The 57,671-nt window shown below is 68.7% G+C and carries 47 protein-coding genes (1 of these 47 running past the window's edge); 28 read left to right on the forward strand and 19 right to left on the reverse strand.

Annotation, left to right across the window (positions count from 1 at the left end):
* Positions 1-149: 149 nt before the first annotated feature.
* Positions 150-1,508 (reverse strand): aspartate aminotransferase family protein, encoded by a 1,359-nt coding sequence (locus DIE23_RS07655; protein WP_124611561.1) that lies wholly within the window; start codon positions 1,506-1,508, stop codon positions 150-152.
* A gap of 105 nt (positions 1,509-1,613) precedes the next feature.
* On the opposite strand from DIE23_RS07655, the gene DIE23_RS07660 reads away from it, so the two are divergent.
* From DIE23_RS07660 to DIE23_RS07670, 3 genes are all read left to right on the forward strand, one after another.
* On the forward strand, positions 1,614-2,570 hold the full coding sequence (locus tag DIE23_RS07660) for a LysR family transcriptional regulator (RefSeq protein ID WP_260435989.1): 957 nt from the start codon (positions 1,614-1,616) through the stop codon (positions 2,568-2,570).
* 87 nt (positions 2,571-2,657) lie between these two features.
* A complete protein-coding gene (locus DIE23_RS07665; protein WP_124611563.1) occupies positions 2,658-3,149 on the forward strand; it encodes a 2,4'-dihydroxyacetophenone dioxygenase family protein in 492 nt (163 codons plus the stop codon).
* Positions 3,150-3,393: 244 nt separating this feature from the next.
* Complete coding sequence (locus tag DIE23_RS07670; RefSeq protein WP_124611564.1) at positions 3,394-5,184, forward strand: sensor domain-containing diguanylate cyclase; 1,791 nt, start codon at positions 3,394-3,396, stop codon at positions 5,182-5,184.
* A gap of 44 nt (positions 5,185-5,228) precedes the next feature.
* Here the strand turns inward: DIE23_RS07670 and DIE23_RS07675 are convergent, their stop codons facing one another.
* The 3 genes from DIE23_RS07675 to DIE23_RS07685 all read right to left on the reverse strand — a co-directional run bounded on the left by DIE23_RS07675 (position 5,229) and on the right by DIE23_RS07685 (position 9,182).
* The gene (locus DIE23_RS07675) at positions 5,229-6,584 is read right to left on the reverse strand and encodes an MFS transporter (RefSeq protein ID WP_124611565.1); all 1,356 of its coding nucleotides are present in this window, start codon (positions 6,582-6,584) and stop codon (positions 5,229-5,231) included.
* 88 nt (positions 6,585-6,672) lie between these two features.
* A complete protein-coding gene (locus DIE23_RS07680; RefSeq protein ID WP_124611566.1) occupies positions 6,673-8,040 on the reverse strand; it encodes an MFS transporter in 1,368 nt (455 codons plus the stop codon).
* 182 nt (positions 8,041-8,222) lie between these two features.
* Positions 8,223-9,182, reverse strand: coding sequence for an MBL fold metallo-hydrolase (locus DIE23_RS07685; protein WP_124611567.1), 960 nt, complete (start codon positions 9,180-9,182; stop codon positions 8,223-8,225).
* Positions 9,183-9,359: 177 nt separating this feature from the next.
* Between DIE23_RS07685 and DIE23_RS07690 the strand changes: the two genes are divergently transcribed.
* Entirely contained in the window at positions 9,360-11,012 is a 1,653-nt protein-coding gene (locus tag DIE23_RS07690) for an IclR family transcriptional regulator (RefSeq protein ID WP_124611568.1), read from the forward strand.
* A 244-nt stretch (positions 11,013-11,256) separates the two neighbouring features.
* Positions 11,257-11,400: a hypothetical protein gene (locus DIE23_RS07695; protein WP_260435990.1), complete on the forward strand. Its 144-nt coding sequence runs from the start codon at positions 11,257-11,259 to the stop codon at positions 11,398-11,400.
* A 433-nt stretch (positions 11,401-11,833) separates the two neighbouring features.
* Here the strand turns inward: DIE23_RS07695 and DIE23_RS07700 are convergent, their stop codons facing one another.
* Positions 11,834-12,316 (reverse strand): Lrp/AsnC family transcriptional regulator, encoded by a 483-nt coding sequence (locus DIE23_RS07700; RefSeq protein ID WP_010098798.1) that lies wholly within the window; start codon positions 12,314-12,316, stop codon positions 11,834-11,836.
* Between the two features lie 284 nt (positions 12,317-12,600).
* On the opposite strand from DIE23_RS07700, the gene DIE23_RS07705 reads away from it, so the two are divergent.
* The 3 genes from DIE23_RS07705 to DIE23_RS07715 all read left to right on the forward strand — a co-directional run bounded on the left by DIE23_RS07705 (position 12,601) and on the right by DIE23_RS07715 (position 15,884).
* The gene (locus DIE23_RS07705; protein WP_124611570.1) at positions 12,601-13,248 is read left to right on the forward strand and encodes a LysE family translocator; all 648 of its coding nucleotides are present in this window, start codon (positions 12,601-12,603) and stop codon (positions 13,246-13,248) included.
* Positions 13,249-13,329: 81 nt separating this feature from the next.
* On the forward strand, positions 13,330-13,761 hold the full coding sequence (locus DIE23_RS07710) for a YqaA family protein (RefSeq protein ID WP_124611571.1): 432 nt from the start codon (positions 13,330-13,332) through the stop codon (positions 13,759-13,761).
* Between the two features lie 140 nt (positions 13,762-13,901).
* Positions 13,902-15,884: a methyl-accepting chemotaxis protein gene (locus DIE23_RS07715; RefSeq protein ID WP_124611572.1), complete on the forward strand. Its 1,983-nt coding sequence runs from the start codon at positions 13,902-13,904 to the stop codon at positions 15,882-15,884.
* A 39-nt stretch (positions 15,885-15,923) separates the two neighbouring features.
* Here DIE23_RS07715 and DIE23_RS07720 read toward each other — a convergent pair whose 3' ends face one another.
* Positions 15,924-17,576 (reverse strand): acyl-CoA synthetase, encoded by a 1,653-nt coding sequence (locus tag DIE23_RS07720; RefSeq protein ID WP_124611573.1) that lies wholly within the window; start codon positions 17,574-17,576, stop codon positions 15,924-15,926.
* 216 nt (positions 17,577-17,792) lie between these two features.
* Between DIE23_RS07720 and DIE23_RS07725 the strand changes: the two genes are divergently transcribed.
* From DIE23_RS07725 to DIE23_RS07755, 7 genes are all read left to right on the forward strand, one after another.
* Positions 17,793-18,560 carry a Crp/Fnr family transcriptional regulator gene (locus DIE23_RS07725; RefSeq protein WP_124611574.1) on the forward strand — a complete coding sequence of 256 codons (768 nt, stop codon included), beginning with the start codon at positions 17,793-17,795 and terminating at the stop codon, positions 18,558-18,560.
* A 228-nt stretch (positions 18,561-18,788) separates the two neighbouring features.
* Entirely contained in the window at positions 18,789-22,037 is a 3,249-nt protein-coding gene (locus DIE23_RS07730; protein ID WP_124611575.1) for an efflux RND transporter permease subunit, read from the forward strand.
* Positions 22,038-22,076: 39 nt separating this feature from the next.
* A complete protein-coding gene (locus DIE23_RS07735) occupies positions 22,077-23,309 on the forward strand; it encodes an efflux RND transporter periplasmic adaptor subunit (protein ID WP_124611576.1) in 1,233 nt (410 codons plus the stop codon).
* A gap of 5 nt (positions 23,310-23,314) precedes the next feature.
* The gene (locus tag DIE23_RS07740; RefSeq protein ID WP_124611709.1) at positions 23,315-24,820 is read left to right on the forward strand and encodes an efflux transporter outer membrane subunit; all 1,506 of its coding nucleotides are present in this window, start codon (positions 23,315-23,317) and stop codon (positions 24,818-24,820) included.
* A gap of 21 nt (positions 24,821-24,841) precedes the next feature.
* Complete coding sequence (locus tag DIE23_RS07745) at positions 24,842-25,537, forward strand: heavy metal response regulator transcription factor (protein WP_124611577.1); 696 nt, start codon at positions 24,842-24,844, stop codon at positions 25,535-25,537.
* On the forward strand, positions 25,534-26,982 hold the full coding sequence (locus DIE23_RS07750) for a heavy metal sensor histidine kinase (RefSeq protein ID WP_124611578.1): 1,449 nt from the start codon (positions 25,534-25,536) through the stop codon (positions 26,980-26,982). The genes DIE23_RS07745 and DIE23_RS07750 overlap by 4 nt, the downstream gene beginning before the upstream one ends.
* Positions 26,983-27,077: 95 nt before the next feature.
* Positions 27,078-27,674 (forward strand): LysE family translocator, encoded by a 597-nt coding sequence (locus DIE23_RS07755; RefSeq protein ID WP_124611579.1) that lies wholly within the window; start codon positions 27,078-27,080, stop codon positions 27,672-27,674.
* A 111-nt stretch (positions 27,675-27,785) separates the two neighbouring features.
* On the opposite strand, the gene DIE23_RS07760 is transcribed toward DIE23_RS07755, so the two are convergent.
* Complete coding sequence (locus DIE23_RS07760) at positions 27,786-28,634, reverse strand: AraC family transcriptional regulator (RefSeq protein ID WP_124611580.1); 849 nt, start codon at positions 28,632-28,634, stop codon at positions 27,786-27,788.
* A gap of 160 nt (positions 28,635-28,794) precedes the next feature.
* Here DIE23_RS07760 and DIE23_RS07765 point away from each other — a divergent pair, with 160 nt between their 5' ends.
* On the forward strand, positions 28,795-29,589 hold the full coding sequence (locus tag DIE23_RS07765; protein WP_124611581.1) for an SDR family NAD(P)-dependent oxidoreductase: 795 nt from the start codon (positions 28,795-28,797) through the stop codon (positions 29,587-29,589).
* A 21-nt stretch (positions 29,590-29,610) separates the two neighbouring features.
* Here DIE23_RS07765 and DIE23_RS07770 read toward each other — a convergent pair whose 3' ends face one another.
* From DIE23_RS07770 to DIE23_RS07790, 5 genes are all read right to left on the reverse strand, one after another.
* Positions 29,611-29,985, reverse strand: coding sequence for a hypothetical protein (locus tag DIE23_RS07770; protein WP_124611582.1), 375 nt, complete (start codon positions 29,983-29,985; stop codon positions 29,611-29,613).
* 223 nt (positions 29,986-30,208) lie between these two features.
* The gene (locus tag DIE23_RS07775) at positions 30,209-31,279 is read right to left on the reverse strand and encodes an AI-2E family transporter (RefSeq protein WP_124611583.1); all 1,071 of its coding nucleotides are present in this window, start codon (positions 31,277-31,279) and stop codon (positions 30,209-30,211) included.
* Between the two features lie 161 nt (positions 31,280-31,440).
* The gene (locus tag DIE23_RS07780; protein ID WP_124611584.1) at positions 31,441-32,550 is read right to left on the reverse strand and encodes an NADH:flavin oxidoreductase/NADH oxidase; all 1,110 of its coding nucleotides are present in this window, start codon (positions 32,548-32,550) and stop codon (positions 31,441-31,443) included.
* A gap of 144 nt (positions 32,551-32,694) precedes the next feature.
* Positions 32,695-33,381, reverse strand: a complete 687-nt coding sequence (locus tag DIE23_RS07785) for a type 1 glutamine amidotransferase domain-containing protein (protein ID WP_124611585.1) — start codon at positions 33,379-33,381, stop codon at positions 32,695-32,697.
* A 414-nt stretch (positions 33,382-33,795) separates the two neighbouring features.
* The gene (locus DIE23_RS07790) at positions 33,796-34,809 is read right to left on the reverse strand and encodes a substrate-binding domain-containing protein (RefSeq protein WP_124611586.1); all 1,014 of its coding nucleotides are present in this window, start codon (positions 34,807-34,809) and stop codon (positions 33,796-33,798) included.
* Between the two features lie 188 nt (positions 34,810-34,997).
* On the opposite strand from DIE23_RS07790, the gene DIE23_RS07795 reads away from it, so the two are divergent.
* Together DIE23_RS07795 and DIE23_RS07800 are read left to right on the forward strand one after the other, a co-directional pair.
* Positions 34,998-36,575, forward strand: coding sequence for a glycoside hydrolase family 68 protein (locus DIE23_RS07795; RefSeq protein ID WP_124611587.1), 1,578 nt, complete (start codon positions 34,998-35,000; stop codon positions 36,573-36,575).
* 151 nt (positions 36,576-36,726) lie between these two features.
* Positions 36,727-38,373 carry a glycoside hydrolase family 32 protein gene (locus DIE23_RS07800; protein WP_124611588.1) on the forward strand — a complete coding sequence of 549 codons (1,647 nt, stop codon included), beginning with the start codon at positions 36,727-36,729 and terminating at the stop codon, positions 38,371-38,373.
* 71 nt (positions 38,374-38,444) lie between these two features.
* Here the strand turns inward: DIE23_RS07800 and DIE23_RS07805 are convergent, their stop codons facing one another.
* Together DIE23_RS07805 and DIE23_RS07810 are read right to left on the reverse strand one after the other, a co-directional pair.
* Complete coding sequence (locus DIE23_RS07805; protein ID WP_124611589.1) at positions 38,445-39,194, reverse strand: SDR family oxidoreductase; 750 nt, start codon at positions 39,192-39,194, stop codon at positions 38,445-38,447.
* Positions 39,195-39,340: 146 nt separating this feature from the next.
* Positions 39,341-40,258 carry a LysR family transcriptional regulator gene (locus tag DIE23_RS07810; protein WP_124611590.1) on the reverse strand — a complete coding sequence of 306 codons (918 nt, stop codon included), beginning with the start codon at positions 40,256-40,258 and terminating at the stop codon, positions 39,341-39,343.
* Positions 40,259-40,418: 160 nt separating this feature from the next.
* Here DIE23_RS07810 and DIE23_RS07815 point away from each other — a divergent pair, with 160 nt between their 5' ends.
* The 8 genes from DIE23_RS07815 to DIE23_RS07850 all read left to right on the forward strand — a co-directional run bounded on the left by DIE23_RS07815 (position 40,419) and on the right by DIE23_RS07850 (position 48,447).
* Positions 40,419-41,903: a PLP-dependent aminotransferase family protein gene (locus DIE23_RS07815; protein ID WP_124611591.1), complete on the forward strand. Its 1,485-nt coding sequence runs from the start codon at positions 40,419-40,421 to the stop codon at positions 41,901-41,903.
* Positions 41,904-41,998: 95 nt separating this feature from the next.
* Positions 41,999-42,436 (forward strand): carboxymuconolactone decarboxylase family protein, encoded by a 438-nt coding sequence (locus DIE23_RS07820; RefSeq protein ID WP_124611592.1) that lies wholly within the window; start codon positions 41,999-42,001, stop codon positions 42,434-42,436.
* A gap of 10 nt (positions 42,437-42,446) precedes the next feature.
* Positions 42,447-42,872, forward strand: a complete 426-nt coding sequence (locus tag DIE23_RS07825) for a cupin domain-containing protein (RefSeq protein WP_124611593.1) — start codon at positions 42,447-42,449, stop codon at positions 42,870-42,872.
* A 297-nt stretch (positions 42,873-43,169) separates the two neighbouring features.
* The gene (locus DIE23_RS07830; protein WP_124611594.1) at positions 43,170-43,868 is read left to right on the forward strand and encodes a TetR/AcrR family transcriptional regulator; all 699 of its coding nucleotides are present in this window, start codon (positions 43,170-43,172) and stop codon (positions 43,866-43,868) included.
* Positions 43,865-44,827 carry an HlyD family secretion protein gene (locus DIE23_RS07835; protein WP_124611595.1) on the forward strand — a complete coding sequence of 321 codons (963 nt, stop codon included), beginning with the start codon at positions 43,865-43,867 and terminating at the stop codon, positions 44,825-44,827. The genes DIE23_RS07830 and DIE23_RS07835 overlap by 4 nt, the downstream gene beginning before the upstream one ends.
* The gene (locus DIE23_RS07840; protein ID WP_124611596.1) at positions 44,824-45,795 is read left to right on the forward strand and encodes an ABC transporter ATP-binding protein; all 972 of its coding nucleotides are present in this window, start codon (positions 44,824-44,826) and stop codon (positions 45,793-45,795) included. Before DIE23_RS07835 ends, DIE23_RS07840 begins: the two co-directional genes overlap by 4 nt.
* The gene (locus tag DIE23_RS07845; protein ID WP_124611597.1) at positions 45,792-46,946 is read left to right on the forward strand and encodes an ABC transporter permease; all 1,155 of its coding nucleotides are present in this window, start codon (positions 45,792-45,794) and stop codon (positions 46,944-46,946) included. Before DIE23_RS07840 ends, DIE23_RS07845 begins: the two co-directional genes overlap by 4 nt.
* Positions 46,947-46,956: 10 nt before the next feature.
* The gene (locus tag DIE23_RS07850; RefSeq protein ID WP_124611598.1) at positions 46,957-48,447 is read left to right on the forward strand and encodes an efflux transporter outer membrane subunit; all 1,491 of its coding nucleotides are present in this window, start codon (positions 46,957-46,959) and stop codon (positions 48,445-48,447) included.
* Between the two features lie 143 nt (positions 48,448-48,590).
* Here the strand turns inward: DIE23_RS07850 and DIE23_RS07855 are convergent, their stop codons facing one another.
* Both DIE23_RS07855 and DIE23_RS07860 read right to left on the reverse strand, forming a co-directional pair.
* Complete coding sequence (locus tag DIE23_RS07855; RefSeq protein ID WP_124611599.1) at positions 48,591-49,805, reverse strand: porin; 1,215 nt, start codon at positions 49,803-49,805, stop codon at positions 48,591-48,593.
* Positions 49,806-50,309: 504 nt separating this feature from the next.
* Complete coding sequence (locus DIE23_RS07860) at positions 50,310-51,359, reverse strand: phytoene/squalene synthase family protein (RefSeq protein ID WP_124611600.1); 1,050 nt, start codon at positions 51,357-51,359, stop codon at positions 50,310-50,312.
* A gap of 370 nt (positions 51,360-51,729) precedes the next feature.
* On the opposite strand from DIE23_RS07860, the gene DIE23_RS07865 reads away from it, so the two are divergent.
* The gene (locus DIE23_RS07865) at positions 51,730-52,875 is read left to right on the forward strand and encodes a glycerophosphodiester phosphodiesterase (protein WP_124611601.1); all 1,146 of its coding nucleotides are present in this window, start codon (positions 51,730-51,732) and stop codon (positions 52,873-52,875) included.
* An 87-nt stretch (positions 52,876-52,962) separates the two neighbouring features.
* On the opposite strand, the gene DIE23_RS07870 is transcribed toward DIE23_RS07865, so the two are convergent.
* Together DIE23_RS07870 and DIE23_RS07875 are read right to left on the reverse strand one after the other, a co-directional pair.
* A complete protein-coding gene (locus DIE23_RS07870; protein WP_124611602.1) occupies positions 52,963-54,588 on the reverse strand; it encodes a rhodanese-related sulfurtransferase in 1,626 nt (541 codons plus the stop codon).
* 109 nt (positions 54,589-54,697) lie between these two features.
* Positions 54,698-55,264: a cysteine dioxygenase gene (locus DIE23_RS07875; protein WP_124611603.1), complete on the reverse strand. Its 567-nt coding sequence runs from the start codon at positions 55,262-55,264 to the stop codon at positions 54,698-54,700.
* Positions 55,265-55,326: 62 nt separating this feature from the next.
* Here DIE23_RS07875 and DIE23_RS07880 point away from each other — a divergent pair, with 62 nt between their 5' ends.
* Positions 55,327-56,250 carry a LysR family transcriptional regulator gene (locus DIE23_RS07880; RefSeq protein WP_124611604.1) on the forward strand — a complete coding sequence of 308 codons (924 nt, stop codon included), beginning with the start codon at positions 55,327-55,329 and terminating at the stop codon, positions 56,248-56,250.
* A gap of 61 nt (positions 56,251-56,311) precedes the next feature.
* Here the strand turns inward: DIE23_RS07880 and DIE23_RS07885 are convergent, their stop codons facing one another.
* On the reverse strand, positions 56,312-57,671 hold the 3' portion of the coding sequence (locus DIE23_RS07885; RefSeq protein ID WP_124611605.1) for an acyl-CoA dehydrogenase family protein. Its footprint extends 20 nt past the window's final position; the window shows 1,360 of its 1,380 coding nt (coding positions 21-1,380); its start codon lies off the right edge, out of view — the gene reads right to left on this strand; its stop codon occupies positions 56,312-56,314.

Consider the following 57,671-nt stretch of genomic DNA (forward strand, 5'->3'; position numbering starts at 1 on the left):
AGCATGATCGAGATACCAATGCTGCTTTGAACATTCTCCGATGCGGACGTGCATCGCCAGGTGTGGGAATCCTCCGCCTTTAGGCGGAGGGGGACGTCAAGTTTCTGGCTCTTTCGTGAATTCGGTTGTCGCAATGGGCGAGCGTTGGCTCAGTCCACTTCGTTCAGTGCGTCGGACAGCGCGTTGACCATGTTGTCGATCTCGCGCTTCTCCGAGATGAACGGCGGCGCGAGCTGGATCGTGTCGCCGCCGTAGCGCACGTAGAAGCCCTTCGCCCAGCAGCGCATCGCGATCTCGTACGGGCGCCGTGCCGGCTCGCCCGGCAGTGCCGCGATCGTCAGGCCGGCCGCCAGCCCGTAGTTGCGGATGTCCGCGATATGGCGCTGGCCCTTCAGCCCGTGCACGGCCGCCTCGAAATGCGGCGCGAGATCGCGCACGCGGGCCACCGCGTCGTCCTTCACGAGCAGGTCGAGCGCCGCGACGCCGGCCGCGCACGCGACCGGGTGCGCCGAGTACGTGTAGCCATGCGGGAACTCGAGCATGTACTCGGGGCCGCCCGCAGCCATGAACGTGTCGTAGATTTCCTTCGTCGCGATCACGCCGCCGAGCGGCTGCACGCCGTTCGTCACCTGCTTCGCGAAGTTCATGATGTCCGGCACCACGCCGAACGCGTCGGCGCCCGTCATCGCACCGGCACGGCCGAAGCCCGTGATGACTTCGTCGAAAATCAGCAGGATGTCGTGCGCGGTACAGATATCGCGCAGGCGCTTCAGATAGCCCTTCGGCGGAATGACCACGCCCGCCGAACCGGAGAACGGCTCGACGATCACGGCCGCGATGTTCGATGCGTCGTGCAGCGTGATCAGGTCGAGCAGGCGATCGGCCAGATCGGCGCCGTTCTCGGGCATCCCGCGCGAGAACTTGTTCTCGGCGAGTTGCGTGTGCGGCAGGAAATCAGCGTCGAGACCCTGGCCGAACAGCTTGCGGTTCGCGCCGATCCCGCCGACCGAGATGCCGCCGAAGTTCACGCCGTGATAACCCTTCTCGCGGCCGATCAGGCGCGTCTTCGTGCCCTTGCCCTTGGCGCGCCAGTACGCGCGGGCCATCTTCAGCGACGTGTCGGCCGCTTCCGAGCCCGAGCCCGTGAAGAACACGTAGTCGAGGCCGGCCGGCGTCAGGTCCTTGATCTTGTTCGCGAGCTCGAACGACTTCGGATGGCCGAACTGGAACGCCGGTGCGTAGTCGAGCTGCGCGACCTGGCGGCTCACGGCTTCCGTGATTTCCGCGCGGCCGTGACCGAGGCCCGTGCACCACAGGCCCGACAGGCCGTCGAAGATCTTGCGGCCTTCGCCGTCCGTGTAATACGCGTCCTTGGCCGACACGATCATGCGCGGGTCGGACTTGAACTGGCGGTTCGCCGTGAACGGCATCCAGTGGGCGTCGAGCCATGCTGCGTCGGTGCGGATATTGGTCTCGTCCTGCTGGCTGGCGGTGATCGTGTCGGTCATGTCGGTCGGCGCGGCGCGCCCCTCCTCCTGGTGATGATGTTGCACATTGTCGGGAGGCCAATTAGTCTTTTGAATATCGCAATATCAATGTTCACTTGCTCAATCATGCAAGCAAAGAAACCGAAGAGCCGCGCGCTGCTCGGGCAGCTCAGCGACATGGATCTGCGGCTGCTGCGGGTCTTCAAGGGCGTCGTGCAGTGCGGCGGGATGGCGGCGGCCGAACTGGAGCTGAATATCGGCATCTCGACGATCAGCCGGCACGTGAAGGATCTGGAAACGCGCCTCGGCCTCGTGCTGTGCCGGCGCGGCCGCGCGGGCTTCACGCTGACCGCCGAGGGACAGACGGTGTACGAGGAAACCCTGCGTCTACTGGCATCGATGGAGGCATTTCGCAGCAGGATCGACGGCATTCACGACAAGATGGGCGGAGAATTGCACATCGCGGTGTTCGACAAGACGGCCACCAACCCGCACGCGCGCCTCGGGGACGCGATCCGCCAGTTCACGGACGAGGCGCCCGACGTCGCGCTGAACCTGCACGTCGCGTCGATCAACGAGGTCGAACGCGGGATCATCGACGGCAGCTATCAGGTCGGGATCATCCCGGCGCACCGCAGCTCGGGCAGCCTCGTGTATTCGGAGCTGTTCGACGAGCGGATGCTGCTGTACTGCGGCCGCCAGCATCCGCTGTTCGACGCGCCGCACGGCAAGCTCACGTGGACGACGATCCGCAACCACGCGTTCGCGGGGCTCGGCTTTCATTCGCCGAACATGGAATTGAGCCATCGCGCGAAACTCACGCGCAGCGCGACGGCATCGGACCAGGAGTCGATCGCGACGCTGATTTTGTCCGGCCGCTATCTCGGCTTCCTGCCCGACCATTACGCGGAGAGCTTCGAGAACAAGGGGCTGATGCAGCCGATCGCGCCGCACCGCTTCAACTACCGGTGCCGGTTCGTGAGCCTGCTGCGGCGCTCGCCGCGGCCGTCGCGGGCGGCACTGCTGTTCCAGTCGTGCCTCGAGGCCGCCCATGCGGCAGTGCAGCCGGGCGGCGACGCGTAGCCGGCCCGGCTTCGTCATCGCCCCGCTCTGCCGCCCGATCCCGCTCTGCGATAATGCGCACTTCCCGTTTCCGTTCCGCCTCCCGCCATGACGCAGCCATCCGCCCCGCTCTCCACCGACCTGCCGCCGATTTCGTGCCTGCCCGGCGACGCGCTGCCGTGGCTGCCGATGAGCGCCGACCTGCCGGGGCTCGCGATCAAGTATCTGCATATCAATGCGGCGGAAGACACGCTGACGGCGCTGCTGAAGATGCCCGCCGGCGGCACGCTGCCGCGCCATCGCCACGACGGCGAGGTGTTCGTCCATACGCTGCAGGGGGCGTGGCGCTACCGCGAGTACGAGTGGATCGCGCAGGCCGGCTCGACGGTGCTCGAACCGGCCGGGTCCGTGCATACGCCGGAGACGCTCGGCGCGCCCGGCGACGATGTGATCACGCTCAACGTGATGCGCGGTGACCTGGTGCTGCTCGACGACGACGGCCGCGAAACCGCGCGCGAGAATTGCCGCGTCGCGCTGCTGCGCCAGCGCAAGCATGCGCGCACGGCGCCGCATGACGCCACGGCGTTCGTCACGCGCTGAGCCACCGATCCGAGGTTGTGTCGCGCTTGCCGGCACGGGCGTTGCGCCTGGTCTGCCCCTCGGGTCCGGCACGGGCGAATCGAATCGTGTCCATGGCACCTGAATCGCGAGTCGTCAAGGCCGGTTTCGACCTGCTTGCCACGCATTTCTCGCGACGATAAGCTTTTTACCCTTTCAGTCCCGAAGCAGCGCCCTCCGGCATTCGTCCGATCATCGGCGCAATCGACCGTCCCGGAATTCGACCATGCGGTTCCGTATGTTCCCCACCGGGACAGGCGACACGCCCGGCTCCTTTCGCCTCCCCGCCGACCATCGACCGGCGCTTGCGCCATTGCCCGAACTCGAGACCGTGTGCCGTCTCGCCCGCGCGCATTTCGGCACGGCCGGTGCGTTCGTCGCGTACGCTGAAGCCGACACGCAACGCGTGACGGCGTCCGACGGCACGCTGCCCGTCACGCTTCCTCCCGTGCGTTTCCCGGCGCGTGTCGAGCACGCGCCGGCTGCCGACCGACGCTTCGTCACGCCCGATGCGGGCGGCCTCCCACACGATGCACCGCGTGTCGTCGCGGCCTGCGAACTGGTCGCGCCCGACGGCACCCCGCTTGGTGCGCTATGCGTCGCCGGCAGCACCGGCCTGACGCTCGACGCCGCGCAGCGCGCTTTCCTGCACGACCTGGCGACACTGGCGGAACACGCGATCGGCCGCGCGATCGTTCAGGCCGCGCTGCACGACCGGCTCGGCGGTGTCGAGGAACACAGCGCGCTGACTGCGCTGGCGCTGACCGAAAGCGGCACCGGCGTATGGGATCGCAACGTGGAAACCGGCGAGATCCATTACTCGGCGGCGTGGAAGGCGCTGCTCGGCTACGCGCCGCACGAACTGACGAGCCGGATCGAGGATGCGTACGAGCGGCTGCACCCGGACGACGTCGCCGACGTGAAGGCCGCGATGCTCGCGCACTTCGAAAGCCGCACCGACAGCTATGCGGTCGAACACCGCATCCGCTGCAAGGACGGCACGTACAAATGGATCTGCAGCCGCGGCAAGGTCATCGCCCGCGACAGTCATGGGCGCGCGCTACGCATGGTCGGCACGACCACCGACATCACCGCGCTGCGCGAACTCGCGGGCCGGTTGAGCGACTCCGTCACGCTCGTCACGAACCTGACCGACCAGGTTCCCGGCCTCGTGTTCCAGCTGCGGCAGACCGCCGACGGTCGCCGACACTTTACGTACGCGAGCGCGGGCGTACGCGACATCTACGAATTGACGCCCGAGCAGATCGCCCGCGACGCGGATGCGGTCGAAACCCGGATTCACCCGGCCGACCTGGTCGCCTACCGTCAGTCGCTGCTGGCGTCGGCGGAGCGACTGGCGCCGTGGCGGCTCGAATACCGGGTGCTGCTGCCGGGCCAGGGGATGCGCTGGCGCGAAGGCGACGCGCGCCCGCAACGCACGCCGGACGGCGGCACGGTCTGGCACGGCTTCATCACGGATGCGACCGAGCGCAAGCATATCGAGACCGAACTGCACCGGATGGCGACGACCGATCACCTAACGCAGCTGTCGAACCGCCACGCATTCATGCGGCAGAGCGAAACCGCGTTGCGCGGCGTGCGCGCGACCGGCCAGGACGCCGCGGTGCTGATGCTCGACCTCGATCACTTCAAGGCGCTGAACGACCGCTGGGGCCATCCGCTCGGCGATCGCGCGCTCCGGCATTTCGCGCGGCTGCTGCTTGCGGAGATCGGGCCGGACGGCATCGTCGGGCGCATCGGCGGCGAGGAATTCGCGATCGTGCTGCCGCACGCCGGGATCGATGCGGCGTGCGCGCTCGCACTGCGCGTGCAACAGCGCACGGCCGACACGCGGCTCGTGCACGAGGATCAGCTGCTCGCGCTGACCGTCAGCATCGGCATCGATGCGATGCGGACGTCCGACTTCGGCGCGTACCAGGCGCTGTCACGTGCCGACAAGGCGCTGTATGTCGCGAAGGAACACGGCCGCAACCGGATCGAGGTGTATCGGGCCTAGCCGCACACCCCGTCGCATGCGCACCGCGTCGAGGCATCGCTCGATCAACGCGACGCGTGCGCCGCGTCGCGCGAGGTGGCGCGCAGCCCCAGCAGCATCGCGACCGCGCACGCGGCCAGCAGTCCCGCGATCATCAGCATCGCCGCGTCCATGCTGCCGGTGCGGGTGCGGATCACCCCGACGATCCACGGCGTGATCATCCCGCTCGATACGCCGATGCTGCTGATCAGCGCGATCCCGCCCGCCGCGCCGGCGCCGGAGAAATACGCGGACGGCACGGCCCAGAACACCGGATGCGCGGCGAAGATCAGCATCGCCGCGATCGACAGCAGCGCCATCATCGCGACGATGCTCGGCAGGTGCAGCGTCAGCAAGACGAGCGCCACCGCGCCGCCGAATGCGCACGCGGCGAAGTGCCAGCGACGCTCGCGCTTGCGGTCGGACCGCCGCGCGATCGCAATCAGGCCGGCCGCGCCGATCGCGTTCGGCACGATCGACAGCAGACTGATGTGCACGACGTCGTGAATGCCGAATTCGCGAATCATCAGCGGCATCCAGAACAGCAGCATCAGCAACGCGGTCGTCAGCGAGAAATAGATGAACGCGAACAGGTAGGTGCGCGGCTCGGCCAGCACCTGCCGCAGCGTCGTAGGCGTCTGCGCGGGCGCATCCGCGCGATCGGCGGCCAGGTCGGCTGCGAGCCGCTGCCGGTCGTCGTCGGACAGCCAGCGCGCCTGTTCGGGGCGATCGCACAGCCAGAACCACGCGATCACGCCGAGCAGGATCGCGGGCGCGCCCTCGATCGCGAACATCCACTGCCAGCCGTGCAGCCCGAGCACGCCCGACATCCCGCGCATCAGCCAGCCCGACAGCAGCCCGCCGACCATCCCGGCCACCGCGACGCCCGCATAGAAGATCGACAGCACCGACGCGCGCCGGCGCGCCGGATACCAGTACGTCAGGTAGAACACGACGCCCGGGAAGAAGCCTGCCTCGAACAGCCCGAGCAGGAAGCGCAGCACGTAGAAGTGCTTCGCGCTGTCGACGGTGATCATCGCGACCGACACCGCGCCCCACAGGAACATGATCCGCGCGAACGTGCGGCGCGCGCCGAAGCGGCGCAGCAGCGCGTTGCTCGGCACCTCGAACAGTACGTAGCCGACGAAGAACAGCACCGCGCCGAGGCTGTACATCGCATCGGTCAGGCCGAGATCCTGCCGCATCTGCAACTGCGCGAAGCCGATGTTGCTGCGGTCGAGGATCGACACGATGTAGCAGATGAACAGGAACGGCACGATCCGCGCGCCGATGCGACGGTACAGCGCGTCGTTGTCGGTCGCTGACGCACGGGAACCGGACGCAACCGCATGCGTGGCGTCCGCTTGAAGATGGGCTGACATCGATCGTCTCCTCGATGGATGCGAATACGGTGCGGACAAGAGCCGCAACGCCGGTCGCCGCCGCCCGACGGCGGCGCCCGGCCGTCGTTCAGGCGCGCTGCGCGGGCTCGCCCTTCACGCCGAGCATCAGCGCGGCGCCGCTCAGCGCGAGCAGTGCGGCCAGCAGGTACACGGCGAGATCCATGCTGCCGGTGCGCGTGCGGATCAACCCGATCACCCACGGGCTGACGATGCCGCTCGTGATCCCGATGCTGCTGATCAGCGCGATCCCGGCCGCGGCCGCGTTGCCCGACAGGTAGCGGGTCGGCACGGCCCAGAAGATCGGCAGCGCGGCGAAGATCAGCGTCGCCGCGATCGACAGGCACGCGAGCATCGCCGCGAAGCTGTGCAGGTGCAGCGTCAGCGCCGCGAGCGCGAGCCCGCCGCCGATCGTGCAGCACGCGAAGTGCTTGCGGCGCTCGCCGGTGCGATCCGAGCGGCGCGCGATCAGGATCAGCCCGACCGCGCCGACCGCGTTCGGCACGACCGTGTAGAGGCTCACCGCCACGACATCGGTCACGCCGAAATCACGGATCATCAGCGGCATCCAGAAATTGAGCGTCAGCGATGCGCAGGTCAGCGAGAAGTAGATGAACGCGAACAGGTAGACGCGCGGGTTCGCGAGCGCGGCGACCAGGCTGCGTTTGTCGTGTGCGCCATGCGCACGGCCATCGCCGCACCGCGCGGCGACGCGCGCCTTTTCGTCGGAGGTGAGCCACGCGGCGTCCTGCGGCCGGTCGACCAGATACGTGAACGCGAAACATGCGAGCACGATCGCCGGCGCGCCTTCGATCGCGAACATCCACTGCCAGCCGTGCAGCCCGAACACGCCGCTCATGTCGCGCATGATCCAGCCCGACATCAGGCCGCCGAGCACGCCCGCGACCGCGACGCCCGCGAAGAACACCGAGATCGCCGCCGCGCGGCGGTTCGCCGGAAACCAGTAGGTCAGGTACAGCACGATGCCGGGAAAGAAGCCGGCCTCGAACACGCCGAGCAGGAAGCGCAGCACGTAGAAATGCGACGGCTGCGACACGAACATCATCCCGGTCGACGCGATGCCCCACAGCAGCATGATCCGCGTGAACGTGCGGCGTGCGCCGAAGCGCGCGAGCAGCATGTTGCTCGGCACCTCGCAGAACACGTAGCCGACGTAGAACACCGCGGCGCCGAGGCCGTACATCGCATCGCTGAAGCCGAGGTCGTGCTTCATCTGCAACTGCGCGAAGCCGATGTTGATGCGGTCGAGGAACGACACGACGTAGCAGAGGAACAGGAACGGCACGATCCGCCACGCGATCTTGCGGAACAGCAGCGCGTCGCCGGCATCGGACGCCGGCGCGGATTCGTATGCGGAAGTCGACGTCGCGGCACTCGCGTGCGCGATCGTCGCTTCGGCGGGAAGCGATTGGGGCATGTCTCTCTCCAAACGGGCCGCGCGATTCGAGCGCGCAGCAGTCTCCGAGGGCGTACGTGCGCCCTGCTTTCTTGTGAGATCGGATGTCGGCTTCCGGAACCGCGGCGCAATGCCGCCGCCGGTCAGGAGCCTTCAGGAAAACGGCGGGACGTCCGCCCGGACGCCCCGCCGCCGTGACCCGCTCAGTCCTGCAGCGCGTCCCACATTTCCTTGTCGCGCTGCGCCGTCCAGATGCGCGGATGCGTGATGCCGCTCGCCTCGTCGAACGCGCGCGACACATCGAACGGCAGACAGTGCTCGTAGATGAACACGTGGCCGAACTTCGGATCCATCGCTTCGCGCGTGAGCGCCATCGACGCCTTCAGGTCGAGCTTGCGCTCGACCGCCTTGCGGCCCTGCGCGAGCAGCGTCGTCACGAAGTCCTTCGTGTAGTCGAGGCCCTTGTTCACTTCGGCCGGATTCAGCAGCGCGGGGCCGCGGCCCGGCACGAGCTTCTCCGCGCCGAGCGCGCGCAGTGCCTCGAGCGTGGCCGGCCACTGTTCGAGCTGCGCGTCGCCGCAATAGCAGGCCGCGTCGTATTCGACCAGGTCGCCCGAGAACAGCACCTTCTGCGACGGCAGCCAGACGATCGTGTCGCCCTTCGTGTGGCCCGAGCCGACGTGCATGATCTTCACTTCGAGCTTGCCGAGGAACAGCGTGATCTCGCGCTCGAACACGAGCGTCGGCCAGGTCAGGCCCGGCACCGTCTCGACACCCGCGAACAGGCGCGGAAAGCGCTCGATCTCCGACTTCATGTCGGCCTCGCCGCGCTCGACGATCATTTCGTACGTGCCGCGGCTCGCGATCACGTGCTGCGCGCCTTCGTCGAAATACGCGGACGCGCCGAGCACGCGCACCGCGTGGTAGTGCGACAGCACCACGTGCTTGATCGGCTTGTCGGTCACGCCGCGGATCTTCGCGATCAGGTCCTGCGCCATCGCGGGCGTCGCGGTCGTGTCGACGATCAGCACGCTGTCGTCGCCGATGATCACGCCCGAGTTCGGGTCGCCTTCGGCGGTGTAGGCGTACGCGTTCTCGGACAGCTTCGTCCAGGTGACTTTCTTCTCTTCAAGATCGGCTTGGGAGGCGAATGCTTTGGCCATGTTGCGTTCCGTGGCTGCGAGCCATGTGTTGAGGGGAGTGAGCGGATCATCTTCCCGCGCCGATCATTTGTCAATGACAAATTGACTTGCTATTGTCTAATACGGGTAAACCTGCGGGCTGGCGCGTCAAATGGCGTCGGATACCATGCGAGGTTTCGTCAACGGAAGAATCATCGCGTGCAGAACCACGAAGTCAGCGCGGACGACGCGCCGCCCAAGGCGCAGCGCGGGATCCAGAGCGTCGAGGTCGGCGGCCGGCTGCTCGACGCGCTCGCGCGCCGGCGCAAGCCGCTCGGGCTGTCGGAACTGGCGGCCGCGGCCGACTTGTCGACCGCACAGGCGCACACCTATCTGGTCAGCCTGACCCGGCTCGCGCTCGTGAAACGCGACGCGCTCACCGGCAACTACGAGCCGGGGCCGCTGTCGCTGCGGCTCGGGCTGATGTCGATCGAACGCCAGCCGGCCTATCGCGCGGCGCTGCCGCACGCGGCGCGGCTCGCGGAAGCGGTCGGCCTGAGCGTCGCGCTGTCGGTGCCAGGCGCGCTCGGGCCGACGATCGTGCGCATCGAGCACGGCGGCTATCCGCTGCACGTGAACCTGCACGTCGGATCGGTGATGTCGCTCGACACGACGGCCACCGGCCGCGTGTTCCGCGCGTTCGGCGATCCCGCGCAACTCGACGCGATGGCGGCCAGCCAGGCCGGCGCCGGCGACACGCTCGCGGGCGCGGAAGGCGACCAGCCCACGGCCGATGCCCGCGCGTGGCAGGCCGAACTCGACGCGATCCGCGCGCGCGGAATCGAACGCGGCGTGGATCGACCGAGCCCCGGTGTCAGCGCGATGTGCGTGCCGGTGCTGGATGCGGACGGATGCCTTCAACTTGCATTGACGGTGATCGGTTCGAGCGGCTCGATCGATGTCGACTGGGACGGGCCGATCGCGACGGCGCTGCGCGATGCGGCACGTCAGGCCACCGCGTCGCTCGACGCGGGACGCGACGCGCAACCAGCCGCGCCGGGTATGCCCCCGACCCCGCAGCGCATGCCGCCCGCGCTCGCCGACGACACGAAGGCACAGCGCGGCATCAACGCGCTCGACAGTACCGGCGAGCTGCTGCTCGCGCTCGTGTCGGCGGGCCGCGCGCTACCGCTGCGCGATCTCGCGGCGGCGGCCGGGATGCCTGCCGCGAAGGCGTTTCCGCATCTGGTGAGCCTGCAGAAAATCGGCCTGCTGAGCCGCCACGATGGGGGCTGCTTCGGCGGCGGGCCGCTCGGCCAGGCACTCGGGCTGATCGCGATGCAACGCGTGTCGCCGACGCGCGACGCGGAAGCCGAAATCGTCGCGCTGGCGGCCGCGACCGACATGAGCGTGGCCGCGGCGACGCTCGGCCCGCTCGGGCCGACCGTGATCCGTCTCGAGGAGTCGGCGCGGCCGCAGCACGTGAGCCTGCAGGTCGGCACGGTGATGTCGCTCGTGAATACGGCGATCGGGCGAATCTTCGCGGCCGGCATGTCCGACGACGTACTGGCTGGCCTGCTCGCCGACGAGCCGGTGCGCCTCGCAGGCCGCGCGACGCAGGTCGACGACGCGTTCCGCGCGCGGCTCGCGACGATCCGCGCGGACGAACTCGATTTCGCGTTCGATGCGCCGGTGCCGGGCATCGGGACGATCGCCGCGCCGGTGTTCGATCACACCGGCAGCATCCGGCTCGTGATCGCGATCATCGGCTCGTCGCGCGGCTTCCCGCGCGGGCCGGACAGCGAACTCGCGCACACGCTGCTCGCCGCGACGCGCCGCCTGTCCTGGCGCTTCGGCTGGATCGGCGCGTAATCGCCGCCCCGCTGCCGCGCCCCTTCTTCCCGCCTGACTTTCCCTCTCCGCCCGTCAATGGAGGCCGTGCTCGCCACGGTCTCGTCACGCCTGTCCGCCACGCAGAAGCTGAAGCAATTCATGTTGCGCGGCAGCAACAGAAATTGTCAGTAATTCTCATATAACGAAATCGCATTTCACAAGACGGTGATGCTCCTCTATGATTAGGGTTATCCCTAACTCGCCACCTACATGGGGCTTCGTCATGCAAACGTCTAATCTCTCCGATCGTTCCACCCAATCCGCTGGCTGGCTCGCACGTGTTGGCGAACTGCTTGCAGAAGCATGGGCACTGCACCTCGAGAACTGCGAAGTCATCGCTGAAGCGCACGCACGCCTGCCGCGCTAAACGCAGCGACTGGCCGCCGGCCGGCGGCACACCATCCGTCTGACCCGCCCGCCGGGACGCGCGCCGAAAGGCCGCCGCATCCAGCATTGGCGTGCCGGATGGAGGTCGCAAAAAAAAGGGCGGAATGCCCCGATTGCATGGTGCTCACGCGATGTGAGCTAGATGCCGGTGCCGAGTGTGTCGGCACCGTGCTCTCTGCCGCTTGCCACCATGACCGGCCGTTGAGCATGCAAGGCGCCTTCGCGTCGCTTCGCGCCGCATGGCAAACCGGGTCGCCACGGAAGATTCATCCGGTTTCCCGCCCCACTCGAGTTTCCCTTCCGTATCGACCTCCGGGCCACGTCCACTCGACACGACAGCCCGATCAACACCCGCCTTCGGCGCAACCGCAAACCTCGTCGTCACGACGATGCGCGGCCCGCCGCCACCGTCTTCACACCTGAATCGACGGCACGTCTTTCATGCACCGCAGCGCGAACATCGAGCGGCTATGGCGAATGCTCGAAATCTTGTACAGCTTCTCGCGCAGGAAGCGCTCGTAACCGGCCGTGCCATCCACCGCGACCTTGATCCAGTAGTCGTATTCGCCCGACACGAGGTAGGCCTCGAGCACCTCGGGCAATGCCGCGAGTTCGGCGCCGAAGCGTGCGAGCGCGTCGTCTTCGTGGCGATCGAGCGTGACTTCGAGGATCACGATGTCCGCGTAGCCGAGCATACGCTGGTTGACCAGCGCGACATAGCCGTCGATGTAACCGTCGAGCTCGAGCTGCCGCGTGCGGTTCCAGCAGGCGGTGGTCGACATGCCGATCTGTTCGGCCAGTTCGGCGTTCGACAGACGCGCATTTTTTTGCAGTGCACCGAGGATCTTGCGGTCCTGGTTGTCGAGGGTTTTCGGCGTGCGTTCGCGAGTAGCCATGACGAGAAGAATCTTCTACTGAAAATTGGCATTCTAGCTGAACATGATTCCGGTTTCGGGTGCGTTTTGCCGGAAAACAGGAAGCCTTTTAACCGGCCCGCTTGATACATTTTCTCCATGCCTGTTGTCCGGCACGCTCCCCGCGACAACCCCTTCGCAACGGGACGCCTGGCCGCAATCACGAGTTGCGGCGCCGGACACGCGGGCATGCAATGTCCCGCCTCCCGCGCGCCTATCCGGTTGCACGGGCCGGCGCCTGATCCTCCGTTTCCGCACCTCCCGTCATGCCGTTCAGGCTTTATCTGTCGTTCCTCGCTGCGTCCGCCGTCCTCATCTACGCCCCCGGCCCCGTCAACCTCCTCACGATGAACCAGGCATTGCGCGCCGGCTGGCGCCGCGCGCTGCCGTGCGTGTGGGGCGGCACGCTCGCCGTGCTGCTGCAACTCGCGCTGACCGCGCTGTGCCTGAATTCGCTGGTCCAACTCAACCAGCATGCACTGACCGTGCTGCGCTGGGCCGGCGCCGCCTACCTCGTATGGCTCGGCTGCAAGCAATGGCTCAACCGCGCACCGGCCATCACGCCCGCAGCGTCGACGGAAGCGCGCAGCACGGCCCCCGACGACACCGACACCGAACGCGCGCTGTTCTGGCGCGGCGTCGCCACCTCCGGCCTGAACCCAAAGACGCTGCTGTTCTTTCCGTCGTTCTTTCCGCAGTTCATCGTCCCGAACGCGGACTGGAGCCTGAACGCCCAGTTCCTGCTGCTCGCGACGACCTTCGCGCTGCTGTTCGCCGGCGGCGTCGCGTCGATGGCGCTGTTCTCGCACCGGCTGAGCCGGGCCCTGCGGCGCCCGGCGCGGATGCGCGCGATGAACCGCGTGACGGGCGGGCTGCTGGTCGGAATGGGCGCGATCATGGTCGGCTGGAACTGAGCGGCCGCACGCGTCCGCCGCTCTGCACCGCCGACGCCGCATGACCGGTGCCGGCCGACGCGCGGCCGGTACAATCGCGCGATGTCCGAACTGCTCACCTACGGCGGCCTGTTCGCCGTGTCGATGGTCGCCGCGACCCTGTTGCCGCTCCAGTCCGAAGCCGTCCTCGCCGGCCTGCTGTTCGCCGGGCGCGAGCCCGTGTGGGCGCTGGTGCTGGTCGCGAGCGTCGGCAACGTCGCGGGCTCGGCGATCAACTGGGCGCTCGGCCGTGGTATCGAGCACTTCCGCGACCGGCGCTGGTTTCCGGTCAAGCCGGCCGCGCTCGCGCGCGCCGAGCGCTGGTACGCGCGCTACGGCCGCTGGTCATTGCTGCTGAGCTGGGCGCCGGTGATCGGCGATCCGCTGACGATGATCGCCGGCGTGCTGCGCGAGCCGCTGCCGACCTTCCTCGCGATCGTAACGATCGCGAAGGTCGGGCGGTATCTGGCCGTCGCGTGGCTCGTGATGCACTGACGTCCCCTGCCTGCGTCGGGCGAACCCGCTCGCGCCGCCGTCGGCCTCGCCCCGCTCAAGAATTCGCCGAAGCTGCCGTATTCCTTACGGTATGCGGTGACGCGTGCGTTCCGCCTCTCTCCCCCCACTCAGGATTTCATATGAGATTGCCGCAATTGGGCCGGGCGAGCGTCGGCGCGCGCCTGGCCGCGCTGGCATGCGCGCTCGTCGCTCTGCTGTTTACAGTATTCGCATGGGGGCTCGCCCATTTCGCCGGCCAGCAACTCGCCGAGGAGGCCCATGCGCGCATCGCGGACAAGGAGCAGTCGATCCGTGCGATGGTCGAGATGTTCGACAAGGCGCTGTCCGCCGAAGCCAACCGAGCGATGTCGCTGTTCGCCAGTTTCCTGCCGGCCGATTTCTCGCTCGACCCGGCGCGCACCGTCGACATCGGCGGCGTCACCGCGCCCACGCTGTCCGCGGGGGGCCAGCCGCTCGACCTCGATTACACGATTCCCGACCAGTTCCTGACGAAAAGCGGCGCGATCGCGACGGTCTTCGCCCGCGACGGTGACGATTTCGTGCGCATCACGACGTCGCTGAAGAAGCAGGACGGGGCCCGCGCGGTCGGCACGCGCCTCGATCGCGCGAGCCCCGCCTACGCGCCGCTCGTCGCCGGGCGCAGCTATACGGGCCTCGCGAAACTGTTCGGCCGGCCGTACATCACGCAGTACAAGCCGGTCACCGACGCGACCGGCCGCGTGATCGGCGCGTTGTTCGTCGGCCTCGACGTCAGTGCCGAACTGCAAGCCGTGCAGGACGGCATCCGGGCATTGAAGATCGTCGACAACGGCTACTACTTCGTGCTCGATGCGTCGCCGGGTGCGTCGCGCGGCACCTTCGTCGTCCATCCCGACGCGTCCGGCCAGCGCGCCGATGACGCGCGCGCGCCGTACACGCACATGCTCGCTGCCGGCCAGGGCCGGCTCGCTTACACGTCGGCCGACCCGGCCGCGCACGACGCCCGGCCCACCGCGAAATTCGTGTCGTTCACGACGATTCCGCAATGGCAGTGGCTGGTCGGCGGCATCGCGCTCGACGACGAACTGCTGGCGGGCATGCGCACCGTCCGCAACCGCTTCCTGATGATCGCGGCCGTGCTGGTCGCGGCGTTCGCGGCGCTGTTCGTCGTCGTCGTGCGGCGCGTCGTGAGCAGGCCGCTCGATGCGGCGGCACGTGCGTCGGAACGCTATGCAGCCGGCGATCTCAGCATCCGGATCCGCGACGGCGCGGCCGCGCGCGGCGCGGCGGGCAACGACGAGATCGGCCGGCTCGTGCAGGCGGTCGACGGAATCGGCGACGGCCTCGCGCGGATCGTCGCGCAGGTGCGCAGCGGCTCGTCCGACATCGCGCGCGGCACGGTCGGCATCGCGGCCGGCAGCGGCGACATCGCCGCGCGGATCGCGACGCAGGCGAGCAGCGTCGAACAGACGGCCGCCAGCATGGAGCAGATCACGGCCGCCGTGCAGCAGAACGCCGAACACGCGGCGCAGGCGAACACGCTGGTCGCGGACGCATCGGCCGCCGCGACCGACGGCGACACGGCGGTGCAACGCGTGGTCGCGACCATGGACGACATCGGCCGTGCGACGCGCCGGATCGCCGAAATCACGAGCACGATCGAAGGCATCGCGTTCCAGACCAATATCCTGGCGCTGAACGCGGCCGTCGAGGCCGCGCGCGCGGGCGAGCACGGCAAGGGCTTCGCGGTGGTCGCGGCCGAAGTGCGCGCGCTCGCGCAGCGCAGCGCGGCCGCGGTCAAGGAAATCGACGCGCTGAGCACCGAATCGACGACGACGGTCGAACAGGGTTACCGGATCGCGGACGCCGCGCGCGGCACGATGCGCGACATCGTCCAGCGCGTCGACCAGGTCAGCACGCTGATCGGCGAGATCAGCGCCGCGTCGCGCGAGCAATCGACCGGCATCGAGCAGGTGAACCAGGCTATCACGCAGATCGGCGAGGCGACGCAGCAGAACGTGATGCTGATCTCGCATGCCGAACGGGCGGCCGTCGCGTTGCGCGACCAGGCCGCGCAATTGTCGGAAGCCGTCAGCGTGTTCCGGCTGGCGCGCGACGCGTGACAGCTGACGAAGGACCGGGCGAGCGCCCGGTCCCGTCGATTACTTCTTGTCCCCCGCCAGGTCGATCGCCTTGTCCGATCCGACCGCGTTGCGCAGCTGGAATTTCTGGATCTTGCCGGTCGACGTTTTCGGCAGTTCGCCGAACCGCACGGCCTTCGGCACCTTGAACCCCGCGAGCAACTGCCGGCAGTGCGCGACGATCTCCTCCTCGGTCGCGCTCGCGCCTTCGCGCAGCTCGACGAACGCACACGGCACCTCGCCCCACTTCGGGTCGGGCATCGCGACGACCGCCGCGACCGCGACGGCCGGATGCCGGTACAGCGCATCCTCGACCTCGATGCTCGAGATGTTCTCGCCGCCGGAAATGATGATGTCCTTGCGGCGATCCTTGATGCGGATATAGCCGTCCGGCGTCAGCACGCCGAGGTCGCCCGTATGGAACCAGCCGCCGTGGAACGCCTCGTCGGTGGCCTTCGGATTCTTCAGGTAGCCCTTCATGCAGATGTTGCCGCGGAACATGATCTCGCCGAGCGTCTCGCCGTCGGCCGGCACCGGCGCCATCGTGTCCGGGTCGAGCACCGTCGCGCCCGCTTCGAGGTGATAGCGCACGCCCTGCCTCGCATTGAGCCGCGCGCGCTCGTCGTCGGGCAGATCGTCCCAGTGCGCCTGCTTCGCGCACACGGTCGCGGGGCCATAAACCTCGGTCAGCCCGTACACGTGCAGCAGGTCGAAGCCGATCTCCTTCATTTTCGCGATCACGGCCGGCGCCGGCGCCGCGCCCGCGACCATCGCGTGCACCGTGTGATCGATGCCTTCGCGCAGCTCCGCGGGCGCATTCGCGATCGCGCTCTGCACGATCGGCGCGCCGCAGTAATGCGTGATGCGTTCGCGGCGGATCAGGTCGAACACCGTCTTCGCGTCGAACTTGCGCAGGCAGACGTTCACCCCCGCGCGCGCCGCGACGGCCCACGGGAAGCACCAGCCGTTGCAGTGGAACATCGGCAGCGTCCACAGATACACCGCGTGCTTCGGCATGTCCCATTCGAGGATGTTGCTGATCGCCGCGAGATACGCGCCGCGATGGTGATAGACGACGCCCTTCGGGTCGCCGGTCGTGCCGGACGTGTAGTTCAGCGCGATCGCCTCCCACTCGTCGGCGGGCAGCGTCCATGCGTAGTCGGGATCGCCGCCCGCGACGAACGCTTCGTAGTCGGTCGCGCCCGCGAAGCGCGCGGGGTCGGCCGGCATCGCGTCGGCGACGCTGACGATCTTCAGGCCCGGCACTTCGAGCGCCGCGCGCTGCGCGAGCTCCGCGTATTCGGTATCGACGATCAGCACCTTCGCTTCGCCGTGACGCAGCATGAACAGCACCGACGAGATGTCGAGCCGCGTGTTGATCGTGTTGAGCACGGCACCGGCCATCGGCACGCCGAAGTGCGCCTCGACCATCGCCGGGATGTTCGGCAGCAGCGCGGCGACCGTCTCGCCGCGCGCGACGCCGGCCTGCGCGAGCGCGCTTGCGAGCTGCTTCGCCCGAGTGTAGGTCTCGCCCCACGTGCGCCGCACGTCGCCGTGCACGATCGCGAGGCGCTCGCCGTAGACTTCGGCCGCGCGGACCAGAAAGTCGATCGGCGTGAGCGGCACGTAGTTGGCGTCGCGGCGGCCGAGTCCGGCCTCGAACATCTGCGTCATGATCCTGTCTCCCGTTTTCTGTCGACCGGCGCGTGCGTCGGCGCCGCGGCGCACGCTTCGATCGCGTATCCAGCCGGGGTGCATGCACCCCGATGCGTCTTGATGTGGTTCAATTGCCGACAGCCTAACGGGCGCTATTGTGAGCCGTCTGTCATCGAAACGACAGAGTGCCCTATGAGCGCCACGCGTTATCCCTATCCTCGCAAACCCTCGCCCATGCACGACCACCCCGTTGCGCCGCCCGACGCGGCCGCCATCTCGGCCAACCCGACGGCCAACCCGCCGCTCGAACCGGGCCCGTTGCCCGCCCTGTCCGTGTTGTTCGGCCAGTGTGCGTGGTTCCGCGCGCTGGCGCCGGAACACCAGGCGCTCGTGCTCGCGCAGTCGCGCGCCGAGCTGCGCGAGGCCGGCGACGTGATCGCGCAACGGCTCGCGCCGTCCGAATACTGGATCGGCGTGCATCGCGGGTTGCTGAAGCTCGCGATCTTCAACGCGTCGGGGCGCGGCTGCACGTTTTCCGGCGTGCCGTCGGGTGGCTGGTTCGGCGAAGGCAGCGTGATCAAGCGCGAGCTGCGCAAGTACGAAGTCGTTGCCGTCCAGCGCTCGATCGTGCTGTTCGTGCCGGTCGACACGTTCCATGCGCTGCTCGACACGAGCCTGCCGTTCACGCGCTTCGTGATCCATCAACTGAACAACCGGATGGGCGAGTTCATCGCATCGATCCAGAACAGCCGGCTGCTCGATGTCGACGCGCGCGTCGCGCAGGCGCTCGCGCAGCTGTTCAACCCCGCCCTGTACCCGGACACAGGCCCGTCGCTCGCGATCTCACAGGAGGAACTGGGGATGCTCGTCGGCGTGTCGCGGCAGCGGATCAACCAGGCGTTGCAGCAACTCGAGAAACTCGGCGTGCTGCGGCTCGCGTACAACCAGATCGAGGTCGTCGATCTGGCCGCGCTCGCGCAGGTCGGGATGGAACAGATCTGAGCGACGTCCGATGAACGGAACCGTCGTCGGTGCGGCATGCGTGTGCGGTGCGGCGGCCGTTTCCGGGCGGCGGCACCCGCACACATTTCATCCGATGAATCGGCTTGCGCCCACCGCGCGGCAACCTGACAATTCAGCCAGTTTCGCGTCAGTAACCCGTTCCGGCCCGACGCCTATCATTCGGGTTCCCTTCACCGACGCCTGATCACCGCCTGTCCCACCGCCTCCATGTGGATCGTCAATCTCGCGCTCAGGCGCCCCTACACGTTCATCGTGATGGCCATCATGATCGTGCTGGCCACCCCGCTCGCGCTGATGCGCACGCCCGTCGACGTGCTGCCTGCGGTCAACATCCCGGTCATCAGCGTGATCTGGAATTACAACGGTTTCTCCGCGCCGGAGATGACCAACCGCATCACGGCCGTCCATGAACGGATCCTGACGACCACCGTCAACAACATCCAGCACATCGAGTCGACGTCGCTGCCGGGCATCGCGGTCGTGAAGGTGTTCCTGCAGCCCGGCGCGAACGTGCAGACCGCGATCGCGCAGACGGTATCGTCCGCGCAGGCGATCGTGCGGCAGATGCCGCAGGGCGCGACGCCGCCGCTCGTCATCACCTATTCGGCGTCGAGCATCCCGGTGATCCAGCTCGGGCTGTCGAGCCAGACGCTCAGCGAACAGTCGCTCGCCGACATCGCGCTCAACTTCCTGCGTCCGCAACTGATCACCATCCCCGGCGCGCAGATCCCGTTCCCGTACGGCGGCCGCACGCGCGTGGTCGCGATCGACCTCGATCCGCAGGCGCTGCTCGCCAAGGGCCTCACGCCCGCCGACATCGTCAACGCGGTCAACGCGCAGAACCTCGTGCTGCCGACCGGCACCGCGAAGATGGGCCAGACCGAATACCGGATCGACACGAACGCGTCGGCCGATACGATCGCCGACATCAACGGCCTGCCGGTCCAGACCGTCAACGGCGCGACCACCTACCTGCGCGAGGTCGCGTCGGTGCGCGACGGCTTCGCGCCGCAGACCAACGTCGTGCGCCAGAACGGCCAGCGCGGCGTGCTGATGTCGATCCTGAAGACCGGCGACGCGTCGACGCTGAAGGTCGTGTCGGACCTGAAGGCGCTGCTGCCGAAGGTGATCCCGACGCTGCCCGAAGGGCTCACGATCACGCCGCTGTTCGACCAGTCGGTGTTCGTCAACGCCGCCGTGCAGGGCGTGATCCACGAGGCGCTGATCGCCGCCGTGCTGACCGCGATGATGATCCTGCTGTTCCTCGGCAACTGGCGCAGCACGCTGATCATCGCGATCTCGATTCCGCTGTCGATCTTCACGTCGCTGATCGCGCTGTCGGCGCTAGGCGAAACCATCAACATCATGACGCTGGGCGGGCTCGCGCTCGCGGTGGGGATCCTGGTCGACGACGCGACCGTCACGATCGAGAACATCGAGCGGCACCTTCATCTCGGCACGCGCCGGGCCGCCCCAAGCGTGCCGAGCAGCCCCCTCGGGGGGCAGCGACCGGAGGGAGCGTGGGGGTCGTCGTTCAGTACCAACCTGCACGATGCGATTCTCGAAGGCGCGGGCGAGATCGCGGTGCCCGCGTTCGTGTCGACGCTGTGCATCTGCATCGTGTTCGTGCCGATGTTCTTCCTGACGGGCGTCGCGCGTTTCCTGTTCGTGCCGCTCGCCGAGGCGGTGGTGTTCGCGATGCTCGCGTCGTACGTGCTGTCGCGCACGCTCGTGCCGACGCTCGCGATGCTGCTGTTCCGCCCGCAGCAGGCCAGCACCGGCCCCGATCACTCGACGTCGCGCTTCGCGCGCATCCATCACGCGTTCAACGCCGCGTTCGAGCGGCTGCGCGCGTGGTACATCGTGCTGCTCAGCATCCTGCTGGTGCGCCGCCGCTTCTACGCGACGTGCTTCCTCGGCTTCTGCGTGCTGTCGACCGGCCTCGTGTTCGTGCTCGGCCGCGACTTCTTCCCAAACGCCGATTCCGGCAACATCCGGCTGCACATGCGCGCGCCGACCGGCTACCGGATCGAGGAAACCGCGCGCCTCGCCGACCAGGTCGAGCGCGTGATCCGCGAGGCCGTGCCGCCCGACGAACTTGGCGCGATCGTCGACAACCTCGGGCTGCCGGTGAGCGGCATCAACCTGTCGTACAGCAACAGCGGCACGATCGGCACGCTCGACGGCGAACTGCTGATCGCGCTGAAGCCGGGCCACCGTTCGACCCAGCACTACGTGCAGGCGCTGCGCACGCTGCTGCCGCAGCGCTTCCCGGGCGTCGAATTCTTCTTCCAGCCGTCGGACATCATCACGCAGATCCTCAACTTCGGTCAGCCGTCCGCGATCGACCTGCAGGTGCTCGGCAACAATCTCGCGAGTAACATGGCTATCGCGAGCAGCCTGATGAAGAAGATCAGGCAAATCCCCGGCGCCGTCGACGTGCACGTGCTGCAGCGCAACGACGAACCGACCCTGGTGGCCGACATGGACCGTACGCGCATGCAGCAGCTCAGCCTCTCCGCGCAGAACGTCGCGCAGAACATGCTGATCTCGCTGTCCGGCAGTTCCCAGACGACGCCGTCGTTCTGGATCAATCCGCGCACGGGCGTCCAGTACCCGCTGCAGATCCAGACCCCGCAATACAACATCTCGTCGATCGACGACCTGCTCGGCACGCCGATTTCCGCGAGCGGCCGCACGGGCATGCCGCTGCAACTGCTCGGCAACCTCGTGCAGGTCCATCCCGTCGCGAGCCCGGCCGTGATCACGCATTACAACATCCGTCCGGCGATCGACCTGTACGTGAGCGTCGAGGGCCGCGATCTCGGCTCGGTCGCGGGCGAGATCGACGGGATCGTGTCCGACGCGCGCGCGACGCTGCCGCGCGGCACCGAGCTGTCGGTGCGCGGCCAGGTCGAGACGATGCGCACGTCGTACCTCGGCCTCGGCGCGGGTGTCGCGATGGCGATCGTGCTCGTCTACCTGCTGATCGTCGTGAATTTCCAGTCGTGGCTCGATCCGCTGATCATCATCAGCGCGATGCCGGCCGCGCTCGCCGGCATCGCGTGGATGCTGTTCATCACCGGCACGCACCTGAGCGTGCCGGCGCTGACGGGCGCGATCATGACGGTGGGCGTCGCGACCGCGAACAGCATCCTGGTCGTGTCGTTCGCGCGCCAGCGCCTCGCGGCCGGCGCGGCGCCGCTCACGGCCGCGCTCGAGGCCGGCGCGACGCGGATCCGCCCGGTGCTGATGACGGCGCTCGCGATGATCATCGGGATGGTGCCGATGGCGCTCGGTCTCGGCGAAGGCGCCGAGCAGAACGCGCCGCTCGGCCGCGCGGTGATCGGCGGCCTGTTGTTCGCCACCGTTTCGACGCTGCTGTTCGTGCCGCTCGTGTTCGGCGGCGTGCATTCGCGGCTGGCGCGCCGGCGTGCGCGCCGGGCCGGACATTGACTTTCGCCCACCCCATACCCGGTTGAATTGGTTGAATTCATGGAAGAGAAACATCACAGCTCCGTCGGCATCCAGGTGGACGAACACGGCATGCACCTGCCGACGCGCGCGTCGGTGTCGCGGCGCGGGCGGGTCGTACTGATCGTGATCGGCGTGCTGCTGGCCGCGGGCGCCGCGCGCACGATCGTCGTCAACGTGCTGAACCGCGGCCGGCTCGACGCGGTGGCCGAGCAGAACACGCGCCAGTACGTGAACGTCGTGCATCCGGTCGATGCGGCCACCGGCGGCAAGCTGACGCTGCCCGGCACGCTGCGCGGCTTCGTCGAGGCGCCGATCTATGCGCGTGCGAGCGGCTACGTGCTGCGCTGGCAGGCCGACATTGGCGCGCACGTGAAGCAGGGGCAGCTGCTCGCCGAGCTCGACACGCCCGAGCTGAACCAGGAACTCGCGCAGGCCACCGCGCAGCGCCAGCAGGCGCAGGCCGCGCTCGCGCTCGCGAAGACGTCGTTCGACCGCGCGCAGCAGCTGCGCCAGCGCGATGCAGTGTCGCAGCAGGAACTCGACGACCGCCAGGGCGCGTTCAACCAGGGCACCGCGAATCTCGCGGCGGCCGACGCGAACATGCGCCGGCTCACCGAACTGAAGGGCTTCCAGCGCATCGTCGCGCCGATCGACGGAATCGTCACGCAGCGCAACGTCGACGTCGGCGACCTCGTCAGTTCCGGCAACGCCGGTCGCTCGTTGTTCACGGTGGTGCAGGCCGACCGGCTGCGCCTCTACGTGCAGGTACCGCAGGCGTACGCGCAGCAGATGAAGGTCGACCAGCACGTGAGCGTCTCGCAGGCCGAACTGCCCGGGCAGACCTTCGACGGCACGATCACGCGCACGTCCCAGGCGATCGACGTCGCGACGCGCTCGCTGCAGATCGAGATCACGCTGCCGAACCCGGACGGCCGGCTGCTGCCCGGCGCGTACGTGCAGGCGACGCTGCCGATGACGCCGGTCGGCCGCCTGCAGATTCCGGCCAACACGCTGCTGTTCCGCGCGGAAGGACCGACGGTCGCGACCGTCGACGCCAACGGCCGGGTGCGCCTGAAGGCGGTGACGATCGCGCGCACGATCGGGCAGACGCTCGAAGTCGACGGCCCGCTCACGCCGAACGACCGCCTCGTCGCGAACCCGAGCGACGCGCTCGCGAACGGCGACACGGTCGTCGTGCAGGCGCCGCCCGTCGCGAAGCCGGCCTCCGCGGCCGCGGGAGCGAAGTCGTGAGCGCGATGCGCGCCCGCCTGTACCCCCCGGCCGTCGTGGCCGTCGTCGCGATCGCGGCGCTCGCCGGCTGCACGGTCAGCCCCGACTACCGGCGCCCCGCCGTCGAGACGCCGGCCGCGTGGCGGCTCGACCCGGCCGACGCGTACTGGCACCCGGCCGCGCCGGCCCGTGCGCCGCTCGATCCGGCCTGGTGGACCGCGTTCGGCGACACGCAACTCGACGCGCTGGAAGCCGACGCGTTGCGCAACAACCAGAACCTGAAGGCCGTCGCCGCGCGCTACGACCAGGCGAAGGCGACGCTCGCGTCGGTCGCATCCGCGCAGTATCCGGCCGTCGGCCTGAACGCGAGCGGCCAGCGCTTCAAGATCTCCGCCGACCGGCCGCAGACCAACTACGCGACGAAGAGCATGTCGACCGTGCAGAACGAGATCCAGGTCGGCGCGAGCGTCAGCTATGAACTCGACCTGTTCGGCCGCGTGCGGCGCAGCGTCGAATCCGCGCAGGCCAGCTCCGAGCAGGCGCGCGACGATTTCGCGAACGCGCGCCTGGTGCTCAGCGCCGATCTCGCGTCGAGCTACTTCGCGCTGCGCGAGCTCGACACCGAGATCGACGTCGTCAGGCGCTCGATCGACCTGCAGCAGAAGGCGCTCGACTATGTGAGCGCGCGCCACGACCTCGGCGCGGTGTCCGGCCTCGACCTGCTGCAGCAACGCTCGCAGCTCGATGCGACGCGCACGCAGGCGCAGTTGCTGATCCAGCAGCGTGCGCAGGTCGAGACGGCGATCGCGACGCTGGTCGGCACGCCGGCCCCCGCGTTCTCGCTGCCGTCGCGCGTGGTGCCGATCAACGCGCCCGCGCTGCCGACCGGGCTGCCGAGCGACCTGCTGCAGCGGCGGCCCGACGTCGCGTCGGCCGAGCGCGCGATGGCCGCAGCGAACGCGCAGATCGGCATCGCGCGCGCCGCGTATTTCCCGCGCATCGCGCTGTCGCCGGACATCGGCTGGGACGCGACGCGCTTCTCGGGCCTGTTCACCGTGCCGGCGCTGCTGTGGTCGGTCGGCGCGTCGGTCAGCCAGCCGCTGTTCGAAGGCGGCAAGCTGAAGGCCGGCGTCGATTTCGCGCAGGCCGGCTACGTGGCCGCGCAGGCCAATTACCGGCAGACCGTGCTCACCGCGTTCCAGGAGGTGCAGAATGCGGTGACGGGCCTGTCGGTGCTGGCGCAGGCCGCGCAACAGGCATCGGCGGCCGTCGACGACGCGCGCAAGCTCGTGTCGCTCGCGCAGGACCGCTATGCCGGCGGCCTGACGCCATTCATCGACGTGCTGACGGCCCAGCAGCAGTTGCTGACGAGCGAGCGCCAGGCCGTGCAGATCCAGGGCCAGCGCGCGGCGCTCGTCGTGTTTCTCGCGAAAGCGCTCGGCGGCGGCTGGGACGGCGGCGCGACGGGCGGCACGGCGCCGACCGACGTCGCGGCGGCCGGCCCGCAGCCCGCCACGCGCATCGCCCCCTAACCCGGTTACGCGAACAAGCCCATGAAAGTCCTGATCGTCGAAGACGAACCGAAAGTCGTCGAATACCTGAAGAGCGGCCTCACCGAGGAAGGCTGGGTCGTCGACACCGCGCTCGACGGCGAAGACGGCGCGTGGAAGGCCGTCGAATTCGACTACGACGTGGTGGTGCTCGACGTGATGCTGCCGAAGCTCGACGGCTTCGGCGTGCTGCGCGCGTTGCGCGCGCAGAAGCAGACGCCCGTGATCATGCTGACCGCGCGCGACCGCGTCGACGACCGCGTGCGCGGGTTGCGCGGCGGCGCCGACGACTACCTGACCAAGCCCTTCTCGTTCCTCGAGCTGATCGAACGGCTGCGCGCGCTCACGCGCCGCGCGCGCGTGCAGGAATCGACGCTGATCTCGATCGGCGACCTGCGCGTCGACCTGATCGGCCGCCGGGCGACCCGCGACGGCACGCGCCTCGACCTGACCGCGCAGGAATTCCAGCTGCTCGGCGTGCTCGCGCGGCGCAGCGGCGAGGTGCTGTCGAAAACGACCATCGCCGAACTCGTGTGGGACGTGAACTTCGACAGCAACGCGAACGTCGTCGAGACGGCGATCAAGCGCCTGCGCGCGAAGCTCGACGGCCCGTTCGCGGAGAAACTGCTGCATACGATCCGCGGCATGGGCTACGTGCTCGAGGCGCGCGAGGACGGCGACACGGAGCGGCACGCATGAAACGCTCGATCACCCTGCGCCTGTCGGCGATGTTCGGCATCGTGTCGCTGCTCGTGTTCACGCTGGTCGGCTGCGGGCTGTTCGTGATGATGGAGCGCCAGTTGTTCGCCGAACTGCGCGCGACGATCGACACGCGCGCGAAGGTCGCGCAGATGATCGTGTCGCACGCGACCACGGCCGCGCGCGGCCGCCTGATGCAGGAAAAGCTCGCCGACCTCGAACCGCCCGACGGGTCGACGCGCTACCAGGTCGAGAGCCCCGACCCCGACTTCCGCTTCGGCCATCCGGTCGACGGCGTGCCCGTCGGCGAACCGTTCGGTGCGTTCCAGCAGTACGCGCTCAACCACAGCAGCTACGACGTGATGACGAAGACCGTCCCGATCGCAGGCAGCGGCGAGCGCCCCGACCTGAAGCTGATCGTCGCGTCGTCGTGCGAGCGCACGCAGCGGATGCTGCGCCATTTCGTATGGACGCTCGCCGCGCTGATCGCGATCGCCACCGTGATCACGCTGCTGCTGGGCCGCGCGGTCGCGCGCTTCGGGCTCGCGCCGCTCGAACGGCTGTCGCAGGACGCGGCGGCCATCAGTGCCACCAACCGCCGCCAGCGGCTGCAGACCGACGCGCTGCCGACCGAGTTGCGCGATCTCGCCGCATCGTTCAACGGCGCGCTAGAGCGCATCCAGCAGACCTATGCGCGGCTCGAGGCGTTCAACGCGGACGTCGCGCACGAGTTGCGTACGCCGATCAGCATCCTGATCGGCCAGACCCAGGTCGCGCTGACGAGCCGCGACCGTTCGGTCGACCGGATGCGCCAGACCTTGCAGTCGAACCTCGAGGAGTTCGAACGGTTGCGCGTGATCATCAACGACATGCTGTTCCTGTCGCGCAGCGATCGCGGCGAACGCGCGACCGACCTGAAGCACGTGTCGCTCGCCGACGAAGTGCGGCGCATGCTCGACTTCCTCGAGATTCCGCTCGACGAAGCGCAGCTGCGCGCCGAACTGCACGGCGATGCGCACGCGGCGGTCGACCCGTCGCTGTTCCGCCGCGCGATGACCAACCTGCTGATCAACGCGATCCAGCATTCGGCGCCGGGAGAGACGCTGAACGTGACGATCACGCCGCGCGACACGCTCGTCGACGTGTCGGTCGCGAACCCCGGCGAGCCGATCGATCCCGCGCAGCGCTCGCACGTGTTCGAGCGCTTCTACCGGCTCGAGGAAGCGCGCGCGAACAGCAAGGAAAACCACGGGCTCGGGCTGTCGATCGTCAAGGCCGTCGCGGAAATGCACGGCGGCAGCGTGTTCGTCGCATGCTCGGGCGGCCTCAATACATTCGGTTTTTCGGTGTCGACGCAACCGTCCAGCGGCAGCCCGTCGCGCGCGGCCGATGCCGGCGACCCGCACGCGCAGCGGCCGGCGCCTGCGCCGCGCGCGTTGCACTGACGGCGGCCCCACCGCCGAGGGCAGTTTTCTTCAATACGGACACGCGCGCCTTCTTTAGTCTCGATGCGACTTTGACATTCGCATGGAGGCAACAGATGAGCATGCTGGTTTCGATGGCCGCGTTCGCGCTGGCGTCGTCGATCACGCCCGGTCCCGTCAACATCGTCGCGCTCAGCGCGGGCGCACGCCACGGTCTCGGCGCAAGCTTGCGCTATGCGGCCGGCGCGACGCTCGGCTTCGTCGCGCTGTTCCTGCTGATCGGCCTCGGGCTGCATGCGGCGCTCGCGCGCTGGCCGATGCTGACCACCGCCACCCAATGGGCGGGGATCGCGTTCCTGCTTTACCTCGCGCTGCGGCTCGCGCTCGACGACGGCCGGTTGTCGGCCGCCCCGGATGCGCCGAACGTCGCCGGCCCGTCGGCCGCGGCCGGCGCGGCGATGCAGTGGCTGAATCCGAAGGCGTGGCTTGCGTGCGTGGCCGCGATGGGTGCGTATGCGGCCGACGGCGACCGCGCGCAGGTGTGGCAATTCGCGGCACTGTATCTGGTGATCTGCTTTGCGTCGATCGCGTGCTGGGCGTATGCGGGTGCGTCGCTGCGGCACCGACTCGCGAATGCGCGGCGGATGCGGCTATTCAACCGCGCGATGGCACTGCTGCTCGCGGGTAGCGCGCTTTATCTGCTCGATATCTAGCGCTGGCGCTGCGACGCGCGTTGTTACGGCAGGTGCCACCGGCGGGCGATGATGCAACGCGTCGACGCCGTGCGGTGTGCGGCGTGCGCTGCCGCCCCGCCCGTTCGCCGCTCAACACGCGGCGCTTCGATATTGCCCCGGCGTGGCGGCCGCGATGCGCCGGAACGCACGCTGGAAATGCGCCTGGTCCGCGAAGCCCGCATCGAGCGCGACGTCGGCGATCGGCCGGCCGCGGCGCAACTCCGCGCGGCCGTACTGCACGCGACGGTCGATCAGGAACGCATGCGGCGTCATCCCGTAACGGGCGTTGAACGCGCGGATCAGGTAGGACGGCGACAGGTCGGCGGCCGCGCAGATCGCATCGAGCGTGACGGCCTGACGGCAGTGCGCGGCGATGTAGTCGGCCGCCCGCGCGAGCTTCGCGTTGTCGGCTCCGCGCCGCACGGCGCCGGGCAACTCGCGATCGAGCGCGCCGTGCAGCCGCGTGAAGAATTCGACCGCCGCACTTTCCTTGCCGAGCGGATCGACGCCAGGCGCCACGAGCGTGCGGTAAAAGCCGCCGAACTGCGCGAACAAATCGCGCCGTTCCGTCAACTTCGGCGAAAACCCGTGAAAATCGCTGTTCGGATCGCGCCCGAGCGAATGCTGCAGACGCGCGAGCCACGGCACGTCCACGTAGACCATCCGGTACGCCCATGCGTCGGGTCCGTACGGATTGCACGCATGCACCTGTTCCGGATCGATGATCACGAGCACGCCGCGCCCGACATGTTCCTTCGTCGCGCCGTTCAGGTAGGTGCTCGTGCCGCCGACGATCGCGCCGAGCGAAAACGTGTCGTGCGTGTGCTTCGCGTAGCAGATCGTCCGCCCATCGTCGACGGTGCGCGCCTCGATGAACGGCAGCGCGGCGTCGCGCCAGAACGGCGACGGCACGGCGAGGGGGTTGGCGGAACGGCTCACGCGACGGGCTCCCGGATCGGACGGCGAACGCACACCGTACAAGACTGCGCGGCGCGATGCAACCGTGAGCCGGCGCTTCTCGGCCGGATCGCCTAAGCTTTGAATTCGGCCGCCGCGGCACACGCGGTGGGTTCCGTTCCCTCTTCCACCCGGTACGCTCATGCACATCGATCTGACAGGCAAGACCGCGGTCGTCACCGCTTCCACCGCCGGCATCGGGCTGGCGATCGCCGAAGGGCTCGCGCACGCGGGCGCACGCGTCGCCGTCAACGGACGCAGCGACACGTCGGTCGAAGCCGCGCTCGCGCTGCTGCGCACCGCGGTACCCGGCGCGGACGTCGACGGCGTCGCCGCCGACCTGTCCGACGCCGCCGGCGCCGCGCGCATCACGCAGCACACGCCGGACGCCGACATCCTCGTCAACAATGCGGGCATCTACGGGCTGAAGGCATTCTTCGACATCGACGACGACGAATGGACGCACTACTTCCAGATGAACGTGATGTCCGGCGTGCGCCTCGCGCGGCACTACCTGAAGGGCATGCTCGCGCGCAACACGGGCCGCATCGTGTTCATTTCGTCGGAATCGGGGCTGAACATCCCGGTCGACATGATTCACTACGGGTTCACGAAAACCGCGCAACTGGCGATCGCGCGCGGGCTCGCGAAGGTCGCGGCCGGGACTAACGTGACGGTCAATTCGGTGCTGCCGGGGCCGACGATGTCGGAAGGCGTGCGGGCGCTGCTGAAAGCGACGGCCGACGAAACGGGGCGCAGCATCGACGACGTCGCGGTGGATTTCGTGCGCAGCCAGCGCGCGAGCTCGATCATCCAGCGGCCGGCGACGACGGAGGAAGTCGCGAATCTCGTCGTGTACGTGTGCTCGCCGCAGGCCTCGGCGACGACGGGCGCGGCGTTGCGCGTCGACGGCGGGGTGGTCGATACAATCGCTTGACGGCGCGGAGCAGGCGCGGCGCTATCGGGAAGCGGCCTTGTCCGGCTGGAGCGTGCCCTTGCGATCGGCGTCCATGCAGGTATCGAAGCCGTGTTGCGTGACGGCGCCGGCGCTGTCGAACACGACGAAGTAAGCCCGGTGATCGTTGCCGTGCTCGATGAAGTAGTTGTAGCAGACGCCGCTGCCGTTGCGGACCATCCACACGCTGCGCGGGTTGCCGCCGGCGCGGACGACGTCGGCGCGCGTCGCGCCGTGCCGCGACGCGGCCCTCGCCAGCGGCGTGCGCGAATACGAGAACGGCAGCCACGAGTCGAACCACGCGCAGCCGTGCAGCATCAGGCAGCTGGCGGCCAGGGACAGCGTCGCGGCGGGACGGGACATCGAAATCAATCGCATGCTGGGTGAAATCTGCTGCGCCATGCCGGCGTGATCGAAAGCCCCATGCTACTAGACCTTTGGGTCCGGATCGAAAAGAAATGTAGAGACTTGTGTCCGACGCCCTGCTCGACGCGGTCCGGCACGCGTCCGATCGTTGCGAAGCGTTGCGTCACCGCGCGGGCTCGCGCACGCGTCAATGCCGTTGCACCGATGATTTGAATCGGCGCGACGGTCAGCATCGTCAAGCGACCCATTCGGTCCACAGCATCGTCAGCACCGTCATCAGCGCGGGGCCGACAAACAGCCCGATCAGCCCGAACGTCTCGGCGCCGCCGAGGATGCCGAACAGCACGAGGAGGAACGGCAGGCGGGTCGAGCTGCCGATCAGCACCGGCCGCACGAAATGCTCGGCGACGAACACGACCACGAAGCCGAGCACCAGCACCACGACGGCCCACGCGGTCGCACCCTGCACGAACAGCCAGAGCGCCGCGCCGCAAAACACGATCGGCGCGCAGAACGGCAGCATCGCGGCGACGGCCGTGACGAGGCCGAGCAGCGCCGCATGCGGGACGCCTGCGAGCGCATACGCGACACCGAGAATGGCACCCTCGCCCAACCCGACGACGACCAGCCCCGTGACCGTGCCGTACACGGCCGCGACCATCCGTTCGATCAGATCCGCGCCGCCGCGCCCGAACGCGCGCCGCGCGCCCTGCAGCAACGCACCCGACAACTTGTGGCCGGCCCGCATGATCACGAACAGCGTGACCAGCATGAAGCCGAACTCGAACAACCCATGCGCGAGCTTCGTGCCGAACTGCCGGCCGAACGCGATGAACTTCTCGCCGCTCGCGCCATGCATCGCGGTGCCCGCGTGCAACGGATGACCGAGATTGGCCTGCCACCACTCGGTGACCTGCGCGGCACCGTACGGCAACCGGCTGACGACGTCCGGCAGCGGAATGCCGTTGTCCTGGATCGAATGCAGCCAGATGCGCAGGTCGTGCGCCTGCGAGATCGCCTGTCCCAGTGCGATCGCGACCGGCAGCACGACCAGCAGCGACACGCCCGCGGTGATCGCGGTCGCGATCAGGGTCGGCCGGTCGCGAAACCAGCGGTCCGATTCGAAACGTTCCAGCAACGGCCACAACGCGATCGCGATCACGCATGCCCACGCGATGGCGGGAAGGAAATCGCGGATCACCCACAGCGCGAGCACCAGCAGCGCCGCATACAGCACGGCGCGGGCGATCTGCTGCGCGCGCGGCCGCGCGGCGGAATCCTGGGACGGCGAGACATGTGCGCGCATGGCACCTCGGTCGAAATGAAAAAATGGCGATTCGTGCAGGCCGGAAGCCTGTACGAACCGCCATTCTATCCATCGGCGCCGCAACGGCATGCGCACACAGTGCCAAGCATCGTCAAATGCGTGCCGCGAACGCCGCGCCGCCGCACGGTGCAATGCGTGACTCAGGCCACCTTGTCGGCGACGCGGTAGCGTTCGAGCCAGTGCGCGTACGGCGCGGGCAGCGTCCACGACGGACGCTCGACGCCGAGCTGCTTGGCCGCGTAGTACGGCCAGTGCGGATCGGCGAGATGCGCGCGGCCGACCATCACGAGGTCGAGCTGCTGCTCGGCGACGACGCGCTCGGCGAGTTGCGGCGTGTCGATCCCCCAGGCGGACGACACCGGCAGGCCAGCCTCGCGGCGCACGCGTTCCGCGATCGGCGCGAGGAACGCCGGGCCCCACGGAATCCGCGCGTCGGGCGTCGAGAAGCCGACGGACACGCTCAGCATGTCGAGCCCTTCCTGCTTCATCCGCTGCGTGAGCGCGATCGATTCGGCGAGCGTTTCCTCATCGCGGCCGTCGTATTCGATCACGCCGAGACGCGCGGTCAGCGGCAAGTGCTCCGGCCAGACCTGGCGGACGGCCTTCAGCGTGTCGACGAGGAAACGGCCGCGGTTTTCCGCCGAACCGCCGTACGCGTCGTCGCGCTGGTTCGCATGCACGGAGAAGAAGCTCTGGCCGAGGTAACCGTGCGCGAAGTGCAGTTCGAGCCATTCGAAACCGAGATCGCGGGCGCGCTTCGCCGACGCGACGAAGTCGGCCTGCACACGGGCGATGTCGTCATGCGTCATCGCGCGCGGCGTCTTGGGCAGGTGCGCGCCGAACGGCACCGCCGATGGGGCAATGGTCTGCCAGCCGCGCGGATCGCCGTCGGCGATGTGGTCGTCGCCCTCCCACGGACGGTTCGCGCTCGCCTTGCGGCCCGCATGCGCGATCTGGATGCCCGGCACCGAGCCGGCCGCCTTGATCGCCGCGACCGACGGCGCGAACGCCTCGGCCTGCGCATCAGTCCACAGCCCGGCGCAACCCGGCGTGATGCGGCCTTCCGGCGACACGGCCGTCGCCTCCGCGATCACGAGGCCCGCGCCGCCGCGCGCGATGCCGCCCAGGTGCACGTGATGCCAGTCGTTGACGACGCCGTCTTCGGCGACGTACTGGCACATCGGCGGCACCGCGATGCGGTTGCGCAGCGTGACATCCTTGAGTTTGAACGGTTCGAACAGGGCAGACATCCACCACTCCTTTGCTTGGTTCTACGAAACGACTGGATGACCCGCCGCGCGGTGCGCACGGCGGAACGATTCGGGCCGTCGCCGGGACGGTTGCGCCCGACGACGGATACGGCCCGGCGCGGGTCTTGCCGGCGCCGGGTCGACTTACCGGCGGCCGAGCTGCGCGAGCAGCGCCTCGGCCGCGGGTTCCGACGACGCGGGGTTCTGCCCCGTGATCAGCAACCCGTCGGTGACGACATGCGGCGCCCAGTCGGCGCTGCGCTCGAACTGCGCGCCGTTGGTCTTCAGCATGTCCTCGACGAGGAACGGCACCACTTCCGTCAGTTCGACGGCCGCTTCCTCGCTGTTGGTGAAGCCCGTCGCACGCTTGCCGCGCACGACCGACTCGCCGGTCTTCGGGTCCTTCACGTGGCGCAGCACGCCCGGCGCGTGGCACACGGCCGCGACCGGCTTGCCGGCCGACAGCGCGCGCTCGATCAGGCCGATCGAATGCAGGTCCTCGGCGAGGTCCCACAGCGGGCCGTGCCCGCCCGGGTAGAACACCGCGTCGTAATCGTCGACCGACACGTCGGCCAGCTTGCGCGTGGCGGCCAGTTCGGCCTTGGCCGCCGGATCCGCATCGAAGCGGCGCGTCGCGTCGGTTTGCGCGGTCGGATCGCTGCTTTTCGGGTCGAGCGGCGGCTGGCCGCCCTTCGGCGACGCGAGCGTCAACTCGACGCCCGCATCCTTGAACGCGTAGTACGGCGCGGCCAGTTCCTCGAGCCAGAAGCCGGTTTTCTTGCCGGTGTCGCCGAGCGTGTCGTGCGAGGTCAGGACAACCAGAATCTTCATGATCGGACACTCCTTCGAAATGGGGGAACGGAGCCGCGTCGCGGCAGCGGCCAGCGTGACGCACGCCGCGTGCCGGCGACGACGGCGCGCCTGCCGGTTAGGCCGCTGGCGCGCGTCAATGTGCCGGCTCCGTACCGAAAATATTGTCCAAGCCTATTAGACCAGTCGTCTAGAAGAGGCTCGAAAAAAACGACGGCATCTCCTGCACGATCAGCATCGCAGCGCGATATGGCATTTTCGCGTCCGGGATGCGCGTCAGGAACGACGTCGCATTCATGAGGCTGGATGATAGCCCTGGATTAGACCGGTCGTCTAGAACCCGGTATTCAGCCCTTCCGCCGTCATGGCTTTTGCGGCGGAGCGCATCCCGCAACGTCCATTGCCGATCGCACCCCGCGCGCGCCGCCGCATCGCTTAGCCGCGCGGCGGCCCGTCCGTGTCGCCGGCCTCGACCACCGGCATCTCGAGCCGATGGCCGCGGGAGCCGTCCGCGAGCAGCCCCAGCATCAGGTCCGCCAGCGCACGCCCCGTCGCGTGTCCGGTCGGTTGCACCACGGCCGTCACGCGATGCGGATGGGCGATCTCCGGCGGCACACCGTCATAGACGATCAACGACATGTCGCGCCCCAGGCGCAAGCCGCTGTCGACCAGCGCGCGGAACGCGCCGCCGCCCGCGATGTTGTTGTCGACGAGCAGCGCCGTCGGCCGCTCGGCCCGCGCGAGCAATGCCTGAACGCCCTGCTGCCCACCGTCGCGCGTAAACGGACACTCGACGAGCAGCGCCGGGTCGGGTTCGATGCCGGCTTCGTGCAGCGCGGCGAGATAGCCGGCGCGACGCTGCATCGCGAAATTGAGCGACAGCGGCGCACTGATCATCGCGATGCGGCGATGGCCGAAGCCGATCAGGCGCCGCACCGCATCCCGTGCGCCCGCTTCGTTGTCGAAATCGAACCATGCGTAGGGCTCGGCGGCTTGCGTGCGGCCATACGCGACGTACGGAAACGCATTCGACCGCAGGTACGCGAGGCGCGGATCGTCGACCAGCGTGCGTGCGACGATCAGCCCGTCGACGAGCTTGCCGTCGACGAGCCGTCGATACGTGTCCAGTTCGGCGTTCGGCCGCGCGGACGCGATGATGAAATCGAGATTGCGCTCGGCGAGCCGCTCGGTGATGCCCGCGACGACCTCCCCGAAGCGCGGATCGCCGAGATCGCCCGCGCCGAACGGATACACGATGCCGATCGTATCGGCTCGCCCGGTCGCCAGCCGCCGCGCGGTCGGATCCGCGACATAGCCGAGTTCGCGCGCGGCCTTCATCACGCGTTCGCGGGTCGCCTCGCTCACGTCGTCATAGCCGTTCAGCGCGCGACTGACCGTCGTGCGCGACAGTCCGAGCGCGTCCGACAGCGCCTTCAGATTCACCTTCACGTCGCTCCTCGCGTTGTGTTTTCCATCCGTTCGAGCCGGTTTGAGGCAATTATTTCCGAATGGTAGTTATTACCGTCAAATATTTATCTTTTGACGTCCAAACCGGTTTGAAATAGCATCCGAACCGGTTTGGACATCGATGCCACCGTCAGTCGTTCCCTCTCACCGTCAACGGAAACAACGCCGACATGACTTACTTTCCTTTTTGCCGCGCGACTGCGGCCAAACGTTTGCTGTTCGCCGGCGCCGCACTGGCCGCCTTCGCGACCGCCGCGCACGCGCAGACCGCCGGCGCGCCCACGCCCACGCCGCACACGCAGCAGGCATACGACCCCGAGGGCAACTTCACGATGCGCTGGACCCGCGCGGACATCCGCCAGATCGTCGCGCAGTCGCACACGGCCGGCGCCGACAAGAATTCGCTGCCGCAAGCGCTGACGATGCCCGACATCCCGCAGGACTTCCCGCTGATCAACTCGAACGTGTGGGTGTGGGACACCTGGCCGCTGGCCGACCTGCGGGCGAACCAGCTCAGCTACAAGGGCTGGGAGGTGATCTTCTCGCTCACCGCCGATCCGCACGCGGGCTACACGTTCGATGACCGTCACGTCCATGCGCGCATCGGCTTCTTCTATCGCCGCGCCGGCATTCCCACGTCGCAGCGGCCCGCGAACGGCGGCTGGACCTGGGGCGGCCACCTGTTCCCGGACGGCGCGAGCGCCAAGGTGTTCGGCACGTCGCCAATGACCAACAACGCCGAATGGTCGGGCTCGGCGCGCCTCACGCACGGCGACAACGTCAGCCTCTATTACACCGCGACGTCGTTCAACCGCTCCGCGCCCGGCGGCGCCGACATCACGCCGCCGCAGGCGATCATCACGCGCGCCGACGGCCACATCCAGGCCGACGACAAGCACGTGTGGTTCACCGGCTTCGACGATCACAAGGCGCTGCTGCAGCCGGACGGCAACTACTACCAGACCGGTCAGCAAAACACCTACTTCTCGTTCCGCGATCCGTTCGTGTTCACCGATCCCGCGCACCCGGGCAAGACCTACTTGGTGTTCGAAGGCAATACGGGCGGCCAGCGCGGCGCCCGCACCTGTAACGAGGCCGACCTCGGCTATGCGCCGAACGATCCGTACAGGGAAGACCTCAACGCCGTGATGAACTCGGGCGCAGTGTATCAAAAGGCCAATGTCGGCCTGGCGGTCGCGACGAACCCGCAGCTCACCGAATGGAAGTTCCTGCCGCCGATCCTGTCGGCGAATTGCGTCGACGACCAGACCGAGCGCCCGCAGATCTATCTGAAGGACGGCAAGTACTACCTGTTCACGATCAGCCACCGCACGACGATGGCCGCGGGCGTCGACGGGCCGGACGGCGTCTACGGCTTCGTCGGCAACGGCATCCGCAGCGACTTCCAGCCGCTGAACGGCGGCAGCGGTCTCGTACTCGGCAACCCGACCGACTTCTCCGCGCCGGCCGGCGCGCCGTATGCACAGGACCCGAACCAGAACCCGCGCGAATTCCAGTCGTATTCGCACTACGTGATGCCGGGCGGGCTCGTCGAGTCGTTCATCGATGCGATCGGTCCGCGTCGCGGCGGCACGCTCGCGCCGACGGTGAAGGTCAACATCAACGGCACGTCGACGGCGGTCGACCGCGCGTACGGGCGCGGCGGTCTCGGCGGGTACGGCGAAATCCCGTCGAACCTGCCGGCGACGGGCGCCGGTCACAACGACGGCCCGGGCACCCGGCCGTAACGGCGAGGCCGCGTAGCCGGCTCGTTCCGCAGGCGCGCATCGCGCGTGTCGCGTGTGCGCCTGCTTTTTCTGTTCCGCAAACCGCGCATGCCGCCGTTATACGCGGCATGCGCCCTTTTCCCGCTTCGCGCAGCGAAGCACGGAACCCCGCATGAGATCGACGTTTTTCCGCTTTTCCTTCCGGATCGCCGGGCTGCTGCTCGCGTGCGCGGCCGGCATGCAGACCGCCCACGCGACTTGCGCCGCGCCATCCGCAAGCGGCACGCCGCAATGGCGACCCGCGCTGCATTACACGCCGCAACGCAACTGGATGAACGATCCGAACGGCCTCGTTTACGAAAACGGCCGCTATCACCTGTTCTATCAATACAACCCGCTCGGCCACGACTGGGGCAACATGTCGTGGGGCCATGCGACCAGCACCGATCTCGTCCACTGGCGCGAGCACCCGGTCGCGATGCGCGCGAACGCGACGGAGGAAATCTTCTCCGGCTCGATCGTCGCCGACACGCACAACACGTCCGGCCTCGGCGCACCGGGCCAAACGCCGCTCGTCGCGCTTTATACGAGCGTCTACAAGGCCGGTTCCGGTCACGCACCCGGCACGCAGGCGCAATCGCTCGCGTACAGCCTCGACCACGGCGCGACGTGGCAGCCCTACGCACACAATCCGGTGCTCACGCTCGATCCGGAATCGAAGCAGTTCCGCGACCCGAAGGTGTCGTGGTACGCGCCGGGACGCTACTGGCTGATGACGACCGTCGTCGCCGATGCGCAGGTCGTGAAGCTCTACCGTTCCGACGACCTCACCCACTGGTCGTTCCTGAGCGACTTCACGCTGCCGGACGTGCCCCACGCGGGTGTGCTGTGGGAGATGCCCGACCTCGTGCCGCTGCCTGTCGACGACGATCCGCGACACATCAAGTGGGTGATGATCGTCAACGTCAACCCGTGGTCGATCGCCGGCGGTTCCGGCGCGATGTATTTCGTCGGCGACTTCGACGGCCGCACGTTCGTTCCCGATCGCGTCGCGCCGGCCGGTTCCGATCCCGCGCAATTCCGCTGGGTCGATCATGGCGCCGACTTCTATGCGGCCGGCACGTTCTCCGGCGCGCCGGGCGCGCGCCCGGTCGCGATTGCCTGGATGAGCAACTGGGACTACGCGGCGAAAGTGCCGACGGCACCGTGGCGGGGCGCGACGGCGTTGCCGCGCGAACTTGCGCTGAAGACGATCGGCGGCGAACCGACGCTCGTCGTGACACCGGCCACTGCGTTCGATGCGTGGGCCGACGGGCGGCCCGCCGTGCACGAAGGCGATCTGCGCGTCGACTCCGCCACGCGCGCACTGTCGGCCGCGACGCGCGGGGTCGCGCAGCGCATCACGGTGACGATCGCGCCGCAGGGCGCGGCCCGCGCGGGCTTGATCGTCCGCGGCTCGGCGGACGGCGCGATCGGCACCCGGATCGTGTACGACACCGCGAAGCGCACGCTGACGCTCGACCGCTCCCGCTCCGGCGCGACGGATTTCGCCGGCACGTTCAGCCGCGAGCACATCGTCGATCTGCCGCTCGAGCACGGACGCCTGCAGCTCGAAATCGTCGTCGATCGCGGTTCGGTCGAAGTGTTCGCGAACGGCGGCCGCGTCGCATTGACGGACCTGGTCTTTCCGCCGCTCGATGCGGATCGCGTCGCCGTGTTCGCCGAGCACGGGAGCGCGACGTTCTCGGGACTGACGGTGACGCAGCTCCTCGCGCGCGATCGGGCCGACGAGACCCGCGACGCATGTGCATCGCGCTAGCAATGTGATTCGACGGCGGGGCTGCGCCACCCGACATCACGTCAGGCGATGCAGCCCCGCCGGTGTCACGCTCAGAGCAGGCCCATCCCGCCCGACGCGATGATTTCCGCGCCGACGATGAATGCGGACTCGGGCGCGCTCAGGTGCAGCACCGTCGACGCGATTTCATCCGGCGTGCCGAACCGGCCGATCGGAACCAGCCCCTTGATCTTGTCGGCCGTCTCGTCGAGCGTCGCCGCATCGAGGCCGAGCTTGCCGTACAGCGGCGTCTGGACCGGGCCGGGGCTCACCACGTTCACCCGCACGCCGTGCGGCAGCAGTTCCGTCGACAGCGTCTTCGCGAACGAATTGACGGCCGCCTTGCTCGCCGCATACACGGACGAACCCGGCATCCCGATATGCGCGTTGATCGAGCCGTTGATCACGATCGACGCGCCGCGGTTCAGCAGCGGCACCAGCGCCTGGATCTGGAAATACGCGCCCTTCACGTTGGTGTTGAACACGAGGTCCCACATCGCTTCGTCGCTATCCGCGAACGGCGCGAGTTTCGCGACGCCCGCATTGATGAACACGGCGTCGAGCCGCGCGCCGGACGCCGCGATCGCGTCCGCCAGCGATCGCGCCGACGCGACGCTGCCGGCCTCGTTGCGGATCGCGAGCGCGCCGCTGCCGAGCGTCTCGCGCGCGGCGTCGAGCGTCTGCTCGTCGCGCCCGGTGATGATGACCCGCGCGCCTTCGGCCGCGAATGCCCGTGCCGCCGCCAGGCCGATGCCGCTGTTGCCGCCCGTGACGAGTACCGTTTTTCCTTCGAAGCGTTGCATGATGTTCTCCTTTGAACCGGTGAGTTGACCGTGAACACAGGATGCGCGCGGCGCCCGGCCTTGCCGTACGTCCGGCGCGGCAGACATGTTCGAAATCTTCGAACGTGTTTGCCTGAGCCCGTCCGTCGCGTGCCCGCCTGGCGCCCTCAGCCCGACACGTCGATCCCGTCGAGCAGGCGCTGCGCGAGCCGCGGTTCGCGGAGTTGCTCCAGCCACCATTGCAGGGCACGGCCGTCGCGATCGCCGCGCCATGCGACATACAGCACGTTCGGCTCGCGCGGATCGGCCGTTTCCTTCTCGACGAGCTCGCCGCGCGCGAGCAGCGACGCGACCCGCCGCCGCGGCACCCAGCCGACGCCGAGCCCGTCTCGCTGCGCGAGGATCTTCGCGCGCATCGACGGCACCGCGAGCACCGCCTGCCCGCCGAGCAGCCCATATGCGCGACCGACGACCCGCCGCGACGAATCGGCGACGACGACCGCGCGATGCGCGCCGATCGCGTCCCGGGTCAGCCGCTCGCCCGCCGACGCCAGCGGATGGCGCGGCGATACGGCGAACACCCATTCCATCGCGCCGAGTTCGAACCACTTGAAGCCCGGAATCGCCGGCGGCTCGTTGGTCGCGCCGACGACCAGATCCGCGCGACCGTCGCGCAGCGCTTCCCAGGTGCCGCCGAGCACTTCGTGCGTGAAACGCAGCGACACGCCCGACTCGAGCGCATCGAATGCGCGGACGACCGGCAGCAGCGTATCGAATTCCAGCACCTCGTCGCTGACGATCCACAATCGGTCCTCCCAGCCGCTCGCGACCTGCCGCACGCGCTGCGTGAGCCGTGCGACGTCCAGCGCAAGGCGCGATGCCTCGTCGGTCAGCAACTGGCCGGCCGGCGTGAGCTGCAGACGGTAGCCGCGCCGGTCGAACAGCAGCGCGTCGAAGCGCGTTTCGAGCTGCCGCGCGGCGTGCGACACGGTCGATGGCGCCTTGCCGAGCCGCGCGGCCGCCCGCGACAGGCTGCCGGTGGCGCGGATCGCATCGAGCAGCGCGAGTTCGTCTTCGGACAGCATGAGGGCACTCCGGTCGGGGATTGTGGTGGATCGTAAGGCACCGGCGAGCGGCGGTCCAATCGAATGGCGCTGTGCCCGGTGCGCGGCGGATGCCGGGCCGGCCATGAACTTCCGGTATGCTGATCGACATCAAATCCGAGCATTCAAGGTAACCACTGCGATGGACATCGCGATTCGCATCGAAGGCCGTCACGACCTCACCGGGCAAATCTTCCGGCAGTTGCGCACCGCGATCGTCGACGGGCGGCTCGAAGGCGGCGCCCGGCTGCCGTCGACGCGCGATCTCGCGAAGCAGCTCGGCGTGTCGCGCAAGACGACGCTTGACGCGTTCGAGCGTCTCGTCGCCGAGGGTTACCTGAACACGCGCGCGGGCGACGGCACGTTCGTCGCCGACGGCCTCGCGCGGGTGCCGCATGCGGCGGCGGCCTCCACACCATCGCTCGTCGAGGACACGCCGCCTGTCCACGCCGTCGACGCACGCGCCCTGTGGGACGACCTGCCCGACGCGCTCGCGATGCCCGCGCCGCAGGACTCGCCCGCCTTCGACTTCCGCGGCGGCGTGACCGACAAGACGCTGTTCCCGTTCGACGCGTGGCGCCGCTGCCTGCATCACGCGTTGCGCCAGCAGGCTCGCGGCCCCGGCCAGTACCACGAGCCGGCGGGCGATCCGCAGTTGCGCGGCGCGATCGCGCGCTACGTCGCGTTCAGCCGCGCGGTCGCGTGCGGCTGGGACGACGTGCTCGTCACGCAAGGCGCGCAACAGGCGCTCGACCTGATCGCGCGCGTGGTCGTGCGGCCGGGCGACGTCGTCGCGGTCGAGAATCCCGGCTATCCGCCGGCCCGCGCGGCGTTCGCGTCGCTCGGCGCGACGGTGATCGGCGTGCCGGTCGACGCGCACGGCCTCGTCACCGAGCAGCTGCCCGACGACGCGCGCCTCGTCTACGTGACGCCGTCGCACCAGTTCCCGCTCGGCATGCCGATGACGCTGGACCGGCGCGTCGCGCTGCTCGAATGGGCGCAGCGCCGCCGCGCGGTGATCATCGAGGACGACTACGACGGCGAGTTCCGCTTCGAAGGCCGGCCGGTGGAGTCGCTGAAGAGCCTCGACCGCACCGGCCTCGTCGCGTACGTCGGCACGTTCTCGAAGACGATCTTTCCCGAACTGCGGATCGGCTACGCGATTCCGCCGCGCGCGCTGCGCGGCGCGCTCGCCAAGGCGAAGCAGATCGTCGACTGGCATACCTGCACGCTGACGCAGGCGGCGCTCGCGCGCTTCATGCTCGAAGGCGATTTCGCGCGTCACCTGCGGCGCGTGCAGAAGCACTACGACGCGCGCCGCAAGATGCTGCTCGCGCATCTGCGCGGCGACCTCGCGCCGTGGTTCGAACCGATCGTGCCGACCGCCGGCATCCACCTCGCCGCGCACCTGAAACCGGGGCTCGACGAAGCCGCGCTGGTCCGCGCGGCGCGCGAGCACGACATCGGCCTGTACGGGATCTCGGCGTTCCACGTCGGCTCGGCGGCGCGCGCGGGGCTGCTGTTCGGCTATGGCGGGATCGACGCGCTGCGCATCGACGCCGCGCTCGCCAAGCTGGCCGCGCTGCTGGATTCGGGCAGTGTCGGCAACGCGCAACTGGTTACCTGAATTTTCCCGGAATTGGCCATTCAAGCAGGCCAGTGGCACGCCTAAAGTGGGTCCTGTCGCGCCACCGAGCGCACCCAACCGAAAAAGGACCTGCCATGCAACCGCGCCTGAACTTCTATGCCGCCAGCCCGAACGCGATCAAGGTGATGCGCAACGCCGAGGAATTCCTCGCGAAAAGCGCGATCGAGAAGCCGCTTGCCGAACTCGTCCGGCTGCGCGCGTCGCAGATCAACGGCTGTGCGTTCTGCGTCGACATGCACACCACCGATGCGCGCAAGGGCGGCGAGACCGATCGCCGCCTCGCGACGGTCGTCGTCTGGCGCGAAACGCCGTTCTTCACCGAGCGCGAACGCGCGGCGCTGGAATGGACCGAAGCGCTGACGCTGGTCGCCGACAACCACGTGCCCGATGCCGTCTGGGAGGCCGTGAAGCCGCATTTCAGCGATGAAGAGCTGTTCGACCTGTCGATGCTGATCGCGACGATCAACTCGTGGAACCGCTTCGCGATCGCGTTCCGCAAGCTGCCCGAGTAAGGAGACGACGATGACGCGCTCCAGCGCCCTTCTCCGCCGCGCGATGCTGTGCACGTCGCTCGCGCTCGGCGCCGCACTGCCGGCCGCCGCCCACGCGCACGATGCCGGCGACAACGTGCACGCGATCATGCAACAGGCCGTGCCCGAAGCGCCCGGCAAGCTCGCCGTCGTCGCGACCGTCGACTATGCGCCCGGCCAGGCGTCCGAAGCGCACAAGCACCTCGGCTCGGTGTTCGCGGTCGTGTCGAAGGGCGAAGTGCTGTCGCAGGTGAACGACGGCCCCGTGCGCCGCTATCGCGCCGGCGAAGGCTGGTACGAGGCGCCCAGTTCGCGCCACCTGGTGTCGCGCAATGCGAGCGCGACCGAACCCGCGCAACTCGTCGTGTTCGGGCTGACGGGCGAGCACGCGCCGCTGAAGTCGCCGATCGATCAGTGACGACGTTTCAGGGGTGCGTGCCGTGTCGGGCACGCACCCGTGCTGCACGGCCGGCTGCCCGGCCCGTGCCGCGCGGCAGCCTCACCGGTTCCAGCCGCGTCCGCTCCGCCGTTTCCCCCGCCGCTTCCCCGCCGCTTCCCCATTAGCCGCTCCCTACATTCCGCCGCCGGCACACGGCCCTTCGCCGCGCCGCCGCCCGGCTCGTCCGCACCGCCATTCGACGCTCCCCTGATCGCGATCAACGCGGGCGAAAAACCTTCCTTGAAATTAACTAACTCATCAATTAGCGTCGATTTCATGAATGCGAAATCCACCGTCGCCAGGCCGCGCGGGCGCCGCCCGTCGGTGGACGATTTCGACTTGCGCGACCACATGCTCGACGTCGCGATGCAGTTGTTCGCGGAGCGCGGCATCGCCGCGACGACGGTCGCGCAGATCGCCGCGGCCGCCGGCGTCACGTCGGCGATGGTCCACTACTACTTCACGAATCGCGAGCAACTGCTCGACGCGATCGTCGAGGAGCGGCTCGCGCAAGTCATCGCGTTCGTGTGGCGGCCGACCGCGCCGCACATCGAGAACGATCCGTTCGCGCTCGTCACTGAACTCGTCGACCGCTTCTTCGACGTCACGCATCGCATGCCCTGGCTGCCGTCGATCTGGCTGCGCGAGATCGTCCATGAAGGCGGCCTGCTGCGCGAGCGGATGGCCAGGCGCATTCCGCTCGAGCATGTCGGGCGTTTCGCCGAGCGCATCCGCGCCGCGCAGCAGGCCGGCACGCTGAACCCCGCGCTCGAGCCCGCATTCCTGTTCCATTCGATCATCGCGCTCGTGATGCTGCCGCTCGCCACCGCGAAGCTGTGGCAGAGCGTGCGCGGCCAGCCGCCGATCGATCGCGACGTGCTGCATCGCCACGTCCGCGCGCTGCTCGGCTCCGGCATGCAGCCGCCCGCCGTCGGGCCGGATGCCGATGCGCCGGCGCGACGGAGGCCGTCGTGAACGCGGCCCGCCCGCTGCCGCTCGCGCTGGCCACCGCCGCGCTGCTCGCCGGTTGCGGGCGGCACGCTGACGACGTCGCGACCTATCAGGGCTATGTCGAAGGCGAATTCGTGTACCTGTCGTCGTCGCAGGCGGGCACGCTGACGCAACTGTCGGTCGAACGCGGCCAGGCCGTCGCGGCCGGTACGTCGGTGTTCTCGCTCGAAGCCGTCAACGAAACGGCCGCGCTGCAACAGGCGCAACATCAACTCGCGGCCGCCCGCGCGCAGCTCGCCGACCTGCAGACCGGCAAGCGCCCGCCGGAAGTCGCGGTCACGCGCGCACAGCTCGCGCAGGCCACGGCACAGGCCGCGCGGGCCGCCGCGCAACGCGCGCGTGACGAACGCCAGTACGCGGCCGGCGGCCTGTCGAAACAGCAGCTCGACGATTCGCGCACGTCCGCGCAGACCACCGCCGCGCAGGTGCGCGAGTTGCAGAACCAGGTCGACGTCGCGCGCCTGCCGGGCCGCGCGCAGCAGGTGGCCGCCCAGGCCGCGCAGATCGATGCCGCGCAGGCGGCCGTCACCGAAGCGCAATGGAAGCTCGACCAGAAGCGCGTCGCCGCGCCCGCCGCCGGGCGCGTGTACGACACGCTGTACCGCGTCGGCGAATGGGTGCAGGCCGGCAATCCGGTCGTGCAGATGCTGCCGCCGCAGAACCTGAAGGTGCGCTTCTTCGTGCCGGAGGCCGCCGTCGCATCGATCGCCCCCGGGCGCGCGGTCGCGATTCATTGCGACGGCTGCGCGGCCGACGTGCCGGCGCGCGTCACCTACGTGTCGCGCGAGGCCGAGTACACGCCGCCCGTGATCTATAGCAACGAGAGCCGGACCAAGCTCGTGTTCATGGTCGAGGCGCGCCCAGCCGTCGCCGACGCGCCGAAGCTGCATCCGGGCCAGCCCATCGCGGTGAGGATGCGATGAACGCGCCGCCCGCCCAGTATGCGATCGACGTCGACCGCCTGAACAAGCGCTTCGGCGACAAGCACGTCGTGAAGGACGTCTCGCTGCGCGTCGCGCGCGGGGAGATCTTCGGCTTTCTCGGGCCGAACGGCAGCGGCAAGACGACGTCGATCCGCATGATGTGCGGCCTGCTCACCCCCGACTCGGGCAGCGGCACCTGCCTCGGCTACGACATCGTGCGCGATAGCGCGCAGATCAAGCGGCGCGTCGGCTACATGACGCAGCGCTTCTCGTACTGGGAAGACCTGTCGATCCGCGAAAACCTCGATTTCGTCGCGCGCGTGTACGGGATGCGCGACCGCAAGGCGACCGTCGCGCGTGCGCTCGACGGGCTCGGTCTCGCGAGCCGCGCGGACCAGCTCACGGGCGCGCTGTCCGGCGGCTGGAAACAGCGCCTCGCGCTCGCCGCGTGCATGCTGCACGAGCCGGAGCTGCTACTGCTCGACGAACCGACCGCCGGCGTCGATCCGGCCGCGCGCCGCGACTTCTGGGAAGAACTGCACCGGCTGGCCGCGCAAGGGATTGCCGTGCTCGTCAGCACGCACTACATGGACGAAGCCGAACGCTGCCACAAGCTCGCGTACATCGCCTCCGGCGAACTGCTCGCGCAGGGCACGTCGGCGGAGATCGTCGCGTCGCAGCATCTGTCGACGCGCACGGTCACCGGCGGGCATCTTGCGGAACTGTCCGCGCGGCTGCGCACGATGCCGGGCGTCGACCAGACGGTCGTGTTCGGCTCGGTGCTGCACGTGAGCGGCCGCGATCGCGCGCGGCTCGACGCGACGCTCGCGCAGGTCGCGGCGCAGGCCGACGCGCAAAAGGACGGCCAGGCACCGCTGCAGGTCGCGCCAATCGACACAGGGCTCGAGGACGTCTTCATCTATATGATGGGCCGCGCGTCCGGGCCGCCTGGCGGAGCGGCGACATGAGCACATGGACGGGCCTGCGCGAATCGTTCTCGGTCGCGCGCTGGTGGAGCATCGTGATGAAGGAATTCCTGCAGCTGCGCCGCGACCGCGTGACGTTCGCGATGATCGTCGGCGTGCCGATCATCCAGCTCGCGCTGTTCGGCTTCGCGATCAACACCGATCCGAAGCATCTGCCGACCGCGGTGATCGTCGCCGACTCGAGCCCGTTCGCGCGCAGCTTCATCGCCGCGATGCGCAATTCCGCGTACTTCGACATCGTCGCGACGCTGCCCGACGAAGCGGCCGGCCGGCATGCGCTCGCACGCGGCGACGTGCAGTTCGTGCTGAGCGTGCCGGCCGAATTCTCGAAGCGGCTGCTGCGCGGCGAGCGCCCGTCGCTGCTCGTCGAAGCGGACGCGACCGATCCCGTCGCGACCGCGTCGGCGATCGGCGCGCTGCCGGGTCTCGTGAAGCCCGTCGCCGACAAGGACCTGACGGGCCCGCTCGCGCACCTGAACGGCCGCCCGGCCGCGTTCGACGTCGTGCTGCACCGCCTGTACAACCCTGAAGGCATCACGCAGTACAACGTCGTGCCGGGCCTGATGGGCGTGATCCTGACGATGACGATGGTGATGATGACCGGCCTCGCGATCACGCGCGAACGCGAGCGCGGCACGATGGAGAACCTGCTGGCGACACCCGTGCGGCCGCTGGAAGTGATGACGGGCAAGATCGTCCCGTACGTGTTCATCGGGCTGATCCAGGTGTCGATCATCCTCGTGGCCGCGCGCTACGTGTTCCACGTGCCGTTCGTCGGCGGCATGTTCGCGATCTACCTGTCCGCGCTGCTGTTCATCGCCGCGAACCTGACGGTCGGCATCACGCTGTCGTCGCTCGCGCAGAACCAGCTGCAGTCGATGCAGCTCGCGGTGTTCTACTTCCTGCCGAACATCCTGCTGTCGGGCTTCATGTTTCCGTTCGCCGGGATGCCGAAGTGGGCGCAGTTCATTGGCAACCTGCTGCCGCTCACGTACTTCAACCGCCTCGTGCGCGGCATCCTGCTGAAAGGCAACAGCTGGGCCGACCTGTGGCCGTCCGTATGGCCGGTCGCGCTGTTCACGCTCGTCGTGATGGGCGTCGCGCTGCGCTTCTACCGGCGCACGCTCGACTAGGGGCCGCGCCATGCAACCGGCTTCGCGTCGCGCCCCATACACCGCCCGCGGCAGCGCATGGGCAGCCGTCGTGCTGCTCGTCGCCGGATGCACGGTCGGGCCGGATTTCCACACGCCCGACGCGCCGGCCACGCAGCGCTATACGCGTGATGAAGCGCCCGCGGCAACGGCGGCGGCCGGCGGCCCGGCCGGCGACGCGCAGACGTTCGCGTCGTCCGCGCACACGCTGCAACGCTGGTGGACCCGGTTCGATTCGGAGCCGCTGAACCGGCTCGTCGATACCGCATGGCAAAACAGCCCGACGCTTGCCGAGGCCCGCGCGCGGCTCGACGAAGCGCGGCAGAACCATGCGGCCGAAGCCGGCGCGACGATGCTGCCGAGCGTCGACGCGAACCTGTCCGCCACACGCAAGAAGGTCGACATCGCCGCGTTCGGGCTGCCTGCCAACGTGCCGACCCCCGGGCCGTTCACGCTGTACGACGCGTCGGTGAGCGTGTCGTACGCGCTCGACGTGTTCGGCGGCAACCGGCGCGCGCTCGAGGCGCTGCGCGCCCAGGTCGACTATCAGGCCTACACGCTCGATGCCGCGCGCCTGACGCTCGCGGGCAACGTCGTCGCGACCGCGATCCTGCGCGCATCGCTCGCGCGGCAGATCGCGCTCACGCGGCAGCTCGTCGACGCGCAGGCGCGGCAGTTGCGCATCGTCGACGCGCGCTTCACGGCGGGCGGCATATCGCGGGCCGACGTGCATGCGCAGCGCACGCTGCTCGCGCAGACGCAGGCCTCGCTGCCGCCGCTCGCGGCCCGTTTCGCGCAGGCCGGCCACCGGCTCGCGATCCTGATGGGCGCGCCGCCGTCCGGCGCCGCGCTGCCCGACCTCGCGCTCGACGCGCTCGCGCTGCCGCGCACGCTGCCGGTCGCGCTGCCGTCGACGCTCGCGCGCGAACGGCCCGATATCCGCGCGGCGGAGGCCGTGCTGCACCAGGCGAGCGCGAACGTCGGCGTGGCGACCGCGAACCTCTATCCGCGTTTTTCGATTTCAGCGGGGATCAGTTCGGAACGCACGCGCATCGCGGATATCGTGAGCGGGCTCAATGTATGGAACGCCGGCCTCGGCCTGACGCAGCCGCTCTTTCATGGCGGCGAGCTGCGCGCGAGGAAGCGCGCGGCCGAAGCTGCGTACGACGCGGCGTTTGCAAGCTATCGGGAAACCGTGCTGCTGGCGCTCCAGCAGGTCGCCGATGCGATGCGCGCGGTCGAACACGATGCGACGGAACTGGAAGCGCGAGACACGGCCGCACGGGAAGCGGCCGCGGGCAATGCGATTGCCGGCGACCGTTACGCGGCAGGCGGGATCAGCACGTTCGCATTGCTCGACGCACAGCGGCAGGCACTGCAGACCGCGCTCGAGCGCACGCGCGCGCAGGCCGACCGGCTTGCCGATACGGCAGCGTTGTTCCAGGCGCTGGCGGGGACCTGGACGGACGATTCGCCCCGATGACCGGCAGGATGGCGCGGGCACACGTCGGACGCTGCCTGACCGGCAGCGGTACCGGCGCGGCGCGCACCGACGAAAAAAAACCGGCCCGAAGGCCGGTTTTTTCATACCGCATGCCGTGAGCGGCGCTCGCGCGCCGCGCGACATCAGAAGCGGTGGATCAGGCCGACGCCGGCAGCGATCTGGTTCTGCTTCGAACCTGCGCCCACGCCGTCGCCGATCGACGTCGTTGCTGCGATGACGGAGCTGCCGTTGAGCGTGTTGCCGCTCGCGTGCTGGTAAGCCTCAACCGCGTACAGGCCCGTGCGCTTCGACAGGCTGTAGTACTGCGACAGCGTGACCTGATGGTACTTGGCCGAGCTCGAGATGCCGTTCGATTCGGTCGCACGCGTGTACGCGTAGCCTGCCGCGAAGTCCCATTGTGCCGATGCCTTCCAGTGCAGCACGGCGCCCGCCGTGTTGAAGATCGCCGTGTTGCGGAACGACGAGCCCACGCCCGGGATGTACTGAACGTTCGAGTACGACGCCGAAATGTCCCACGACGGCGAGAACTGGTAACCGGCCGTCACGGCGACGCGCTGTTGCGCCTGTGCCGTCTTGTAGCCGTTGTTGATCGACGACACAGCCTGTTCCGCACCGTTGCCGCTCGTGTCGAGACCGTTCTGCGCGGTCGAATTCGCGCCCCACACACCGCCGCCGAGCGTCGAGTTGTTGATGCGCTGGTAGCCGACTGCGATGCCTGCCGGGCCGTTCAGGTACTGGATCGCCGCGCTCCACGTCGAGCCGCGGTTCACGCTGCCAGCGACGCCGCCGAAGGAGTACGAACCGCCGACCGTGAAGCCGTAGAACTTCGGCGACATGTAGACGAGCGAGTTGTTCGCGCGGTAGCTGGTATCCAGCGAGTCGATATCGCCCGGGTGCGCGCCGTAGTAGCCGGTCAGCCAGGTCGTCGGGCTATACGGCGACAGCAGCGTGTAGTACGCGGTGTACTGGCGGCCGGCCGTCAGCGTACCGTACGTCGGGTTCGTCATACCGACCCACGCCTGACGCGTGAAGATGCCGTTCGTCCATTGCGACGTGCCGTTGTTCGCGTTGAAGCCGGCTTCCAGCTGGAAAATCGCCTTCGTGCCGCCGCCGAGGTCTTCGCTGCCCTTCAGGCCGAAGCGGCTGCCTGCCCAAATGCCGGTAGCCATCTGCACCTTCGAGTGACCACCCGTGGTCGCGCCGGTTGCCGACGAGTTGTTCTGGTAGGCGATAGCGTTATCGACGATACCGTACAGGGTCACGCTGCTCTGGGCGTGGGCTGCGGTAGCGGCTGCGAGACCCGCTGCCGTCATGGCGAAAGCGACGCGCTTTTTCATTGATTCTCCGTCCTCAAAGAATGATTTCTTTTCTGGTGTGGTTTTATGACTGACACATGTGCGAGTACATGCCGGGGCGATTCTGACGGATTACCAATCGTTTCCCAATATGCGCAGTCGGTCATCGTATGATCGACGCAACGCACGGGTTCACCAAACGGTTACATAACACCTTAAAACGCTTACGCAGCGGGCCTCTCCGGCATTTCCCAGTGAAAACCCTAGCTTTACATTTTTACTGGTGCATCGAAACCGACCGATGTCGTCAGACGCCTTCGGCAACTATGTTCTTACAAATGCGTAACCGTGGCCGATGCCGCGATTCACACCGCCGCGCAGGATCGCTGACATTCATGACACCCACGTTTCGGTAAGCGAAATCGTGAAAACGTTTCAGTCCATGTACGGGAGACAGGGCGGGAGCGGCCCGGCGAACGCGGGCCGAGGGGCGATGCCTGCGCCTGTCGCGCCGGCATCGTTCAGTGCGATTCAGTGCGCGGACGGCTACACGATTCGCGCGTTCACCGCGTCGACGAGCGCGTTCATCCGCGCACGGATCGCCGCGTTCGAACCGACGAGCGCGAGCGACGACGCCATGATCCGGTAGATCCGCTTGCGCGGCACCTTCGCCGGCCGCGCCGGATCGAGCCACGCATCGTGGCCGGCCAGCAGTTCGAGCGTTTCGAGGCCGATCATGATCGGCCACAGGCACGCGAGCCGCAGACGCACGAAGCGGCGCGGAATCGCCAGCGTGTACCGGCACGCGTCGCGATACTGATCGAGCGCCACGCGCAGCAGGTCGACCAGCACGCCGCGCGCGCGCGCCGACGCGTCGGGCGACATCAGGTCGGCGACGCCCACGCGGTGCGCGGCCAGCACGTCGTCCGGCAGGTAGCAGCGGCCGATCCGCAGGTCCTTCGCGCAGTCGCGCAGGATGTTGGTCATCTGCAGCGCCTTGCCGAAACGGATGCCCTTCTCGCGCATGTCCGCAAGGTCCCAGCCGCGCGCGGCCCGCGTGTGCGCGCCGGTCATGTCGGTCCAGAACTCGCCGACGCAGCCGGCGACCAGATACGTGTAGCGATCGAGCATGTCGCGGTTCGGCAACGACGCGACCTGCCCCGACTGCTCGTCGGGGAACGTGCGCAGGTCGAATTCCATCCCCGACGTCAGCGTCGCGACGACCTTGCGGATCGAAGCGCGGTCCGCGTCCGGCTGCGCGCGCAGCAACGCGAGCATCGGCTCCATCGAGCCGAGTAGCACGTGCTCGTGCGAATCCGTCTGCATCCGCGTCACCTCCTCGAGCGAGCGCGACAGCACCGCGCCGTCGCCGAGCCGCTCGATCTCGTCGCGCAGGTCGGTCAGCAGCGCCGCGCGGCGATCGGGCGCGACGAGCGCCGTGTCGGCGATCGTGTCGGCCGCACGCGCGAGCAGGTAGGCCAGGCCGACCGGTTCGCGCATGCCATCGGGCAGCACGCGCAGCGTCAGGTAGAAGGAGCGGGAAACGTTCTTCAGCAGGTCGCCGAGCAGGTAGGCGGGATCGGTATGAGTCGTCATGGGTCGGTGAAAATCGGCCGGCGCGGGCCCCGGACGCACACGGGCGCCGGGCGCCCGCGCCGGCCGCGAGTCGCCGCATCGTCGTGCTCGGGCGGGCGTCGGCCCGGCGCGGCGATGCAAAAGTCCCGCAAGTTTAGTGCATCCGGCGCGCCCGCTCCCGGCGACGGCGGAGCGCGCCGCGCGCACGGTTGCGCTTTCCGATCTTCCCGCGCGCCGGATGCAACGACAAAAAAGAAAGGCGAAAGTAATACATATGTAATTATCGGGTGCGACGATCGCGTCCCGTTCGATCCCCCTCGGCCCGGCACGACAGGCCGCGCCGCCGGAACGACCGCCCTTTCACCGACTTCCGTTTCGAAGGTTCGCCGACATGCTCTTCACGCGCCCGACCGCCCTGCGCTGCATCCCGTTCGCCTATGCCACCGCCCTCCTGCTTGCCGCCTGCGGCGGCGACGACGTCTCGGCGTCCGATCCCACGCAGCCGATCTCCGCGAAAGTCCAGGTGGTCGGCCATCGCGGCGCGAGCGCGCTGCGCCCCGAGCACACGCTCGCGTCGTACCGCAAGGCGATCGAGGACGGCGCGGACGTGATCGAGCCTGATCTCGTCGCGACCCGCGACGGCGTTCTCGTCGCGCGCCACGAGAACGAGATCTCCGGCACGACGAACGTGTCGACGCTGCCGCAGTTCGCGAGCCGCAAGGCGACGAGGACGATCGACGGCGCGCAGCTGACCGGCTGGTTTACCGAGGACTTCACGCTCGCCGAGCTGAAGACGCTGCGTGCCCGCGAGCGCATTCCGCAGGTCCGCCCGGCGAACACCGCGTACAACGACCAGTTCGAGATTCCGACCTTCGACGAGATCGTCGCGCTCGCGAAACAGATGTCCGCGCAGACCGGCCGCACGATTCACCTGTATCCGGAAACCAAGCACCCGACGTACTTCCAGTCGATCGGCCTGCCGCTCGAGGACCGTCTCGTCGACGCGCTGCTGAAGGATCCGTACACGGCGCGCACGGCGACCGTCTACATCCAGTCGTTCGAGGTGGCGAACCTGAAGACGATCCGCAACCGGATCAAGTCGAGCCAGCCGAACTGGAAGCTCGTGCAGTTGATGGACGAAGCCGGCCAGCGTCCGTACGACTTCGTGAAGGCGAACGACAAGCGCACCTATGGCGACCTGTCGACGCGCGACGGGATGCGCGAGATCGCGTCCTATGCGAACGGCGTCGGGCCGTACAAGACATCGATCATCGCGGTGGGCGCGGACGGCACGCTGCAGCAGCCGACGCCCTACGTGCGCTACGCGCACGAGGCCGGCCTCGTCGTGCATCCGTACACGTTCCGGCCGGAGAACAACTTCCTGCCCGCGTCGCTGAAGGACGGCGGCACGCCGGCCGCGCGCAACACCGCGGGCTCGGTGCGCGAGATCCAGGCGTACCTGCGTGCGGGCATCGACGGCTTCTTCACCGACGATCCGGCCGTCGGCCGCACGGCCGTCGATACGTTCAAGCGCTGACCCCGCCGAACGCGACGAGCCGCTGAACCCGCGGGCGGCAACCGGGCGCGGCGCACGCCGTGCCGCACGCCGGTCGCCGCGCCGTGGTCAGATCACGCGGAAGTGGTGCGTGCCGTCCCGCTTCAGCTGGTCGACCAGCCCGTATTCCCAGTCGAGATACGCCTGCATCGCCGCGGCCGCGTTGTCGGTGCCTTCGTACGGGCGCCGGTAGCGGTCGACGCGCGGCGACGCCAGGTGAGTCTCGCCGTGCTCGAGCGGCAGCCCCGCATCGATCCATGCGGCCGTGCCGCCGGTCAGCACCGAAATTGCCGCGGAAGCCGGCAGCAACGCGCGCGCGTCGTCCGCCGCGAACCGTGCGAGCAGGCTCGATCCGCACGTGAACACGTAGCGCTTCGCCGGCGGGATCGCGGCGAGCGCGTCGCGCAACTGCGCGCGCACGACGAACCATGCACCGGGGATATGGCGCTTCACGTAGTTCGCGCTGGTCGTCACGTCGACGATCGCGATCTCGCCCGCGCCCGCCTCCTTCAGCCAGCCCGCAAGCGTCGCGGGCGACACCTCCGTCACCTGCGGCGTCGCCGGCACGTCGCGCGGCGGCTGGCCGCGCTCGGAGAACGCTGCCGTGCCGTCCGGTTCGACGACGCGCACGTCCCAGCCCATCTGCGCGAGCCACGACGCGGTCATGTCCGCGCGCACGCCGTCGTCGTCGGCGAGCACGATCCGCGCGCCGCGCACGGCCGCATGGTGGTCGGTCTCCTGCACGAGCTGGCCGCCCGGCGTGCTCAGGAAGCCCGGCAGATGGCCGGCCTCGTATTCCTCCGGCGTGCGCACGTCGAAGCGGTACTGCGTGCGACCCGGTTCGTCGAGCGCGGCGACGTCCGCGAGCGCGATGCGCGGCACGCCGGCGCGCTCGGCCACCGCGCGCGCGGCCTGACGCGCGTCGGCGCGCTGCTCCGCGTCGATGTCGTCCGGAAATCGGCGCGCGGCGCCGTGCTCGAGCGTCTGGCCGGCGAGCGTCCAGCCGATCGTGCCGTTGCGCAGTGCCGCGACCGGGTTCGGCAGCCCCGCGTTGACGAGCGACTGCGTGCCGATGATGCTGCGCGTGCGGCCCGCGCAGTTCACCACCACCCGGGTTTCCGGATTCGGCGCGAGCGCGCGCACGCGCAGCACGAGTTCCGCACCCGGCACGCTGGTCGACGTCGGGATGTTCATCGTCTGGTATTCGTCGAAGCGGCGCGCGTCGACGATCACGACGTCGGCCTTCGCGTCGATCAGCGCCTGCACTTCCTGCGCGGACAACGACGGCGTATGGCGCTCGGCCTCGACCCATTCGCCGAACGACTTGCTCGGCACGTTCACGTCGATGAACAGTTCGCCGCCCGCGGCGAGCCAGCCCGCGAGGCCGCCGTCGAGCAGCCGCACGTCGGTATAGCCGAGCTGCGCGAGCTTCGCGGCCGCGCGCGGCGCGAGATCCTCGCCGCCGGCTTCGCCGAACACGACGATCGGCGTGTCGCGGCGCGGAATGCGCGTCCATGCGTCGAGTTCGAGTTTCGACAGCGGAAAGTTGGCGGCCCACAGCGGATGCCCCTGCGCGTAGGGATCTTCCTCGCGCACGTCGATCAGCGCGAGCTCGTCGCGGGCCAGGAGACGCGCGCGTACGTCCTGGTACGACGCGACGGGGAAACGGGAAGTGGAATCAGCGGATTGCGTCACGATGTCTCTGTCGGATTCTGTTGAAGTCGGTGAAGAAAGCAAACGGAAAACGGATGAATCTTGAGCCGGCGGGCAGGCGCTCGCAACGGGGCGCCCGAGACTGGCGTCGTCAAGCGTTCGAATAGCCGGACACGAACGGCTTCACGGTGCCGTCCTCCAGGAACACCGCACGCTCGACCTTGCCGATGTTCGCGCCGTACACGTGGATGCTGATCGATACCTGGTCGGCGAACGCGTTGGTCACGCGATGAACGTCGCCGATGCGCGGCGACACGGCTTCGACGTCGCCCGGCTGCAGCCGCACCGCATCGCCCGACGGCACCGGCTTGCCGGCCGCGTCGAACCGGTACGGCTGCGAAAACTCGCCGCCGCGCAGCATCCCGATCAGCCCCCACACCGTGTGGTTGTGGATCGGCGTCGTCTGGCCAGGCCCCCACACGAAGCTGACGACGGAAAACCGCTCGTCGGGATCGAGATGCAACAGGTACTGGCGGTAGCGGTCGGGATCGGGCTGCGCGAACGCGTCGGGCAGCCAGTCGTCGTGCGCGACGAGCGCGGCAAGCAGCGCGCCGCCCTCGTCAAGGATGCGCGCCTCGTTCGCGCCGGACGCGAGCAGCGCACCCAGCCCGTCGACGAACGGACGCAGCGGCGTCTGCTGCAACGAAAGCATACTCATCGGCTGCCTCCTCGAATATGATGGATCGTCATGATGCACCCGAAAGACCATGCAGAACAAACATGAAAATTAGCGATATCGACGCTTTTGCAGCGGTCGTCCGCTGCCACACGCTGAGCCAGGCCGCGGCCGAGCTCGGGATGACGCAGCCCGCGATCACGCGGCGCGTGCAGAATCTCGAGGAAGCGCTCGGCGTCACGCTGCTCGACCGCAACACGAAGCCGCCGCGCCCGACCGACATCGGCCTGCAGGTGTTCGAGCAGTGTCGCGCGATCCTGCGCGAAGTCGATGCACTGCGCGAACTGACGGCCGGCCAGCGGCCGCCCGCCGGCGAATTCCGCGTCGGCCTCACGCAAGGGCTCGGCGAGCTGATGCTGCCCGGCCTGATCGCGCAGCTCGGCGGGCAATGGCCGGCGCTCGCCACGCAGATCACGACCGCCTGGGGCGGCATGCTCGTCGAGCGCGTCGCGCGCCGCGAACTCGACGCGGCGCTGGTGTTTCTGGCCCGCGAGATGGTGCTGCCGCCGCAGGTCGAGGGCGAGCGGCTGCTGGCCACGCGGCTGGTCGCGGTCGGCCGCAAGGGCGACTGGCCGCGCCGCAGCTACCGGCTCGCCGACTGCCATGCGCGCGGCTGGGTGCTCAATCCCGACGGCTGCGGCTTTCGCGCGGGCCTGCGCCGCGCGCTCGACGCGCAGGGGCTGCCGATGCCGGTCACGCTCGACACCTATGGCCGCGACCTGCAATTGCAGAGCGTCGCGAACGGCTTCGGCATCGGGCTGATGCCGCTGCCGCTCGTCCAAGGCAGCCCCCTGCGCGACGCGGTCGACATCGTGCCCCTCGCCGATTTCAAGCCGCGGATCGATCTGTGGCTGCTGCACCGGCAGGACGCCGCGCGCTTCAAGGCGCCGCTCGGGGCCGTGGCCGCGCATGCGCGCGCGGTGTTCGCGTTGCCCGCGGATGCGGCCGCGCACGACGAGGCCGCTTGACCCAGATCGACGACGCCGGCACGGCGTCGCCCCGGTTGCGCTGACTGCCGCGCCACCCCGCTCACGCATCGTTTCGACCGGATGCCGGCGCGTTGCGCGACGTCGCGCCCGCCTCCGCCTCCGCCTCCGCCTCCGCCTCCGCCTCCGCCTCCGCCTCCGCGTTCGCGTTCGCGTTCGCGTTCGCGCTTCGCGCCGCCGCCTCGAGCGCCGCACGTCCGGCGGCGACCGCGATCGCATCGTCCTGCGGCGTATGCACGCGGCTGCACAGCACGTCGCGATAGTGACGTTCGAGCGGATTGTGGCGGCTCAGTCCGTGATTGCCCGACAGCTTCAACGCGTGCTCGACCGCGCGGATCGCCTGTTCCGTCACGGTTCGCTTGACGAGGCCGCTCGTCGTCACCGTCGGCGCGTCGCCGGCATCGGTTCGTGCGATGTGCTCGTCGAGCAGCACGCGATTTGTATGCAGCCACCCTTCGATCTCGCCGACGGCCTCCTGCACGCGCGGCAGCGTCGCGAGCGGCGCACCGAGCCCGCTCGGCGCGCGTGTCGTCGCGAAATCGAGCAGCCAGTCGCGCGACGCGCGCGCCACTGCATCGTAGAGACTGCCGAGCAACGCGACCATCCAGGCCTGCTGGTCGGCCTGCGCGTCGACATCCGCGTGGCTCGCGGCCGACACCGCCCACGCATCGGGCGCGCGCACATCCACCGCATGATCGGCGGGCAGCCGCACGTCGTCCAACACGACCTCATGGCTGCCCGATGCGCGCAGGCCCAAGTGATTCCAGCTTTCGATCACGCGGATACGCACGTCGTCCTCCGCGTCCCACTCGCGCCGCACGAGGAACACGCCGACGCGCGGCTCGGGCTCGTCGGTGCGGGCCCACACCGCCAGCCAGCGCAGCGCCGGAATGCCGGTGCTGTACAGCTTGTGGCCGGACAGCCGCCAGCCGTCGCCGTCTCGACGCGCGATCGTTTCGGGCAGGCCGCCGCGCGACGGCGAGCCGAGCGCCGGTTCGACGCGCAACGCGTTGATCAGCGCGCCTTCTTCAACGGCACTGTCGAACACCGCACGCCGCAGGCGCGCGGGCCAGCGGTTGTCCGTGCGGCCGAGTGCGCGATGCTGCAGATACGTCATCGTCAGCACCAGCGCGGTCGCGGGATCGGCGCGTGCGACGGCGGCCACGATCCGGCTCGCCTGCGCGAGCGTCGCGCCCGCGCCGCCATCCTCGCGCGGCACGACCTGTGCAATCAGCCCGGCGCGATGCAGCCGCGCGAAGTTCTCATGCGGGAAACGGCCGTCGACGTCGTTGCGGGCCGCGTCGGCGGCAAGTTCGGGCGCGAGACGCTCGAGCAGCGCGGCAACGCGTGCATCGTCGGCAGGCAGGTGGCGCAGCGACGACTGCGGCAGGTGCGGCGAGGAA

It is taken from the genome of Burkholderia sp. Bp9143 (assembly GCF_003853645.1).
Lineage (GTDB): Bacteria > Pseudomonadota > Gammaproteobacteria > Burkholderiales > Burkholderiaceae > Burkholderia.

What these genes read in the sequence shown, in the direction of transcription:
- DIE23_RS07735 (WP_124611576.1), top strand. Translation starts at nt 22,077, where the DNA reads ATGGAAGAGAAACATCACAGCTCCGTCGGCATCCAGGTGGACGAACAC.
- DIE23_RS07715 (WP_124611572.1), top strand. Translation starts at nt 13,902, where the DNA reads ATGAGATTGCCGCAATTGGGCCGGGCGAGCGTCGGCGCGCGCCTGGCC.
- DIE23_RS07685 (WP_124611567.1), bottom strand. Translation starts at nt 9,182, where the DNA reads ATGGCCAAAGCATTCGCCTCCCAAGCCGATCTTGAAGAGAAGAAAGTC.
- DIE23_RS07665 (WP_124611563.1), top strand. Translation starts at nt 2,658, where the DNA reads ATGACGCAGCCATCCGCCCCGCTCTCCACCGACCTGCCGCCGATTTCG.
- DIE23_RS07815 (WP_124611591.1), top strand. Translation starts at nt 40,419, where the DNA reads ATGGACATCGCGATTCGCATCGAAGGCCGTCACGACCTCACCGGGCAA.
- DIE23_RS07810 (WP_124611590.1), bottom strand. Translation starts at nt 40,258, where the DNA reads ATGCTGTCCGAAGACGAACTCGCGCTGCTCGATGCGATCCGCGCCACC.
- DIE23_RS07705 (WP_124611570.1), top strand. Translation starts at nt 12,601, where the DNA reads ATGCCGTTCAGGCTTTATCTGTCGTTCCTCGCTGCGTCCGCCGTCCTC.
- DIE23_RS07670 (WP_124611564.1), top strand. Translation starts at nt 3,394, where the DNA reads ATGCGGTTCCGTATGTTCCCCACCGGGACAGGCGACACGCCCGGCTCC.
- DIE23_RS07745 (WP_124611577.1), top strand. Translation starts at nt 24,842, where the DNA reads ATGAAAGTCCTGATCGTCGAAGACGAACCGAAAGTCGTCGAATACCTG.
- DIE23_RS07700 (WP_010098798.1), bottom strand. Translation starts at nt 12,316, where the DNA reads ATGGCTACTCGCGAACGCACGCCGAAAACCCTCGACAACCAGGACCGC.
- DIE23_RS07730 (WP_124611575.1), top strand. Translation starts at nt 18,789, where the DNA reads ATGTGGATCGTCAATCTCGCGCTCAGGCGCCCCTACACGTTCATCGTG.
- DIE23_RS07825 (WP_124611593.1), top strand. Translation starts at nt 42,447, where the DNA reads ATGACGCGCTCCAGCGCCCTTCTCCGCCGCGCGATGCTGTGCACGTCG.
- DIE23_RS07785 (WP_124611585.1), bottom strand. Translation starts at nt 33,381, where the DNA reads ATGAAGATTCTGGTTGTCCTGACCTCGCACGACACGCTCGGCGACACC.
- DIE23_RS07755 (WP_124611579.1), top strand. Translation starts at nt 27,078, where the DNA reads ATGAGCATGCTGGTTTCGATGGCCGCGTTCGCGCTGGCGTCGTCGATC.
- DIE23_RS07845 (WP_124611597.1), top strand. Translation starts at nt 45,792, where the DNA reads ATGAGCACATGGACGGGCCTGCGCGAATCGTTCTCGGTCGCGCGCTGG.
- DIE23_RS07770 (WP_124611582.1), bottom strand. Translation starts at nt 29,985, where the DNA reads ATGCGATTGATTTCGATGTCCCGTCCCGCCGCGACGCTGTCCCTGGCC.
- DIE23_RS07820 (WP_124611592.1), top strand. Translation starts at nt 41,999, where the DNA reads ATGCAACCGCGCCTGAACTTCTATGCCGCCAGCCCGAACGCGATCAAG.
- DIE23_RS07740 (WP_124611709.1), top strand. Translation starts at nt 23,315, where the DNA reads ATGCGCGCCCGCCTGTACCCCCCGGCCGTCGTGGCCGTCGTCGCGATC.
- DIE23_RS07800 (WP_124611588.1), top strand. Translation starts at nt 36,727, where the DNA reads ATGAGATCGACGTTTTTCCGCTTTTCCTTCCGGATCGCCGGGCTGCTG.
- DIE23_RS07805 (WP_124611589.1), bottom strand. Translation starts at nt 39,194, where the DNA reads ATGCAACGCTTCGAAGGAAAAACGGTACTCGTCACGGGCGGCAACAGC.
- DIE23_RS07775 (WP_124611583.1), bottom strand. Translation starts at nt 31,279, where the DNA reads ATGCGCGCACATGTCTCGCCGTCCCAGGATTCCGCCGCGCGGCCGCGC.
- DIE23_RS07865 (WP_124611601.1), top strand. Translation starts at nt 51,730, where the DNA reads ATGCTCTTCACGCGCCCGACCGCCCTGCGCTGCATCCCGTTCGCCTAT.
- DIE23_RS07795 (WP_124611587.1), top strand. Translation starts at nt 34,998, where the DNA reads ATGACTTACTTTCCTTTTTGCCGCGCGACTGCGGCCAAACGTTTGCTG.
- DIE23_RS07765 (WP_124611581.1), top strand. Translation starts at nt 28,795, where the DNA reads ATGCACATCGATCTGACAGGCAAGACCGCGGTCGTCACCGCTTCCACC.
- DIE23_RS07780 (WP_124611584.1), bottom strand. Translation starts at nt 32,550, where the DNA reads ATGTCTGCCCTGTTCGAACCGTTCAAACTCAAGGATGTCACGCTGCGC.
- DIE23_RS07710 (WP_124611571.1), top strand. Translation starts at nt 13,330, where the DNA reads ATGTCCGAACTGCTCACCTACGGCGGCCTGTTCGCCGTGTCGATGGTC.
- DIE23_RS07880 (WP_124611604.1), top strand. Translation starts at nt 55,327, where the DNA reads ATGAAAATTAGCGATATCGACGCTTTTGCAGCGGTCGTCCGCTGCCAC.
- DIE23_RS07860 (WP_124611600.1), bottom strand. Translation starts at nt 51,359, where the DNA reads ATGACGACTCATACCGATCCCGCCTACCTGCTCGGCGACCTGCTGAAG.
- DIE23_RS07830 (WP_124611594.1), top strand. Translation starts at nt 43,170, where the DNA reads ATGAATGCGAAATCCACCGTCGCCAGGCCGCGCGGGCGCCGCCCGTCG.
- DIE23_RS07660 (WP_260435989.1), top strand. Translation starts at nt 1,614, where the DNA reads ATGCAAGCAAAGAAACCGAAGAGCCGCGCGCTGCTCGGGCAGCTCAGC.
- DIE23_RS07725 (WP_124611574.1), top strand. Translation starts at nt 17,793, where the DNA reads ATGCACGACCACCCCGTTGCGCCGCCCGACGCGGCCGCCATCTCGGCC.
- DIE23_RS07720 (WP_124611573.1), bottom strand. Translation starts at nt 17,576, where the DNA reads ATGACGCAGATGTTCGAGGCCGGACTCGGCCGCCGCGACGCCAACTAC.
- DIE23_RS07695 (WP_260435990.1), top strand. Translation starts at nt 11,257, where the DNA reads ATGCAAACGTCTAATCTCTCCGATCGTTCCACCCAATCCGCTGGCTGG.
- DIE23_RS07655 (WP_124611561.1), bottom strand. Translation starts at nt 1,508, where the DNA reads ATGACCGACACGATCACCGCCAGCCAGCAGGACGAGACCAATATCCGC.
- DIE23_RS07750 (WP_124611578.1), top strand. Translation starts at nt 25,534, where the DNA reads ATGAAACGCTCGATCACCCTGCGCCTGTCGGCGATGTTCGGCATCGTG.
- DIE23_RS07680 (WP_124611566.1), bottom strand. Translation starts at nt 8,040, where the DNA reads ATGCCCCAATCGCTTCCCGCCGAAGCGACGATCGCGCACGCGAGTGCC.
- DIE23_RS07850 (WP_124611598.1), top strand. Translation starts at nt 46,957, where the DNA reads ATGCAACCGGCTTCGCGTCGCGCCCCATACACCGCCCGCGGCAGCGCA.
- DIE23_RS07875 (WP_124611603.1), bottom strand. Translation starts at nt 55,264, where the DNA reads ATGAGTATGCTTTCGTTGCAGCAGACGCCGCTGCGTCCGTTCGTCGAC.
- DIE23_RS07840 (WP_124611596.1), top strand. Translation starts at nt 44,824, where the DNA reads ATGAACGCGCCGCCCGCCCAGTATGCGATCGACGTCGACCGCCTGAAC.
- DIE23_RS07675 (WP_124611565.1), bottom strand. Translation starts at nt 6,584, where the DNA reads ATGTCAGCCCATCTTCAAGCGGACGCCACGCATGCGGTTGCGTCCGGT.
- DIE23_RS07855 (WP_124611599.1), bottom strand. Translation starts at nt 49,805, where the DNA reads ATGAAAAAGCGCGTCGCTTTCGCCATGACGGCAGCGGGTCTCGCAGCC.